Source organism: Streptomyces sp. NPDC059564 (assembly GCF_042735575.1).
Lineage (GTDB): Bacteria > Actinomycetota > Actinomycetes > Streptomycetales > Streptomycetaceae > Streptomyces.
On sequence record NZ_JBHWBP010000015.1, the window covers coordinates 1 to 52,773 of the forward strand.

At 72.7% G+C, this 52,773-nt stretch carries 37 protein-coding genes; 17 read left to right on the forward strand and 20 right to left on the reverse strand.

Annotated elements, in window-relative coordinates; all coding sequences use genetic code 11:
• The coding region (locus tag ACFV0Q_RS05515; protein ID WP_385000816.1) for an adenosylhomocysteinase at positions 1–366 on the forward strand (366 nt) is incomplete at its 5' end.
• The gene (locus ACFV0Q_RS05520) at positions 363–1,040 is read left to right on the forward strand and encodes a maleylpyruvate isomerase family mycothiol-dependent enzyme (RefSeq protein ID WP_385000914.1); all 678 of its coding nucleotides are present in this window, start codon (positions 363–365) and stop codon (positions 1,038–1,040) included. The genes ACFV0Q_RS05515 and ACFV0Q_RS05520, both read left to right, overlap by 4 nt.
• A gap of 47 nt (positions 1,041–1,087) precedes the next feature.
• On the opposite strand, the gene ACFV0Q_RS05525 is transcribed toward ACFV0Q_RS05520, so the two are convergent.
• Entirely contained in the window at positions 1,088–1,831 is a 744-nt protein-coding gene (locus ACFV0Q_RS05525) for a PIG-L deacetylase family protein (RefSeq protein ID WP_385000819.1), read from the reverse strand.
• Positions 1,832–2,103: 272 nt separating this feature from the next.
• On the opposite strand from ACFV0Q_RS05525, the gene ACFV0Q_RS05530 reads away from it, so the two are divergent.
• The 3 genes from ACFV0Q_RS05530 to ACFV0Q_RS05540 all read left to right on the forward strand — a co-directional run bounded on the left by ACFV0Q_RS05530 (position 2,104) and on the right by ACFV0Q_RS05540 (position 5,532).
• Positions 2,104–3,678: a class I tRNA ligase family protein gene (locus ACFV0Q_RS05530; RefSeq protein WP_385000822.1), complete on the forward strand. Its 1,575-nt coding sequence runs from the start codon at positions 2,104–2,106 to the stop codon at positions 3,676–3,678.
• 170 nt (positions 3,679–3,848) lie between these two features.
• A complete protein-coding gene (gene mshA, locus ACFV0Q_RS05535) occupies positions 3,849–5,165 on the forward strand; it encodes a D-inositol-3-phosphate glycosyltransferase (RefSeq protein ID WP_385000917.1) in 1,317 nt (438 codons plus the stop codon).
• Positions 5,166–5,406: 241 nt separating this feature from the next.
• Positions 5,407–5,532: a hypothetical protein gene (locus ACFV0Q_RS05540; protein ID WP_385000825.1), complete on the forward strand. Its 126-nt coding sequence runs from the start codon at positions 5,407–5,409 to the stop codon at positions 5,530–5,532.
• A gap of 171 nt (positions 5,533–5,703) precedes the next feature.
• On the opposite strand, the gene ACFV0Q_RS05545 is transcribed toward ACFV0Q_RS05540, so the two are convergent.
• The 9 genes from ACFV0Q_RS05545 to ACFV0Q_RS05585 all read right to left on the reverse strand — a co-directional run bounded on the left by ACFV0Q_RS05545 (position 5,704) and on the right by ACFV0Q_RS05585 (position 13,531).
• Entirely contained in the window at positions 5,704–6,756 is a 1,053-nt protein-coding gene (locus tag ACFV0Q_RS05545) for a LuxR C-terminal-related transcriptional regulator (protein ID WP_385000828.1), read from the reverse strand.
• A gap of 154 nt (positions 6,757–6,910) precedes the next feature.
• Positions 6,911–7,342 carry a Fur family transcriptional regulator gene (locus tag ACFV0Q_RS05550; RefSeq protein ID WP_385000831.1) on the reverse strand — a complete coding sequence of 144 codons (432 nt, stop codon included), beginning with the start codon at positions 7,340–7,342 and terminating at the stop codon, positions 6,911–6,913.
• Positions 7,343–7,436: 94 nt separating this feature from the next.
• Positions 7,437–8,288: a class I SAM-dependent methyltransferase gene (locus ACFV0Q_RS05555; RefSeq protein ID WP_385000834.1), complete on the reverse strand. Its 852-nt coding sequence runs from the start codon at positions 8,286–8,288 to the stop codon at positions 7,437–7,439.
• A 221-nt stretch (positions 8,289–8,509) separates the two neighbouring features.
• The gene (locus ACFV0Q_RS05560) at positions 8,510–8,989 is read right to left on the reverse strand and encodes a GNAT family N-acetyltransferase (protein ID WP_385000837.1); all 480 of its coding nucleotides are present in this window, start codon (positions 8,987–8,989) and stop codon (positions 8,510–8,512) included.
• Between the two features lie 141 nt (positions 8,990–9,130).
• Positions 9,131–10,039 carry a M56 family metallopeptidase gene (locus tag ACFV0Q_RS05565; RefSeq protein WP_385000840.1) on the reverse strand — a complete coding sequence of 303 codons (909 nt, stop codon included), beginning with the start codon at positions 10,037–10,039 and terminating at the stop codon, positions 9,131–9,133.
• Complete coding sequence (locus ACFV0Q_RS05570) at positions 10,036–10,428, reverse strand: BlaI/MecI/CopY family transcriptional regulator (protein WP_385000843.1); 393 nt, start codon at positions 10,426–10,428, stop codon at positions 10,036–10,038. The genes ACFV0Q_RS05565 and ACFV0Q_RS05570 overlap by 4 nt, the downstream gene beginning before the upstream one ends.
• A gap of 161 nt (positions 10,429–10,589) precedes the next feature.
• Positions 10,590–10,871, reverse strand: coding sequence for a metal-sensitive transcriptional regulator (locus ACFV0Q_RS05575; RefSeq protein WP_385000846.1), 282 nt, complete (start codon positions 10,869–10,871; stop codon positions 10,590–10,592).
• Positions 10,872–10,880: 9 nt separating this feature from the next.
• Positions 10,881–13,139 carry a heavy metal translocating P-type ATPase gene (locus ACFV0Q_RS05580; RefSeq protein ID WP_385000849.1) on the reverse strand — a complete coding sequence of 753 codons (2,259 nt, stop codon included), beginning with the start codon at positions 13,137–13,139 and terminating at the stop codon, positions 10,881–10,883.
• Positions 13,140–13,240: 101 nt separating this feature from the next.
• Complete coding sequence (locus ACFV0Q_RS05585) at positions 13,241–13,531, reverse strand: heavy-metal-associated domain-containing protein (RefSeq protein ID WP_385000851.1); 291 nt, start codon at positions 13,529–13,531, stop codon at positions 13,241–13,243.
• Between the two features lie 186 nt (positions 13,532–13,717).
• On the opposite strand from ACFV0Q_RS05585, the gene ACFV0Q_RS05590 reads away from it, so the two are divergent.
• From ACFV0Q_RS05590 to ACFV0Q_RS05610, 5 genes are all read left to right on the forward strand, one after another.
• A complete protein-coding gene (locus ACFV0Q_RS05590; RefSeq protein ID WP_385000854.1) occupies positions 13,718–14,695 on the forward strand; it encodes a hypothetical protein in 978 nt (325 codons plus the stop codon).
• A 132-nt stretch (positions 14,696–14,827) separates the two neighbouring features.
• Positions 14,828–15,115, forward strand: a complete 288-nt coding sequence (locus ACFV0Q_RS05595; RefSeq protein ID WP_385000920.1) for a metal-sensitive transcriptional regulator — start codon at positions 14,828–14,830, stop codon at positions 15,113–15,115.
• Positions 15,116–15,338: 223 nt separating this feature from the next.
• Entirely contained in the window at positions 15,339–19,244 is a 3,906-nt protein-coding gene (locus tag ACFV0Q_RS05600; RefSeq protein ID WP_385000856.1) for a Pls/PosA family non-ribosomal peptide synthetase, read from the forward strand.
• Positions 19,245–19,278: 34 nt separating this feature from the next.
• Positions 19,279–20,667, forward strand: a complete 1,389-nt coding sequence (locus ACFV0Q_RS05605) for a M1 family metallopeptidase (protein WP_385000859.1) — start codon at positions 19,279–19,281, stop codon at positions 20,665–20,667.
• 151 nt (positions 20,668–20,818) lie between these two features.
• Entirely contained in the window at positions 20,819–21,271 is a 453-nt protein-coding gene (locus tag ACFV0Q_RS05610) for a hypothetical protein (RefSeq protein ID WP_385000862.1), read from the forward strand.
• A 22-nt stretch (positions 21,272–21,293) separates the two neighbouring features.
• Here ACFV0Q_RS05610 and ACFV0Q_RS05615 read toward each other — a convergent pair whose 3' ends face one another.
• Positions 21,294–22,043, reverse strand: a complete 750-nt coding sequence (locus tag ACFV0Q_RS05615) for an ABC transporter ATP-binding protein (RefSeq protein WP_385000865.1) — start codon at positions 22,041–22,043, stop codon at positions 21,294–21,296.
• A gap of 199 nt (positions 22,044–22,242) precedes the next feature.
• Between ACFV0Q_RS05615 and ACFV0Q_RS05620 the strand changes: the two genes are divergently transcribed.
• Genes ACFV0Q_RS05620 through ACFV0Q_RS05630 form a run of 3 tightly spaced genes read left to right on the forward strand, consistent with a single transcriptional unit; the run spans position 22,243 to position 29,413 of the window.
• Positions 22,243–25,587 carry an FtsX-like permease family protein gene (locus ACFV0Q_RS05620; protein ID WP_385000868.1) on the forward strand — a complete coding sequence of 1,115 codons (3,345 nt, stop codon included), beginning with the start codon at positions 22,243–22,245 and terminating at the stop codon, positions 25,585–25,587.
• Positions 25,584–28,460 carry a hypothetical protein gene (locus ACFV0Q_RS05625; protein ID WP_385000871.1) on the forward strand — a complete coding sequence of 959 codons (2,877 nt, stop codon included), beginning with the start codon at positions 25,584–25,586 and terminating at the stop codon, positions 28,458–28,460. The genes ACFV0Q_RS05620 and ACFV0Q_RS05625 overlap by 4 nt, the downstream gene beginning before the upstream one ends.
• A complete protein-coding gene (locus tag ACFV0Q_RS05630; protein ID WP_385000874.1) occupies positions 28,457–29,413 on the forward strand; it encodes an ABC transporter ATP-binding protein in 957 nt (318 codons plus the stop codon). The genes ACFV0Q_RS05625 and ACFV0Q_RS05630 overlap by 4 nt, the downstream gene beginning before the upstream one ends.
• On the opposite strand, the gene ACFV0Q_RS05635 is transcribed toward ACFV0Q_RS05630, so the two are convergent.
• The gene (locus ACFV0Q_RS05635; RefSeq protein WP_385000877.1) at positions 29,410–37,644 is read right to left on the reverse strand and encodes a hypothetical protein; all 8,235 of its coding nucleotides are present in this window, start codon (positions 37,642–37,644) and stop codon (positions 29,410–29,412) included. The genes ACFV0Q_RS05630 and ACFV0Q_RS05635 overlap by 4 nt on opposite strands.
• A gap of 314 nt (positions 37,645–37,958) precedes the next feature.
• Here ACFV0Q_RS05635 and ACFV0Q_RS05640 point away from each other — a divergent pair, with 314 nt between their 5' ends.
• Together ACFV0Q_RS05640 and ACFV0Q_RS05645 are read left to right on the forward strand one after the other, a co-directional pair.
• Positions 37,959–38,852: a toll/interleukin-1 receptor domain-containing protein gene (locus ACFV0Q_RS05640; RefSeq protein ID WP_385000880.1), complete on the forward strand. Its 894-nt coding sequence runs from the start codon at positions 37,959–37,961 to the stop codon at positions 38,850–38,852.
• Between the two features lie 96 nt (positions 38,853–38,948).
• A complete protein-coding gene (locus ACFV0Q_RS05645) occupies positions 38,949–39,470 on the forward strand; it encodes a hypothetical protein (RefSeq protein WP_385000883.1) in 522 nt (173 codons plus the stop codon).
• A gap of 214 nt (positions 39,471–39,684) precedes the next feature.
• Here the strand turns inward: ACFV0Q_RS05645 and ACFV0Q_RS05650 are convergent, their stop codons facing one another.
• The 8 genes from ACFV0Q_RS05650 to ACFV0Q_RS05685 form a co-directional block, all read right to left on the reverse strand.
• Positions 39,685–40,482 (reverse strand): enoyl-CoA hydratase/isomerase family protein, encoded by a 798-nt coding sequence (locus ACFV0Q_RS05650; protein WP_385000886.1) that lies wholly within the window; start codon positions 40,480–40,482, stop codon positions 39,685–39,687.
• The gene (locus ACFV0Q_RS05655) at positions 40,479–41,726 is read right to left on the reverse strand and encodes a cytochrome P450 (protein WP_385000889.1); all 1,248 of its coding nucleotides are present in this window, start codon (positions 41,724–41,726) and stop codon (positions 40,479–40,481) included. Before ACFV0Q_RS05655 ends, ACFV0Q_RS05650 begins: the two co-directional genes overlap by 4 nt.
• Before the next feature lie 104 nt (positions 41,727–41,830).
• Positions 41,831–43,210, reverse strand: coding sequence for a cytochrome P450 (locus ACFV0Q_RS05660; protein ID WP_385000892.1), 1,380 nt, complete (start codon positions 43,208–43,210; stop codon positions 41,831–41,833).
• Positions 43,211–43,220: 10 nt separating this feature from the next.
• On the reverse strand, positions 43,221–43,781 hold the full coding sequence (locus ACFV0Q_RS05665; protein WP_366136930.1) for an ATP/GTP-binding protein: 561 nt from the start codon (positions 43,779–43,781) through the stop codon (positions 43,221–43,223).
• A 3-nt stretch (positions 43,782–43,784) separates the two neighbouring features.
• A complete protein-coding gene (locus ACFV0Q_RS05670; protein WP_385000896.1) occupies positions 43,785–44,177 on the reverse strand; it encodes a DUF742 domain-containing protein in 393 nt (130 codons plus the stop codon).
• Positions 44,170–45,012 (reverse strand): roadblock/LC7 domain-containing protein, encoded by an 843-nt coding sequence (locus tag ACFV0Q_RS05675; RefSeq protein WP_385000899.1) that lies wholly within the window; start codon positions 45,010–45,012, stop codon positions 44,170–44,172. The genes ACFV0Q_RS05670 and ACFV0Q_RS05675 overlap by 8 nt, the downstream gene beginning before the upstream one ends.
• Entirely contained in the window at positions 45,009–46,196 is a 1,188-nt protein-coding gene (locus ACFV0Q_RS05680) for an ATP-binding protein (RefSeq protein WP_385000902.1), read from the reverse strand. The genes ACFV0Q_RS05675 and ACFV0Q_RS05680 overlap by 4 nt, the downstream gene beginning before the upstream one ends.
• 488 nt (positions 46,197–46,684) lie before the next feature.
• The gene (locus ACFV0Q_RS05685; RefSeq protein ID WP_385000905.1) at positions 46,685–49,576 is read right to left on the reverse strand and encodes a BTAD domain-containing putative transcriptional regulator; all 2,892 of its coding nucleotides are present in this window, start codon (positions 49,574–49,576) and stop codon (positions 46,685–46,687) included.
• Positions 49,577–49,694: 118 nt separating this feature from the next.
• Here ACFV0Q_RS05685 and ACFV0Q_RS05690 point away from each other — a divergent pair, with 118 nt between their 5' ends.
• The gene (locus ACFV0Q_RS05690; RefSeq protein ID WP_385000908.1) at positions 49,695–49,994 is read left to right on the forward strand and encodes a trypco2 family protein; all 300 of its coding nucleotides are present in this window, start codon (positions 49,695–49,697) and stop codon (positions 49,992–49,994) included.
• Positions 49,991–52,773, forward strand: a 2,783-nt coding sequence (locus ACFV0Q_RS05695; protein WP_385000911.1) for a trypsin-like peptidase domain-containing protein, incomplete at its 3' end; no start/stop codon positions are given. The genes ACFV0Q_RS05690 and ACFV0Q_RS05695, both read left to right, overlap by 4 nt.

Below are 52,773 nucleotides of genomic sequence, written 5' to 3' on the forward strand. Positions count from 1 at the left end.
AAGACCGAGGGCATCGTCAAGGACGAGGTCAAGCCCCAGGTCCACACCTGGAAGTACCCCGACGGCAAGGTCCTCATCGTCCTGTCCGAGGGCCGCCTCCTCAACCTCGGCAACGCGACCGGCCACCCGTCCTTCGTCATGTCGAACTCCTTCGCCGACCAGACCCTGGCCCAGATCGAACTCTTCACCAAGCAGTCGGAGTACCCGACCGACGTCTACGTGCTCCCCAAGCACCTCGACGAGAAGGTCGCCCGCCTCCACCTCGACGCGCTCGGCGTCAAACTCACCACCCTGCGCCCCGAACAGGCCACCTACATCGGCGTCGACGTCGACGGCCCGTACAAGCCCGACCACTACCGCTACTGACCGCCGTGGACAGCGTCGACGGAGCGGTACGCGACCCCTGGCTCCCGGACCTCCTGCTGCGCACCGAACGGGACGCGCTGCTCCCGCTGTTGCACCGCACGCCCGAGGTCTCGTACGGGCTACGCACCGCGTGCCCGGGCTGGACCGTGCGGGACGTCCTGGCGCACTGCGCGGCCGCCCTCGTACGGATCGTGGAGGGGCGGCTGGAGGAGGGGGTCTTCCTGCCCGCCGCCAACGCCGCCGACGTGGCCGAGCGCGCGGACTGGCCGGTCGGCCGGATCGTGGACGAGCTGGAACGCGGGCTCAGCGAGGCGGGCGCGGCCATCGCCGCGGGCGACGGCACGCTGGACGCGGTGGCGCTGGGGGAGTGGATCCACGCGGGCGACGTCCGTGACGCGTGGGGAGAGCCGGGGGCGTACGGCGGCGACGGGCTGGCGCTCGCCCTGCCCCTGCTCCGCACCACCAGCCGCAAGCGGGACACGCCCCGGCTGGTCGCCGGCCTCGACGGCCACGCGGGAGCACTGGTCCTGGGCAACGAGGAGGCCGGGCGTCCCGCCGCCCGGTTCGACGGCGACGCCACGACGCTGATCCGCCTCTACTCGGGCCGTCCGCTGGTCGCGACCCGCTACGAACTGGCGGGCGCGACCGAGCAGGAACTGCTCATCTACCGGTGAGGACCGGGGCGGGCGGACGGGCGGACGGACGGGCGGGCGGGCGGTCCTCAGTCGATCTTCACGACCTGGAAGGCCTCCGCCATCCGCCCCGCGGGCAGCCCGGCCGACCGCGCGTGCTCGCCCAGCCAGTCGCGCAGCAGCCCCGCCAGGTCGTCGAAGTGGGCGGTCTGCGAGGTGTGGATGCGCAGGGCCTCCACCTTGCGGTCGAAGACCGGGGTGACGTCGACGTACTGGTTCGGGGTGGGGCCCGTCATCAGCCACAGCTCCGGCACGATCCACGGTTCCAGCCCCTCCTCCTTGAGGAGCGACGGGTGGGCGAACGGGTTGCGCGCCTCCGGGTAGATCGCCCGGAGCGCGGCGTCGCCCACCGCGCGGTGGTCGGGGTGCAGGTCGGCGATCCGTGCCCAGTTGATCTCGGGGCTCGGGATGACGGCCCGCTGCGGGCGGACCTGACGGATGACCCGGCACAGGTCGCGGCGCAGCTCGACGTTCGATTCGACGTAGCTGTCGGGGTAGCCGAGGAAGCGGACGTCGTCGACGCCGCTGCGCTTGGCGGAATGGACCTGCTCGGCGCGCCGCAGGTCCCCCATGGCCTGGCGCGGGAGTTCCTCGTCGTATCCGCCGGCCCCGCCGTCCGTGACGATGCAGTACGTCACCCGGGTGGTGCCCTGCGCGATCCACCGCATGACCGTCCCGCTCACGCAGAACTCGATGTCGTCCGGGTGCGCGGCCACGACCAGCAGGGATTCGGGGGCGCTGCGGTCTATGCGATCGGTCGCGAAGTGTTCCATGGGAGCAGCCTGTTGGGCGCGGCCGTGGCCCGCAAGGCGGCCCCTTTGGCGTACTCGCGACATGTCACCTCTACGCCACGCACGCCGCCGGCCGGGGCCCTCCTGGCGTGTCCACGCAACGGCGCGAACGCGCAAGCCGATACCAGACCAACCGGTTCGTTTCTCTGTCAGGCTTGTCTGGGCACCCGCTCTCCCCTTTCTTCCCGAGAGCCCGGTCCCCTTCCGTTTCGAGCCTCGCTGCGTACTTCGCACCACAGCGTCAAGGAGGTCCCATGAGCACCCCCGTATGGATCACCGCGACCCCGCCGGCCACCCACGGCGAACTTCACGTCGGCCATCTCGCCGGACCCTACGTCGCGGCGGACGTGCTGTCCCGGTACCTGCGGGCCGAGGGCGAACCCGTCCTGTTCACCACCGGTACCGCCGACCACACCAGCTCCGTCCACGTCCGCGCGCTCCGCGCGGGCCGCAAGCCGGAGGAGGTCGCCGAGGGCTACCGGGCCGCGATCACGGCGGACTGGCTGCGCTCGGGCGTCGAGTTCGACCACATCGTCCGCCCCCGTCAGGACCGGGGCTACGCGCGCTGGCTCGCGGACCTCTTCCGGCAGCTCCACGCGGACGGCGTCATCGCCGCCCGCACCCGCCTGACGCCCTACTGCGAACCCTGCGGGCGGTTTCTCCACGGCGCGCACGTCACCGGCTCCTGCCCGCACTGCGGCGCCGTCAGCGACGGCGGCATGTGCCACGAGTGCGCCCGCCCCAACGACGGTGGCGACCTGTTGGGGGCCCGGTGCGTCCAGTGCGGCTCCCAGGCCGTGCCCCGGCGCTGCCGCCGCCTGTACGTCCCGCTGGAGCCGCACCGGGAGGCGCTCGCCGAGTACTGGGCCGCCATCGGCCTGCCGCCGCGGCTGGCCGCGCTGTGCGAATCGCTCGTCGAGGACGGCCTGCCGGACATCGCCGTGGCCCACCCCGCCGAGTGGGGGCTGCCCGTGCCCGTCGACGGTTTCCCCGACCACCGGATCGACGGCTGCTTCGAGGCCGCCGCGATGCACCTCTTCGGCCACGGCGACAGCCCGCTGCCCGAACGGGCCATCCACTTCTGCGGCTTCGGCCACGCCTTCTGCCACGCCGTCCTGCTGCCGGTCCTGCTGTTCGCCCGGGGCCTGAAGATGCCGCAGCACTTCTGCGTCAACGAGGCGTACGTCATCGAGGACGGGGCCCTGGTCTGGGGCTCCGGACAGAAGGCCTGGGCGCTGGACCTGATCACCGAGTACGGGTCGGACACGCTGCGCCGGCACGTCCTGCAGGCCCGTCCGCTGGGCCGGCGTACCGCCTTCCGCCCTGACCGGCTCGCCACCGCCCGCCGGGAGCTGGACGAGAGCTGGAACAACTGGCTGTCCCGGCTGTTCGCCGCCGTCCGCGAGGAGTGCGCCGGGCTGGTCCCGGCCGCCCTGCCCGGCGGCACCGGCTGGGAGGTGCTGGAGCGGCGGCTGCTGCGCGGGGTGGAGGACCTGCGGGAGGCGTACTCGCCCGAGGCCTTCGACCCGCGCAGGGCGATGGCCCTGCTCGACGAGATGGTGCGTTCGGTGTCCGACTTCGGCCACGTCAACGCGCACGAGGCCCACCGCCCCACCGCCGACGGCCGCCACCTGCCCGTCCTGGCCGCACAGTTGGCGGTCGCCCGCGCGCTCGGCGCCTGGGCGCGGCCGGTGATGCCGGAGGGCGCGGACCGGCTGGCCGCGGCGCTCAAGACCGCACCCGGCGGGCCCGTTCGCGCCGAGGCCCTCGCCCCGCCCGCGCCCGGCACCCGGCTGGCCCCGCCCTCGGGACCGGTGTTCGGCTTCTGACCCGGGGCCCGCCCGCCCGCAGGCCTCCCCCCGCACCCCCCATGTACGACCGCACGACTGCACGACGACAGACAACCTCCTTCGCCGCGTGACCGCGCGTCGGTCACCCGGCGCCGCGGGGCGCACGTGGCCCCTTTCCCCAGGAGCTCCCCGTGTCCCTGCGCGTCGCCATGCTCAGCGTCCACACCTCGCCGCTGCACCAGCCCGGTACCGGGGACGCGGGCGGCATGAACGTCTACATGGTCCAGCTCTCCCGGGCACTGGCCGAACAGGGCGTGGAGGTCGACCTGTTCACCCGCTGCCGGGGCGAGGCCCGCCCGCTCCACGAGGTGCCGGCCCCCGGTGTCAGAGTGCGCCACCTGGAGGCCGGTCCGCGCCGGGCCCTGGCCAAGGAGGACATGCCCGCCCTGGTGGTGCCGTTCTCGCTGGCGCTGCTCAAGGAGGACCGGCGCTACGACCTGGTCCACTCGCACTACTGGCTCTCCGGGCAGGCCGGGCGCATCGCCGCCGCCGGCTGGCGGATCCCGCTCGTGCACACCGCCCACACCCTGGCCCGGGTCAAGAACGCGGCCCTCGCGGACGGCGACGCCCCCGAGCCGGAGCTGCGGATCCGCGGCGAGCACCAGGTGGTCGGCTCCGCCGACCGGCTGATCGCCAACACCGGTGACGAGGCACGGGCGTTGCGGGAGCTGTACGGGGCCGAGGGCCGGCGTACGGAGATCGTCCGGCCGGGCGTCGACCTGGGCACCTTCGGACCCGGCGGGGGGCGGGCGGCGGCGCGGGCCCGGCTCGGGCTGCCGGCGGACGCGTTCGTCCCCCTGTACGCGGGACGCATCCAGCCGCTCAAGGGCCCGGACGTGATGGTCCGCGCGATGGCCGAACTGCTGCGGGAGGTCCCGGCGTTGCGGCGGCGGACGATCGTCCCGGTGGTGGGCGGGAACTCGGGGGCGGGGCCGCGCGGCGAGGCCTGGGAACTGGCGTGCGAGCTGGGGGTGTCGGACGTGCTGCGGCACTTCCCGCCGGTGCCGCAGGCGGAGCTGGCCGAGTGGTACCGGGCGGCGGACGTGCTGATGGTGCCCTCGCGCAGCGAGTCGTTCGGGCTGGTCGCGCTGGAGGCGCAGGCGTGCGGGACCCCGGTGCTGGCCTCGGCCGTCGGCGGGCTGCCGACCGCCGTGCGGGACCGGGTGACGGGCATGCTCGTACGCGGCAACGACCCGGTGGAGTACGCCCGCCGGCTGCGCTGGTTCGCCGAACACCCGCGGGAGGCGGCCCTGATGGGGCTGGCCGCGGTGCGGCACGCCCGGACCATGAGCTGGCGGGCCGCGGCCGCCCGGACCCTGGAGGTGTACCGGGACGTGCTGCGGGAGGAGCGGCCGGGCGCGCAGGCGAGTGAGGCAGGAGCGGCGGCACGCTCCTGCCTCGCCGGCGCCTCTCTCCTGGAGGGCCGAGAAGGCCGGAAGCCCAGCCTAACAGCTCTTTTGGGCTGACCAAAGGTACGCAAGCGTAACGTCTGTATGAACTCGCCTCGGAATGTGCTGCATTGGGGCACGTCCGTCTCTCCGGCATGTCCTCGACCGCCCGGCCGTACGGACTTCAGATCCGCCTCAGATGCGCTACAGGAAAGTGGCCCGGCCGGGGACTCCGTAGGAGAATGGAGATGTCTTCGACGGAATACCGGCGGCACGGATCCGTGGAGACGGAATCCGCAATCCAATTCCTGGAGGAATCATGTCCGTCGCGCTCGCCACCGGAATGCACGGGAACGCCTGTCAGACCGTCCCCGGCTGTCCGCTCCGCACCGTGGGCGTCGCCGCCCCCTCGTCGTTCCGGTCGAACGGGAACGGCTGGGACTGACCGTCCGGCCCGCCCAGCGGCAAAGCCTCGTGAATGCCCCCGGGCAGCCGCGGGGCTTTCCGCGTTACGGGGGCGCTCCGGGATATCGGGTCCGGAGTATTGCGGCGGTATTTCGAGGCGGGCCCGGCGCGTTCCGGGCCCATTCCCTGCGTATTCCCGGCGTATTCCGGGTCAGTCCAGCCAGCCGAGCCGCTGGGCGCGCACCCCGGCTTCGAAACGGCTCGACGCCCCCATTTCCTGCATCAGTTCCGACAGCATGCGGCTCACCGTCCGCAGGGACACTCCGAGGTTCCGGGCCACTTTCTCGTCCTTCATGCCCGAGGCGAGCATTTTCAGGGCGGCCCGCTGCTGTTCGGACAGTCCGTCACCGCCGAGTTCCGGCGCGACGTCGTCGCCGTACGGGGTGGCCGCGTGCCAGCAGTGCTCGTACAGCGCCAGGTAGGAGCGGACCAGGGCGGGCCCGCGGGCGAGGATCGCCCCGGCCGCCCGGTCGTCCGGGTGGACGGGCAGCACCGCGAACTGCTGGTCCGCGATGATCATGTTCATCGGGACGGCCGGCGACAGCCGGATCTCCACGCCGGCCTCGACCCGGCGGCGCAGCATCTCCACCGCCTCCGGCGAGGTGGTGATCCGCTGGTGGTAGATGGCGCGGATGCGCACCCCGTTGTCGATCTGGCGGCGGTCGCGGCTGAGCACCCGGTCCGCGACCTCCCGTACCAGGGCCGTCACGTGCATCGACGTCAGATCGTGGCGGATGACGTCCGTGATGTCCTCCAGCACCTGCTGGATCCGCCCGTAGTCGTCGAGGATCTCCACCTCGACCTCGGAACCGCTCAGCGAACCGGGCCGCAGGAACCTTCCCGCCAGGGTCTCCAGCGCGCTGTACGTCCGGTCGGACTCGTCCAGGTGCTCGCGCAGCCGCTCGCGTTCGCGCTGCAGCATCCGCAGCAGGGCGATCTCCGGGTCCACGGCGGCGACCGCGTCGGGGCCCGGCTCCCAGGCGCCCGACTGGAGGTCGGCGCGGGTGGCGTGGGTGGTTCCCGTCGGCACGATCAGTCCGAGGGCGGCCAGTTCGGCCCGCCACTGCTCGGATTCCTCGGGGTCCAGCCCCAGATCCCGGAAGACGTCGTTGAGGTTCGACACCCCGCGCAGGCGCAGCTCCTGATAGAGGGCCAGCACCCTGTCGGCCGACTGGATGCCGTCCCTGCCATCGCCCGTTGCCATCGCGAAGCGACCCCCTCATCTTACGAATCGACAGTCACACTTTGGCACATGCCTACGCGAGAGCCCTCGCCCCCTCGTTTCGGATGTGACCGGCGTCACGTACCGCCCGGGGGCGTGCTCTTCCGCTTCCGGCGGGCCGGAGGGGCGTCGTGGTCTACTCCTGTGACGCGCTCAGGCAGTCGGGGCACAGGCCCTTGAAGATGATCTCGGCGCCCTCGCCCATCCGCCACGCGCGCAGCGCCGCGCCGACCGGCTCCGGCACCTCGGCCACGACGTTCTCCACGCGGCCGCAGCGCACGCAGAGCGCGTGCTGGTGCGGCGGGCCGGCGATCTCGAAGACGGCGGGCAGTCCGGGGCGGTCGAACTTCGTCGCCAGGCCGGTCTCCAGGAAGTGGCGCAGCATCTCGTACACGGCCTGGCTGGTCAGGGTCCCGAGCCGCTCGCGGGCGGCGGCCGTGATGGACTCGACGTCCATGTGGCCGCCCGCCGCCAGGACTTGCAGCACTTCGAGGCGCGGCCCCGTGACGCGCAGCCCCACGTCGCGGAGGCGCTGGATCACCGCCTCGCGGCCGGTCGACTCCGCCACGACAGCCCCCACTCCGCCACCACCCGCTATTGGTCCGCTCAAACCTTTGTGGGCATCGTACCTCTTGCCCGTCCGGCGGGAGCGGGTGCCGCGGTCAGCCGTCGGCGCGGCAGACGAGCAGGACGCTCTCGGTCCGCTCGTCGACGCGGTGGCGCCGCCGGCGCTCCACCCGCAGCCCGGCCGCGCGGAGCTCGGTGTCGAGGCGCTCCGGGTCGACGATCCACTTGTGCGTGGTCCGGACCACCCGCTCGGTGCTCAGTTTGCCGGTGCGGACGCAGTGGTAGGCGATCCGCTCGCTCATGTCGTCCGGATCGAATACCTGCCGGGCCACGGCCCACTCCTCCACCCCGTCGAACCGGGGCACCTGGAACGCCCGGGTGCGCACGGGCTCCTCGGCCAGGCCCCCGAGCCGGTGCGCGGTGAAGTCGAGGGCGAGCACGCCGCCCGGCTCCAGGTGGGCGGCGATCTCGCGCAGCAGCCCGGGACGGGCGTGGGGAGGCACGGCGGTGATCATCGTCCCGGCCAGCAGGGCCAGCCGGTACGTGTCCCGCAGCCGCAGGTCCGCCAGATCGGCGCGGGTGGTCACCAGGAGCCGCGACACCTGCGGCCCGATCCGCCGGCCCCAGGCCCGGAGCCGCTCCAGGGACGCGGCGTCCCGGTCCACGGCCTCCACGGGGAAGCCCTGGCGGGCGAACGGCACGGCCAGGCGCCCGGCGCCGCAGCCCAGGTCCAGGACCGGGCCGCCGCAGCGCCGCGCGAGGCGCAGGTAGTCCACGATGTCCGCGCTGTGCGGGCCCAGCAGCGCGTCGTGCAGCCAGCCCGCGTCCTCGTCGGCCGGGGCGGTGGACTCCATTCCGGGCAGGAAGTCCACGGGAGCCGGGACCGGCGCGAGCGCGGTGGGCACGACCGGCATGAGGGACAGGGATGTGCCGCTCGGTGTGTGCATCGCTCCTCCAGGGGCTCGCTCGGTCCGGCCGTCGGGGCGGGGGCTCCCGTGCCGCCGGGGACCGCGCGCCGCTGGTCAAATCCTGTCCCGTGACGGGGTACTTGGGCCAGCGCGAGGGGCTGCGTGAACACGCGATGGCGTGGATCTGCCAGGGTCCGGTCCGCGCGGGAGGGGCGGCGCGGAGCGGCGGTGGGGGAGTGGCGGGGCCGGGCGGGCGGCCGTCAGAGCGTGCGGCCGAGCCGGACCGGGGTGAGCTGGGTGAAGCCGTGGTGGGTGAAGAACGGCAGGTCCGGGGCCCCTTCGGCGGGCAGGCCGATCCCCTGGGACGTCGCCCCGTGCGCCCGCATCCGGTCGGTGGCCGCCTCCAGCAGCGCCGTGCCGATGCCCTCGCGGCGGCGGGCCGGAGCCGTGCACAGGGCGTAGACCTCGCCCTGGGAGGCGACGGGCACGCCGCCCGAGACCGCCCCCAGGAGGGAGCCCTTCGCGTCGGCCGCCACCAGCCAGCCCAGCCAGCCGGGAGCCCCGCCGGGAATTTCTATTTCCGCCCTAATGCGGGGCAGCGAGCAATGGTCCGACACCAGCCGGCCGGCGCGGATTTCACCGAGGATGCCGCCGTAGGCGCCGCGAATCGCTTCGGCCAGGAGCCGGGAAATCGCCGTCGCGTCACCGGGCGCTGCCGTCCGCACGTCAGCCAGCAGCATTCGTTCCGCACCTCTCGCCGTACCGGTCCTGAGCCCGCACGCGCCCAGAATAGCGGGCAATTCGAGTGGTCGGGGGCGAGGCTAAATCTACGAATTAGCTTAGTAAATAGCCGGGTTGGTGATCCTGGCTATCACCGGGCCTCAGGAGGTCCAACAACAGGCGGCGATCGCCGGGATGATCGCGGACATCGCCCCGGCCACCGCGAACAGCCCGCGCAGCACCGGATGCCCCGCACGCTGCGGGCTCAGGATGCGCCGCATGCGCACCGCCGCCGACGGGCCGCCCGCCGCGAAGGCCTTGCGCGGCGCGTGCCCCGCCGCCAGCGCGTACAGCGCCGTCGCCAGCGCGTCGCGCGAACAGCCGCGCAGCGCCCGGTCGTCGGCCGCCATCTCCAGCAGCAGCGGTACCGTCTGCCCGCCGATCCGGGCCAGCGGCACCCTGCGGAACACCGCCGAGTACGCCCCGGCCGCGGCGACCAGGAGGTGGTGTCGGCCGCCGATGTGGGCCCGCTCGTGGGCGAGCGCGGCGGCCAGCTCCGCTTCCGTCAGTACGTCCACGGCCCCCGACGAGACCACGACCCGGCGCGAACGCCCCGGCAGGCAGTACACCGCAGGGCGCGCGTCCTCCAGTACGGTCGCGCCCAGCCCCGCGTCGTACCGGCCGACCAGCCGCAGCAGTTCGGCGTGCCGGGAACGCGCCCGCCGCGCCCGCACGAGCTCCCGTACGAACACGGTGCCCGGCACCGCCAGGACCGCGAACGCCGCCGCCGCGGCGAGGGCCTCGCGCGCCGTCGCGTCCGCGAGCCGCGCCGGGGAGGGCGGATCCAGGGTCAGGGCCGCGTCGATCAGCCGGTGGCTGGTCTCCGCCGGGAGCAGCATCTGCGCCGGAACGATCGCGGAGGCCAGCGCGAACACCGCGCCGCACATGATCCACACGGCCAGGCCCAGACGCGGCACCTGCTGCGCCCAGCGGGCGCGGACCAGCATCCAGGGAATGAACAGCCCGGTGATCAGGGCCAGTCCGAGGGGCGGCAGGACGTGGTGGTTCACCGGTCGCGCTCCGGGGCGTCCGGGCGGCCGGGACGGGCGGCCCGCAGGGCCTCGTCCAGGGCCTCCACGTCCTCGTGGGACATGCGCTCCACGAACCGCAGCAGGGCGGCCCTGCGGTCCTGGCTGTCGCCCAGCGCGTCCTGCATCAGCGCCGCGGTGTACTCCTCGCGGCTGCGCACCGCCTCGTACATCCAGGCCCGGCCGGACTTCTCACGGCTCAGCCAGCCCTTGCGGTACAGGATGTCGGCCACGGTCATCACGGTGGTGTAGGCGACCGTGCGGCGCCGGTTTATGTCGTCGACGATCTCGCGGACGGAGACGGGCCGTTCCCACAGCCACACCCGGTCCATGATCTCGGCCTCCAGCTCTCCCAGCCGGCGTACGCGCATCCCTGCGGCCCTCCCCCTCGCGAGCGGCTCATCGTACGGGCCGCCCCCTCCGCGAGGGCATACCCCCGCCCCGTACGGAGCCCCGGGCGGGCGCCGGAACGCCGACCGCCCCTCCACGAAGTCCCGCGTGTGGAGGGGCGGTCGAACCGGCGGCGGCCGGGCTACGTGCGGATCAGCCGGGCGATGGCCAGCGTGGCCTCGCCGACCTTGGCCTTCGCCGCGTCCCCGCCCTCGGCGATGGCCTCGGTGACACAGCAGGTGAGGTGGTCGTCGAGCAGGGTTACGGCACACGACTGGAGGTCGGCGCCGAGCGCGGACACCCGGGTGAGCACGTCGAGGCAGTGGACGTCCTCGGCGACCATCCGCTGCACGTCGCGGACCTGGGCCTCGATCCGCCGCAGGCTCCTGAGGACGTCTTCCTTGTGTTCTGCGTAACCGGCCACGGGGGCTCCTCAGTTGGCGGCGGCCCGGAAGCCGCGCAGGCGCAGGCTGTTGCCGACGACGAAGACCGAGGAGAAGGCCATGGCCGCTCCGGCGATCATCGGGTTGAGCAGTCCGGCCGCGGCGAGCGGCAGGGCGGCCACGTTGTAGGCGAAGGCCCAGAACAGGTTCGAGCGGATGGTGCCGAGCGTCTTGCGGGCGAGCCGGATGGCGTCCGCCGCGGCCCGCAGGTCCCCGCGGACCAGGGTCAGGTCGCCGGCCTCGATCGCGGCGTCGGTGCCGGTGCCCATCGCCAGGCCCAGGTCGGCCTGGGCGAGCGCGGCCGCGTCGTTGACCCCGTCGCCGACCATCGCGACGCTGCGGCCCTCGGCCTGCAGCCGCTTGACGACGTCGACCTTGTCCTGCGGCATGACCTCGGCGATGACCTCGTCGATGCCCACCTCGGCCGCGACGGACTCGGCGACGGCCTTGTTGTCACCGGTCAGCAGGATCGGGGTGAGACCGAGGGCGCGCAGCCGCCGGATCGCCTCGGCGCTGGTGTCCTTGACCGCGTCCGCGACCTCCAGGACGGCCCGCGCCTCCCCGTCCCAGGCCACCGCGATGGCGGTGCGCCCGGCGGCCTCGGCCCCGGCCTTGGCGCGCTCCAGGTGCGGGGGCAGTTCCATCGCCCACTCGGCCAGGAGCTTCTCGCGGCCCACGAGGACCGCGTGTCCGTCGACGACGCCCTGGACGCCGAGGCCCGGGATGTTGGCGAAGTCCTCGGGGGTGGGCAGGGTGCCGACCCGGGCGGCCGCGCCGGTCGCGACGGCCTGGGCGATGGGGTGCTCGGAGGCGTGCTCCAGGGCGCCCGCGAGGCGCAGTACGTCGGCCTCGTCCACGCCCTCGGCGGTGTGCGTGCGCAGCAGCGTCATCCGGCCGGTGGTGACGGTCCCGGTCTTGTCCAGGACGATGGTGTCGACCTTGCGCGTGGTCTCCAGGATCTCCGGCCCCTTGATCAGGATGCCGAGCTGGGCGCCGCGGCCGGTGCCGACCATGAGGGCGGTCGGCGTGGCCAGACCCAGCGCGCAGGGGCAGGCGATGATCAGTACGGCGACGGCGGCGGTGAAGGAGGCCGCGAGACCGGAGCCGGTGCCGAGCCAGAAGCCCAGGGTGGCCAGCGCGAGGCCGATGACGACCGGGACGAACACGGCGGAGATCTTGTCGGCGAGGCGCTGCGCCGCGGCCTTGCCGTTCTGCGCGTCCTCCACCATCTTGGCCATCCGGGCCAGCTGGGTGTCGGCGCCGACCCGGGTGGCCTCGACGACGAGGCGCCCGCCCGCGTTGAGGGTGGCTCCGGTGACGGAGTCCCCGACGGAGACCTCGACCGGCACGGACTCGCCGGTGAGCATCGAGGCGTCCACGGCGGAGGAGCCCTCGACGACGGTGCCGTCGGTGGCGATCTTCTCGCCGGGGCGCACCAGGAAGCGGTCGCCGGTCTGCAGGTCGGCCGTGGGCACGGTCACCTCGCGGCCGCCGCGCAGCACGGTGACCTCCTTGGCGCCCAGTTCCAGCAGCGCCTTGAGGGCGGCTCCGGCCTTGCGCTTGGAGCGGGCCTCGAAGTAGCGGCCGGCCAGGATGAAGGCGGTGACCCCGGCCGCGGCCTCCAGGTAGATGTTCCCGGCGCCGTCGGTGCGGGCGATGGTGAACTCGAAGGCGTGGGTCATGCCGGGCGTGCCGGCCGTGCCGAAGAACAGCGCCCACAGCGACCACAGGAACGCGGCGGTCGTGCCCACCGAGATCAGCGTGTCCATGGTGGCCGCGCCGTGCCGGGCGTTGGTCCAGGCGGCGCGGTGGAAGGGCCAGGCCGCGTACGTGACGACGGGCGCGGCCAGGGTCAGCGAGAGCCACTGCCAGTAGTCGATCTGGAGGGCCGGGACCATCGCCATCGCGATGACCGGCACGGCCAGCGCCACGGCGGCGACGAGCCGCTGGCGCAGCGGGCGCAGTTCGTCCTGCTCTTCGGCTTCGGCGCCGTCGCCCGGGGCGCCCTCGGCGCGCGGCGGGGCCGGCTCCTTGGCGGTGTAGCCGGTGGCCTCGACGGTGGCGATCAGTTCGGCGACCGAGACGTCGGGGTCGAAGGTGACCCGGGCCTTCTCGGTGGCGTAGTTGACGGTGGCCTCGACACCGTCCATGCGGTTGAGCTTCTTCTCGATGCGGGCGGCGCAGGAGGCACAGGTCATGCCGCCGATGGCGAGCTCGACCTGGGCGGCGCCGGGAGTGATGGTGGTCATGAGGGCTGCTCCTCGTTCGAGCGCGGGGTGGGTGCCGGGTGCCGGGGCCCGGTGGACGGTCGGGGCCCCGGCGGCCGGATCGGCCGGAGCCGGGCGGTGTGTCAGGCCCGGCCGGTCAGCTCGTAGCCGGCGTCGTCGATGGCGGCGCCGATCGCGATGTCGTCGGGGGCGCCGGCGGTGGTGACGGTGACCAGGCCGCCGTCGACGTCCACGTCGACGGAGAGGACCCCGTCGAGCGCGCCGACGGAGGTGGTGATGGCGGTCCTGCAGTGGCCGCAGCTCATGCCGGACACGCGGTAGGCGGTGGCGGTGCTGTCGACGACGGCCGTGGCGGTCGTGGCCTCACCGGCGTTCGTGCCGCAGCTGCCGTCGGGGGTGCAGCAGGAAGACATGCGTTTCTCCTTGATCGGGGCCGTGATCCGTGCAGATACCCACCGGGGGTATCCGGGCTGATCTCAGGTATACCCCCCAGTGGTATCCGACGCAAGCTCCGTTCCGGCTTGACTTGGTACCCCCCGGGGGTATGGTGAGCTCATGGAACCGCTGGATGCGGCAGTACGTCGTACGGGAGGGCAGGCATGAACACCGGAGTGAGGATCGCCGTTTTCGCCGCTGCGCTGGCAGCGACGTTCGGGACCGCGTACGGGGTGGGCGTGGGCGTGGGCCCCGTGGGCGCGCCGGCCGGACCGGAGCACGGGGAGCACGCGGCGAAGACGCCGGGCGCCGCGGCCGCCGACGGGCACGCGCAGCACGGCGAGGCCGCCCAGGCCCCGGCGGCCGGGGGCCTGCAGGTCTCCGAGGGCGGCTACACGCTGAGCCTGCAGTCCCCGCGGCTCGCGTCGGGCCAGGGCGAGCTGAAGTTCTCGGTCAAGGACTCCGCGGGCCGGGCCGTCACCGCCTTCAAGGCCGAGCACGGCAAGGAACTGCACTTCATCGTCGCCTCGCGCGACCTCACCGTCTACCGCCACCTCCACCCGGTGCGCGCCGCGGACGGCACGTGGTCGACGCCGGTCGACCTGCCCGCGGCGGGCGGGTACAAGGCCTTCGCCGACTTCACCCCCGCCGCCGAAGGCGCCAAGGGCGTCACCCTCGGCGCGGACCTGTCGGTGCCCGGCGCGTACCAGCCCGCCCCGCTGCCCCCGGCCGCGGGGACCGCCGACGTGGACGGCTACCGGGTCGCCCTGAACGGCGCCCTCGAACCGGGCAGGGCGGGCGAGCTCAAGCTCACCGTCAGCAAGGACGGCAAGCCGGTCACGAACCTGGAGCCCTACCTCGGCGCGTACGGCCACCTGGTCGCCCTGCGCGACGGGGACCTGGCCTACCTGCACGTCCACCCCAACGAGGGCGGCCCCGGCCCGGACGTCTCCTTCACCGCCACCGCGCCGAGCGCCGGCACCTACCGGCTCTTCCTGGACTTCCAGCACGAGGGCACGGTCCGTACGGCGGCCTTCACCGTCACCGCGGGCGGCGCGGCCGCTCCCGCCGAAACTCCCGGCCGGGCCCCCGCGTCCCCCGCCGCCCCGCCCGCGTCCGAGGCGGACGGGCACTCCCACTGACCGGCCCGGGCCCCGCCCGCCCGCCCCGGGGCGGGGGGCGCCCGCGCCGGATCCGCCACCGGCGGAACAGAACGCCGCCGGTCGTCGTTGAATGCATACCCCCCAGGGGTAAAGGACCGACGGAGGGAAGGGATCGCCGTGCAGGGGTACAACGGACACAAGGACGACGTCCTCAAGCGGCTGCGCCGCATCGAAGGCCAGGTCCGCGGCCTCCAGCGGATGGTCGAGGAGGACACGTACTGCATCGACGTGCTCACCCAGGTCAGCGCCACCACCAAGGCCCTGCAGTCCTTCGGGCTGGCCCTGCTCGAAGACCATTTGCACTCCTGTGTCGCGGACGCCATCGCCGAGGGCGGCGACACCGCCCGCGACAAGGTCGAGGAAGCCTCCCGGGCCGTGTCCCGCATGGTCCGCGCCTGATTCCGGACCCCGCCCCGGGGGGCCCGCCCCGGCCCCCCGGACCCCTCGTTCCGCCCCCTCGCGGGCACCTCGTTTCCCGGCCACGCGGCAGTCTTCAACGAGAAAATCCTTGATGCCGCACTAGACTGGCGGGTTGTTTGGCGCTGGCACCGGAACAACCTGGGCAGACCCGGGCTCCGCCGGCGCGACCCGGGAGGTATCCGGGGACGAGACGCGAGGGTCCATGGCAGTCACACCTGAGCACGGTGAAGTCACGCTGCTCGACGACGGGGACACGTACGAGGAGACCGGCAAGTCCGCCCTGTTCTCCGCCGGGCCCGCGGCCCCGACGCGCACCCTCGTCGACGTCTTCGAGGCGTCCGTACGGGCCCACCCCGACGAGCTCGCCCTCGACGACGGCACCGAGCAGCTGACCTACCGGGCGCTCGCCACCGAGGTCGAGCGACGGCGCCGGGCCCTCGCGGCCGCCGGCGTCGGACTCGGCGACCGGGTCGGCGTACGCGTCCCCTCCGGCACCAACGAGCTGTACACGGGCATCCTCGCCGTCCTCGCCGCGGGCGCCGCCTACGTCCCCGTCGACGCCGAGGACCCCGACGAGCGCGCCGAGCTCGTCTTCGGCGAAGCCGGCGTACGGGCGGTCCTCGGCGCCGCGGGGGCCATCGAGGTCACCGGCCCCGCGGACCCCGCCGTCCGCGCCGCCCGCCCCGGCCCCGGACACGACGCCTGGATCATCTTCACCTCCGGCTCCACCGGCAAGCCCAAGGGCGTCGCCGTCAGCCACCGCAGCGCCGCCGCCTTCGTCGACGCCGAGGCCGCCCTGTTCCTCGCCGAGGAGCCCATCGCCCCCGGCGACCGCGTCATGGCCGGCCTCTCCGTCGCCTTCGACGCCTCCTGCGAGGAGATGTGGCTCGCCTGGCGCTACGGCGCCTGCCTGGTGCCCGTGCCCCGCTCCCAGGTCCGCAGCGGCGCCGACCTCGGCCCCTGGCTGGTGGAGCAGGAGATCACCGTCGTCTCCACGGTGCCGACGCTGGCCGCGCTCTGGGAGCCCGAGGCCCTCAACGAGGTCCGGCTGCTGATCTTCGGCGGCGAGGCCTGCCCGCCCGAGCTGACCCAGCGCCTGGTCACCGAGGGACGCGAGGTCTGGAACACGTACGGACCCACCGAGGCCACCGTCGTCGCCTGCGCCTCCCTCCTGACCGGCGAGGAACCGATCCGCATCGGCCTCCCGCTGGCCGGCTGGGAACTGGCCGTCGTCGACGAGTCCGGCGCCCCCGTCCCGATGGGCGGCAGCGGCCAGCTCGTCATCGGCGGCGTCGGCCTCGCCCGCTACCTCGACCCCGAGAAGGACGCCGAGAAGTACGCGCCGCTTGCCTCCCTCGGCTGGGAGCGCGCCTACCGCAGCGGCGACCTCGTCCGCGCCGAACCCGAGGGGCTGGTCTTCCTCGGCCGCGGCGACGAACAGATCAAGCTCGGCGGCCGCCGCATCGAGCTCGGCGAAGTCGACTCGGCCCTCCAGGCCCTGCCCGGCGTCGCCGGCGCGGCCGCCGCCGTACGCACCGCGCGCAGCGGCAACCAGCTCCTCGTCGGCTACCTCGTCACCCAGGACGGCTGGGACCACGCCGCGGCCGTCGAACGGCTGCGCGCCGAACTGCCCGCGGCCCTCGTACCGCTGCTCGCACCCGTCGACGAGCTCCCCACCCGCACCTCCGGCAAGGTCGACCGCGACGCCCTGCCCTGGCCGCTGCCCGGACTGGTCACCACCGGCCCCACCGAACAGCTCTACGGCACCGAGGCCTGGCTCGCCGAGCAGTGGAGCGAGATCCTCGGCGTGGCCGTCACCGGCGCCGCCGACGACTTCTTCGCGATCGGCGGCAGCAGCCTCGCCGCCGCCCAGCTCACCACCCGCCTGCGCACCCGCTACCCCAGCGCCGCCGTACTCGACATCTACCAGCAGCCGACCCTGCGCAAGCTGGCCCGCCGCCTGGAGAAGTCCGTACAGGACGACGGCGCCGCCCGCACCGTCGCACCCGTCCCGCTCCGCTCCCAGCTGACGCAGTCCCTGCTGCTGCTCCCGCTGTTCACCCTCGTCGGCCTGCGCTGGACGGTCGCCCTGCTGGCCCTCGGCAACGTCCTGCACCTGTTCGGCGCCTACCCGTGGGCGCCCACCGCCTCCTGGTGGCTCGTCGCCGCCGGCGCGGCCCTGCTCTACAGCCCGCCCGGCCGCCTCGCCCTCTCCGCCGGCGGCGCCCGCCTGCTGCTGCGCGGGGTGAAGCCCGGCCGCTACCCGCGCGGCGGCAGCGTGCACCTGCGGCTGTGGACCGCGGAACGCCTCGCCGAGTACGCCGGCGCCACCTCCCTGACCGGCTCCTGGCTGGAGCGCTACGCCCGGGCCCTCGGCGCCAAGATCGGCCCCGAGGTCGACCTGCACTCCCTGCCCCCCGTCACCGGCATGCTCAAGCTGGGGCGCGGCTGCGCCGTCGAATCCGAAGTGGACCTCTCCGGGCACTGGCTGGACGGGGACCGCCTCGTGATCGGCCCCGTCAAGGTCGGCGCGGGCGCCGTGGTCGGCACCCGCAGCCTGCTCTTCCCCGGCGCCCGCGTCGGCAAGCGCGCCGAGGTCGCCCCCGGCTCCGCCGTCGCCGGTCACGTCCCGACCGGCCAGCGCTGGGCCGGAGCCCCCGCCGTGAAACTCGGCAAGGCCAAGCGGAACTGGCCCAGGGAACGCCCGCCGCGCCCCCTGCGCTGGCGCGCCGTGTACGGGGCCGCCGGCTTCGGCCTTACCTCCCTGCCCGTCGTCGCCGCCCTGCCCGCCCTGCTCGTGGTGAGCCGGTTCGTACCCGCCGACGCCCCTCTCGCCGAGGCCCTGCGCGGGGCGCTGCTCGCCGTGGTGCCCGCCGCGCTCGCCTTCGGGTTCGCGTACGCGCTGCTCCTGCTGGTCTCCGTACGGCTGCTCAGCCTCGGCCTGCGCACCGGTCTGCACCCCACGCACAGCCGCGTCGGCTGGCAGGCCTGGACCGTCACCCAGCTGATGGACCTGGCCCGCGAAACGCTCTTCCCGCTGTACGCCGGGCTGATCACCCCGGTGTGGCTGCGGCTGCTCGGCATGAAGATCGGCCGGGGCGCCGAGGTGTCCACCGTGCTCGCCCTGCCGAGCCTCACCACCGTCGGCGAAGGCGCCTTCCTCGCCGACGACACCCTGACGGCCCCGTACGAGCTGGGCGGCGGCTGGATGCGCATCGGCCACTCCGAGATCGGCCGGCGCGCCTTCCTCGGCAACTCCGGCATGACCGCGCCCGGCCGCACCGTGCCCGACGACGGGCTGGTCGGCGTCCTGTCCGCCACCCCCAAGAAGGCCAAGAAGGGCAGCTCGTACCTGGGCCTGCCGCCGGTCCGCCTGCCGCGGTCCGCCGCCGACTCCGACCAGAGCCGTACGTATGACCCGCCCGCGCACCTGCTGTGGGCGCGGGGCCTGGTCGAGCTGTGCCGCCTCGTGCCGGTGTTCTGCTCGGCCGCGCTGGCCGTGCTGACCGCCGCGGCGTTCTGTGCGCTGATCACCTCCAGCGGCCTGGACCGGTGGGGGACCGCCCTGCTCTCCGGCGTGGTCCTGATCGCCGCCGGGACGGCCGCCTGCGTCGTCTCCGTCGCCGCGAAGTGGCTGCTGGTGGGGCGGCACCGGACCGGCGAGCACCCGCTGTGGAGCGGCTTCGTGTGGCGCAACGAACTGGCCGACACCTTCGTCGAGGTCCTGGCCGTGCCGTGGCTGGCCGGATCCGTACCCGGCACGCCGCTGATGGCGCTGTGGCTGCGCGCACTCGGCGCCCGGATCGGGCGGGGTGTGTGGTGCGAGAGCTACTGGCTGCCCGAGACCGATCTGGTCACCCTGGGCAGCGGGGTCAGCGTGAACCGCGGCTGCGTCCTGCAGACCCACCTCTTCCACGACCGGATCTTGAGGACGGATACTGTGGTCCTCCACGAGGGCGCCACCCTGGGCCCGGGCGGCATCGTCCTGCCCGGGAGCACGGTCGGAGCCCGCAGCACACTGGGTCCCGCCTCTCTCGTGATGGCCGGGGAATCCGTCCCCGCCGACACCCGATGGCTGGGCAATCCGATCGAGGCGTGGCGGTCCTGAACGGCCGGGCACAGCGCAGGGAGCAGAAACGGCCATGAACGGCAGCGGCCAGAAGACAGCGGCGGCATCGGACCCGTACTTTCCGGCCAACGGCGACCCCCGTTACCGTGTGCACCGGTACGAACTCGCTCTGGATTACCGTCCCGGCCCCAACCGGCTGGCCGGGACGGCCCGGCTCAACGCCATCGCCGGCCGGGCACCGCTCGCGGAGTTCGCCCTGAACCTCGCCGAGTTCAGGGTCGGCCGCGTCCTGGTCGACGGCCGGGCCCCGCACTACGCCCACCGGGGCGGCAAGCTCCGCATACGGCCCGCCAAGCCGCTGCCCGCCGGCGCCGCCTTCACCGTCGAGGTGCACTGGGCGGGCAATCCCAAGCCGGTGCGCAGCCCCTGGGGCGGCCTCGGCTGGGAGGAACTCACCGACGGCGCGCTCGTCGCCAGCCAGCCCGTCGGCGCGCCCTCCTGGTACCCGTGCAACGACCGGCCCGCCGACAAGGCCTCGTACCACATCTCGGTCAACACGCCCTCCGCGTACACCGTGGTGGCCGGCGGCCGCCTGCTCACCCGTACCACCAAGGCCAGCACCACCACCTGGGTCTACGAGCAGCCCGCACCCACCTCCAGCTACCTCGTCGGCCTGTCCATCGGCATGTACCAGACGGTGCTGCTCGGCGACCCCGGCCTCGGCGGCGTCCCGCAGAGCGCCCACGTACCGGCGCACCTGCTGCCCCGGTTCTCCCGCGACTTCGCCCGGCAGCCCGCCATGATGCGGCTCTTCGAGGACCTCTTCGGGCCCTACCCGTTCGGCGAGTACGCGGTGGTCGTGGCCGACGAGGAACTCGACGTCCCGGTGGAGGCCCAGGGCCTCTCGCTCTTCGGCGCCAACCACGTCGACGGCGTACGGGGTTCCGAACGCCTCATCGCGCACGAACTCGCCCACCAGTGGTTCGGCAACAGCGTGACCATCGCCGACTGGCGGCACATCTGGCTCAACGAGGGCTTCGCGAAGTACGCCGAGTGGCTCTGGTCGGAGCGCTCGGGCGGCCGCACCGCCCACGACCTGGCCGCCACCGCCCACCGGCTGCTGGCCTCCCAGCCCCAGGACCTGCGGCTGGGCGACCCGGGCCGCAAGCTGATGTTCGACGACCGCCTCTACCAGCGCGGCGGCCTCACCGTGCACGCCCTGCGCTGCGCGCTGGGCGACGGCGCCTTCTTCCGCATGCTGCGCGACTGGGCCACCGCCCACCGCCACGGCGTCGTCACCACGGCCGCCTTCACCGCCCACGCGGCCCGCTACGCCGCCGACCCCCTGGACGGCCTCTTCACGGCCTGGCTCCACACCCCGTCCCTCCCCCCGCTCCCGGCGCCCCCCGCCACCCCGGCCCGCCCCGAGTACCCCCCGCACAACGGCCGCGCCTCGGCCTGAGGCCGCCCGTCAGGAGCCGCCGCCCGCCCCGGCCCGCGCGAGGACGCGCGGGCCCGGAGTGCCGATGGGAGCACGCCGTGCCAGGCTGAAAACGGGGGTACTCCGCCGGTCTCGGCGTGCCGGACCGGCTTCGCACGGTATGGAGGCCCACATGGCCAGCGACGCCAGCAGACCCCGCACCAGCCACGAGCACGTGCAGCCCCACCACGCGCCCACGTCCGGCAGAACCGACGTGGCGGCAGCCCTGATGATCTTCGGTGGCGTGATGGCGCTCTTCGAGGGGATCTCGGCCCTCGCCACGGACAACCTGTTCCTCGCGACGCGCCACTACGTGTTCGAGTTCAGCCTGACGGGCTGGGGCTGGGTGCACCTCATCCTGGGCATCGCCCTCATCCTGGCCGGCGTCGCCGTGATCCGCGGAGCCCTGTGGGCGCGCTTCTTCGGCGTCACCGTCGCCGGGCTGGGAGCCATCGCCAACTTCCTGTGGCTGCCGTACTACCCCTTCTGGGCCCTGGTGCTGATCGCCATCAACATCCTCGTCGTCTGGGCCCTGTGCACGGGCATGCACCGGGAGGCCGACGCGGGCCGGACGGCCGCCGCCTAGGCACGCGCCCCCGGGAAGATTCCTACACGCCCCCGGCGGCCGCGTCGGGTCCGATGACGCGGCCGTCGCGCAGTTCCACCACGCGGTCGGCGAGTTCGATCAGGTTGGGGTCGTGGGTGGCGACGAGGATGGTGACCGACTCGCTGCGCACCACCGCGCGCAACAGCTCCATGACCGACCGGCCCGTCTCCGAGTCGAGCTGGCCCGTGGGCTCGTCCGCGATGATCAGGTCGGGTTCGTTGGCCAGGGCGCGGGCCACCGCGACGCGCTGCTGCTGGCCGCCGGAGAGTTCGCCGGGGCGCTGCTCCGCGTGGTCCGCGAGGCCGACCAGGGCGAGCAGGGTCCGGGCGCGTTCCTCGCGCTCCTTGGCGGGGACGCGGCGCAGGCGCATCGGTACGCCGACGTTCTCGGCGGCGGTGAGGGCCGGGATCAGCCCGAAGGACTGGAAGACGAAGCCGATGCGGTCGCGGCGCAGCGCGAGCAGGCCCGGCTCGTCGAGGGCCGCCAGGTCGGTGCCGTCGAGGGTGATCCGGCCGCTCGTCGGGGTGTCGAGGCCGCCGACGAGGTTCAGCAGGGTGGTCTTGCCGGAGCCCGACCGGCCCCTGAGGGCGGTGAGTTCGCCGCGCCGGACCTCGAACGACACGCCGCGCAGGGCGTGGACGGCCCGCGGTCCGCTGCCGAAGCTGTGGCGTACGTCGTCCACCACCACGATCGGCGCGCCGCCGCCCTCCCGTGCCGCCACGGCCGTGGCCGGTTCCCGATGGTCACTCATCACGCGTGTTCCCCCGTCGAGTTGTCCGCGCGGGGCGTCCGGCCCCGCGTTCCGCGGCGCGCCCTGCCGCTTCCGCTTTCTGATCGCATTTGCGCATCTGTCACACCATTCACGCAAGCACCTTCCCTCTATCGCCCGAATCTGACAGCATCGTCCGCTATCCGGTACCAAGAGTCCGGACGGGGGAGGAACTGAACACGTGCTCGGCTTCGTCGTGCGCCGACTGCGCGGGCGATGGCCGCTCGCTGTCGCCGTACTGCTCACCGTACTGATCACCGCCACGGCCCTGACCGCGCTGACGGCCTTCACCCGCGGGGTGGGGGAGGAGGGCCTTCGCCGGGCCCTGACCGGCCCGGAGCGGCCCCGAACCGCCGTCGTGATCACCAGTGGCCATCCCGCCGCCTCGCGCGCCAAGGACGACGAGTCCGTCCGGGCCTACGCGGACGAGGTGTTCGGGCGGCTGCCGGTGGCCTCGGAGCACATGGCGCGAAGTCGCTCGTACGGGCTGCCCGGGCCGGCCGCCTCCGGGAGCGACGCCGACCTGACGCTGCTCGCCGCCCTCGGACGGGACCACGTACAGCTGCTCGCCGGGCAGTGGCCGAGGCCCGCCGAGGCCGCCGCCGGGGCGACGGGCGGCGCCGCCGGAGCGGCACTCCAGGCCGCCGTGCCCCGCGCGGCGCTGGCGCGGCTCGGCCTGACCGACTCCGCGCTGCCCGCACCGGTCCGGCTGGAGGACCGCTTCGGCGGCCCGCCGCTGACCGTGCTGGTCACCGGCGTCTACCGGGCCTCCGATCCGGACGCGCCGTACTGGCGGCTCGACCCGCTCGGCGGCCGCGAGATCCAGGTCACCGCCTTCACCACCTACGGCCCGCTCCTGGTGGACGACACCGCCTTCACCACGGGCGGCCTCCTGCAGAACTACCGCGGCACGCTCCTGACCCCCGACCTGCGCACGATCCGCGCCGCGGAGGCAGCGGCCGTCCGTACGGCCGCGAAGCCCGCGGCCACCTCCCTCGAACGCACCTCCTCGCTCCAGGCCGCCACCGAACTTCCCGAGCTGCTCGCCCAGTTGGACTCGGGGCTGCTCGTCGCCCGGTCCACCCTGCTGCTCGGCGCACTGCAGCTGGCCGTCCTCTCGGCGGCCGCACTGCTGCTCGTCTCCCATATCCTGATGGTCCGTCAGGAACCGGAGCGCGTCCTGCTCACCGCCCGCGGCGCCTCCCGCCGACGGCTCGGCGCGCTCAGCGCCGCCGAATCGCTGCTCCTCGCCCTGCCCGCGGCCGTCCTGGCACCGCTGCTCACGCCACCCCTGCTGCGGCTGTTCGGCGGGTTCGGGCCGCTCGGCCGGCTCCGGCTGGACATCCCCGGCACCTGGCTGGTCTGGCCGGTGGCGGCCGGCTGCGCCCTGGCCTGCGTCCTGCTGACGACGCTGCCCTCCGCCCTGCGCGGCGCCTCGGCCGCCGTACTGCGCAAGGTCGGCAGCAGGCAGGCGCTGGCCACCGGCGCCGCGCGCTCCGGCCTGGACCTCGCCCTCGTGGCGCTCGCCGTCCTCGGCTACCAGCAACTGTCGCACTACGGCGGTGCGGAGCGCCCCGTAGCGGACGGGCCCGCGGACGGCGGGCTCGGCGTGGACCCCGTACTGGTCGCCGCCCCGGCCCTCGCCCTGTGCGCGGGCACGCTGCTGGTGCTGCGGCTGCTGCCCTTCGCGGCGCGGGCCGGGGGACGGCTGGCGGCCCGCGGCCGGAGCCTGGCCCCGGCCCTCTTCGGCTGGCAGCTCGCCCGCCGCCCCGGACGGGCCACCGGCCCCGTCCTGCTGCTCGTCCTCGCCGTCTCCAGCGGGATCCTGGCCCTCGGCCAGCACACCGCCTGGTCCGATTCCCAGCGCGACCAGGCCGAGTTCGCGACCGCGGGCGGGCTGCGGATCTCCGGCAGCAGCATGTCCGCGATGGGCCAGGCAGGACGCTACGGGGCCCTGCCGGGCGCGGAGCGGCTGATCCCGGTGGCCCGCAAGCAGCAGCAGCTCCCCGGCGGGAGCGTCGGCGAGCTGCTCGCGCTGGACGCGGCGGAGACCGGCGAACGGGTGCCGCTGCGCGCCGACTTGCGCGGCGGCCGCGGGATGCGGGAGCTGTTCGCCCCGCTCACCGCGGGCGATCAGAACATCGGGCCGGGGGCCGCCGCTCCCGCCGCCAATGGTCCTGACGCCGCCGCCCCCGGGATCGCGCTGCCCGGATCGCCCCGCCGGATCGACCTCGACGTGACCGCGCGCTCCTCCGGCACGAGCTGGGCCGCCGTGAGCCTGCTGCTGCGCGACCGGTTCGGGGCGGTCCACGCCACCCCGCCGGCCACCCTGCCCGAGAACGGCGAAGCCACCCTGCCGTTCGCCCTGGACGCGCTGACCGGCGCCCCGATCGGTTCGGCCGCCACCCCGCTGACCCTCGCCGGGGTACGCCTCTCCTACGCCGGGGACGGCGGACCCGCCGGTCCGGGCAGCGAACTGACCGTGCGCCGGATCGCGGTCTCCGACACCGCGGGCGGCGGCGCCGTACCGCTCACCACGAGGAGCACCGACGCACCGGCCGGTCCGGTCGGCTGGCAGTCGTCGCCCCCGCAGGGCGGACCCCGCGGCCTCAAGGCCCCCGCCCTGACCCCGGTCCCGGCCGGATCCACGGACGTGCTGAGCCTGCGCTTCTCGGGCGGCTTCGGCACCGAGAAGGGTGTCCAGGCCGTGCTGTACCCGGCCCCCGCCACGCCGCCCCCCGCCGCGGTCCCCGCGGTCGCCACCACCGGCTACCTGCGCTCCATCGGAGCGTCCGTGGGCCAGACGGTCAACGTCACCGTGGACGGCGCGGCCGTCCCGATGCGGATCACCGCCGCCGTGGACAGCCTGCCCGTGGCCGGCCGGACGGCGCTCGCCGTCGACCTGCGCACCCTCGGCCGCTTCCTGCTGGAAACCGTCGGTCAGCCACCGGTCACGCCCACCGAGTGGTGGCTGCCCGCCTCCTCGGCCACCGACCCGGCACCGGGCCGCGCGGCGGCCGCACTGCGCACGGGTGCCAGGACCGAGCGCGTCCAGGTGCGCGAGGAGATCACCGAGGGTCTGCTGGACGACCCGCTGAGCGCCGGCCCGCAGAGCGCGCTGGCCGCCCTCGCGGCCGCCTGCGGGGTCCTGGCGGCCATCGGCTTCGCGACCTCCACCGCCGCCGAACGGCGCGTACGCGCACGGGAGTTCTCGATCCTGCTCGCGCTCGGCGCGCCCCGCCGTTCGCTGGCCCGGGCGGCCTTCGCCGAGGGCGGCGTACTCATCGCCCTCGGCACCGGGGCCGGGACCGCGCTGGGTGTCGCCCTCGTCCACCTGATGGCGCCCCTGGTCGTCCTGACACCCGCCGCACACCGGCCCTTCCCGCCGGTACGCGTGGACATGCCGTTCTGGCAGACCCTGCTGACGGCCGCCGCCATCGCGGCCGTTCCCCTGCTGTCGGCCGCCCTCAGCGGCCCCCGGGGCCGCGACATCGCCGCCCGGCTGCGCCCCGTGGAGGAGATGTGACCACCCCCCGGCCGTCCACCGCTGCCCCGCGGTCCGCGCCACGGCCCGCGCCGTGGGTCAGGACCCGGCTGCGCGCGGCCCCGCTGGGCACCCTGCTCGGCGCCGCACTGGCGTTCGTCGCCGTCCTGCTGGCCGCGGCACTGCCCCGGGCCCAGGACCGGGGCGCCGACCAGGCCCTGCGGGCGTTCCTGCAGCGCAGCGGGACGAGCGCCACCAGCCTGCTGGCGACCGCACCGCCCCCCGGCGCGGGCCAGAGCGCCGAGGTCCTGGACGCGACGCTGAAGGGCCTGCTCGCCCGCACCGGCGGGGACTTCGGCGTCGTACCGGACGGGGCGGTGTACGGCAGCCGGACCATCAAGCGCCAGCCGCTGCTCAACCCGGAACTGTCCCAGCCGTCCGGCATCCCGCCCGGCATGTCCCTGCTGTACGTCCGGCAGGCAGAGGCCCACGTGAAGCTGGTGGCGGGACACTGGCCGGACGACACGCCCGCGGGAGCCTCCGGCGGCACGTCCTCGGACCCGCCCCGGGACCCCGCCGCCGCGCCGCCACCGCTTCAGGCCGTCCTCTCCAAGAACGCCGCCGAGACCCTCGGCGCCCGCCTCGGATCGGTCCTGAAGACCCCGGCCGTGGCCGACATCGCCCCCTCGGTCGAGGTCGTCGGTCTCTACACGGCCACCGACGAGACCGAGGACTTCTGGGCGGACCTGGGGTGCTTCAACCGCGCCTGCGAGCACTACACCGGGGACAAGCTCTCCTGGAACGTCGACGCCTTCGTCGGGGCCGGCAGCCTCGACCGGCTCGACACCTGGGGCCGCACCGCCGAGGACTTCTGGCGCCTCCCCGTGGACGTCGGCCGCCTGCGGGCCGACCGGCTCGACGCCACGGCCGCGCAGATCGCCTCGTACATCGCCGGACCGACCGCCGCCGCCCTGCCCCAGGAGACCAGCCGCGAACTGCTGCGGACCACCTCCCGGCTGCCCGAGCTGTTCGACGAGGCCCGCGCCCGCAGGCAGGCCGCCGCGCCGCTCGCCGCGATCGGACCGGTCGGGGTCGCCGGGGTCGCGTTCGTCGTCCTGTGCCTGGCCGGCGCGCTCGCCGGGGACCGGCGCGAAGCCGAACTGCGGCTGCTCCTGGCGCGCGGCGGCTCGCGCTTCGCCATCGTCGGCCGGCTCCTCGGCGAGGGCGCCGTCACGGTGCTCCCGGCGGCCGCCGCTGCGGCCTCGCTCGCCGTCCTGCTGCTGCCCACGCCCCGGCTGGCGCCGTCGCTGCTGGCCGCCGCCGCCGTCGCGCTGCTCGCGCTGCTGGCCTTCCCCCTGCGGGCGGCCGTGCTGCTGACCCCGCCGCGCCCGCCCGCGCGGTGGCGCAGGCCGGTGGCCGAGCTGCTCGTCCTCGCCGCCACCGGTGCGGCCGTACTGGAGGTCCGCCGCCGCGGGGTCACCCCGGCCGGCGCCGACCTGGACCCGCTGCTGGTCGCGGCTCCGCTGCTGCTCGCACTGTGCGGGGCGCTGCTGCTGGCCCGCCTCCAGCCGGTGGTGACCGGGTGGCTCGCCCGGGCGGCCGCCCGCCGCTCCGGACTGGTCGGCTTCCTCGGGCTGGCACGGGCCGCACGGGGCGCGGGGGCCCGGCAACCGGGGGCACCCGCCCGCGGCCGGACCGGTCCCTCCGCCCTGCCGCTGGTCGCGCTGCTCCTCGCCATCACCACCGGAGGCTTCGGGGCCGCCGTCCTGGAGTCGGCGGACTCGGCCCGGCTGGGAGTCGCCCGGCTGGCGGTCGGCGGCGACGCGTCCATCGCCGCGTACGGGAGATCGCCGCTCCCGGACGGACTCCTGAAGGCCGCCGGCGAGCTGCCGGGCGTACGGACGTCCGTGCCGCTGTGGATCGACCACGACTCCTCCGTCCTCGGCACCGCCCAGGGCTCCACCCAGGTCACCGTGATCGTCGCCGAGCCGGCGGCGTACGCGGAACTGTCCCGGGCCCTCGGCTGCGGCTCCTTCGACCCCGCCCTGCTGGCCGCGGGCGGCGCCCGGTCCGCCGGCACCCCGGTGCCCGCCCTGTTCAGCTCCGGCCTGGCACGGCAGGCCGCCGAGGGCACGTACGTGCTGCGGCCCGGCAGCGGCGGCGAGCTGCGCGCACGGGTCGCCGGCGTGATCGACTGCACCCCGGCCCGGCCGGCCCGGGACGCCGCGACCGTCGTCCTGCCCGCGGGCCCCGCGACGGCCCTCATCGCGGGCGCCGACCACCCGAACCGGTGGTTCGGCGTCGGCAGCGCCGACGGGGAGCGGCTGCGCGCACTGCTCCGGGCCACGCTCCCGGCGGCTTCGGCTTCGGCTCCGACCCCCGCCGCCGGCCAGGGCCCGGCTTCCCCGGCGAAGCCCGCCGACGAGGCGTATCCCGTCCGCACCAGCGCCGAGGCCGTCGCCGAACTGGGCGCCGATCCACTGCAGCGGTCGGCGCAGCGCCTCTTCTGGGGCTCCGTGGCCGGAGCGGCCGGCTTCGCCCTGCTGGCCGTACTGCTGACGCTGATGCGGACCGTCCCCGAACGGGCGGCGCTGCTGGCCCGGTTGCGCACCATGGGGCTGCGCCGCCGGCAGGGCGTGGCGCTGATCCTCGCCGAGGCCCTGCCGCAGACCCTGGCCGCGGCGGCGGGCGGCGCCCTGGCGGCGGCCGCCGCGGTGGCGTTGCTGGGCCCGGCGATGGACCTGTCCACGCTGGTCGGCGCGAGCGTGCCGACCGGCGTACGGCTCACAGCGGGGCCCGTACTGACCCAGGCCCTGGGCCTGGCCGCCCTGGTCGCCGCGGCGGTGCTCGTGGAGGCGGCGACATCCGGGCGACGGCAGATCACCACCGAGTTGAGAGCGGGAGACCAGAGTTGAACAGCGACCAGCCGACGTACGAGGAGCTCCGCCGCCGGGCGACGGCCGCCGCCGAGCCCCGCACCCCGACGGCGGACGCCGCGATCACCTGCGACCGCCTGGTCCGGATCTTCAGCACGGACGGCATCGAGGTACAGGCCCTGCAGGGGCTGGAGCTGACGGTCGCCCAGGGCGACCTGGTCGCCCTCGTGGGCGCCTCCGGCAGCGGCAAGTCCACCCTCCTGAACATCCTGGCGGGCCTGGACGTCCCGACGGCGGGCAGTGCGGCGGTCGCCGGCTACGACCTGCTGGAACTGTCGGCGCGGGACCGGCTGCGCTACCGGCGCGAAGCGGTCGGGTTCGTCTTCCAGCAGACGGCCCGCAACCTGCTGCCGTTCCTGACGGCAGCTCAAAACGTCGCCCTGCCCATGCAGTTGAGGGGCGGTGGCGCCCGGCGCGGCGCGGCCGCACGCCACTCCGCCCGGGTCGCGGAGATCCTGGACGCCCTCGGGATCGGTGACCTGGCGCACCGGCGCCCGGCGGAACTCTCCGGCGGCCAGCAGCAGCGCGTCGCGATCGCCGTGGCGATGGCGAACGACCCCCGGGTGCTGCTCGCCGACGAACCCACGGGCGAACTGGACTCGGAGACGGCCGCGGCGGTCTTCGAGACCTTCCGCACGGTGAACAAGGAGCTCGGCGTGACGGTGGTCATCGTGACGCACGACCCCATGGTGGCGGGCGAGGTCCGCCGCACCGTGGCCATCCGCGACGGCCGGACCAGCAGCGAGGTCCTGCGCCGCACGGTCACCGACGAGCACGGCGAGGAATCCATCAGCGAACGCGAGTACGTCGTCCTGGACCGCTTCGGCCGCGTCCAGCTCCCCCCGAAGTTCCTGGAGGCCCTGTCCATGGAACACCGCGTAGCGGTGGACCTGGCCCCGGACCACATAGAACTCCGCCCGGACCGCCCCTAGCCGGCCGCATCGAGGATCTCGTCCACGATCTCGATGGCGGTCGATGCCGTTTCCAGGCCATGGAGCGTGTCCCTCAGCCGCGTTGCGAACCGTACGACGCGTGCGGGGTCCGGGGCCGTGGCCTCAAGCGTCTGGGCCAGGGCCTCGTGGTCGCTTCGTACGTCGTCGTCCTGTTCCGGGGTGAGGTGCGTACCACCGAGGTGTTCGATCTCGTCGGTGAGACGCTCCAGCAGGTTCCGGAGTTCATCACCGTCGCCCGTCGCGCGTCCGCCGTGGTTCCCCTCCGGACGCACGGCGGCGCCCGACGCCTGCGCACCGCTCCCCGCCCGCAGTTCGGGGACGGCCGCGCTCAACGCGTCGCGGAGCTCCGACGCGTTGCGGAAGCGGGTGCCGGGACGCGGGCTCACCCCCTCCGCGACGGTGATCCCCAGGGCCCCGTGGCGCAGCGGCTCCGGGCCGTGCCGGAGCGACTCCTCGTCCCCGTAGGGCAGCGCTCCCGACGGGTGCAGGAGGCGGTACAGGATCGCCGCCAGCGCGAAGGCGTCATCGGCTTCCGAGTGCCCGGCCGGCATGCCCTTGAGAGCCTCGGGCAGTAGATAGTCCGAGGGACCGGGCGGCAGCAGGAGCTTGCCGCGCGCCACGTCCAGACCTGACCCCCAGCCCCGTACGTAGAGTTCGCCCTCGTCCGCCCCGTGCAGTACGAGGTTCTCGGGCCGGACGTCCCCGTGCGTGAGCTTCCTCACGTCCAGCATCCGGCAGAGCGTGTCGCAGGCGTCGACGATCCACCGCGTGGCATCCACCGGGCTGATGTCGAGGCGGCCGGCCAGCTTGGCCTCCAGCTTCTCCTGCAGGCTGACGCCGTCCACTGTCCGGAACACCAGCCACTGCCCACAGAGCGGAAGAAGTTCGGGAACGCCTTCGACGTGCCGGCCGGAACCGGAGAACATCTCGTGGAGGCGCTCCAGCTGGGGACCGTACCCCGGGTGGAACTGGGCGACCAGCTGCTGTCGCAGGCCCTCGTGTTCGAGTTCGAGATGGCGCGTCTTCGGGCGGTCCCGTTCGTCGTGGCGCCGCTGGACGACGTAGCCCGCGTCCCTGAGCGGCTGTTCTTCCGCCTCCCAGTCGAGGCTGGGGCGTTCCGCGTACGGAGGCCTCCGCGTGCCCAGCCACTTGCGCACGATCGGGTTGACCCACCCCCAATTGTCCTCCCGCCGGACGAGAATCCCGAAGTCCTCGAGTCCGACCAGGTCCCTGAGCTTCGCGGTGGCGAGTGAGGCCCGGACCGCCGTCACGAACGGATCCTCCTCGATGAGCCGCGCGATCTCGTGCAGGAGGGACAGGACGTGCTCCCGGCCGCCCTCGCCGTAAGGGTCGAGGAGCCCGATGACGGCGTCTTCCTGGTCCACCACCCAGTCGAACGCGTCGTTCACCAGTTTCGCGCTCACGTGCGTCTGCTGCTTGGTCTCCAGCAGCTCCAGGACCCGCGCGCCAAGCATGTGGATGTGCTGGGGATGACCCTGGGTGAGCTCCCACACCCGCTCTGCGGCCTCGTCCATGACCTGGACGGGCTCCAGGAATCCGAGGTGGAACGCCTGCCGTGTGGCGTCGTTGTCCAGCGGGCCGATGACGTACGGGGTCGTGAAGTCCTGCTGGAACCGGGTGTCTTCGAGCAGATCGCGAATCCCGTGGGTCGTCGCGGCGCCGCAGAACAGAAGGCCCACCCCCTCGTTCTTGAGCCCGCGCAGCTGGCTCAACGCGGATTCCAGGTCTTCCGACTTCTTCAGACGCCTCAGCAGATGCTGGAACTCGTCGATGACGAGCAGTAGTCCGACCGTCTCCCTGGGCCACAGCTGTCGTCCGACGCGCCGCCACCAGTTCAGGAAGTCCAGCGGGCCACTGCCGTCGGGCATCCCGATCGCCGGCGCACGGTTCTCGAAGGCCTGGTCCACCGCGAGGCCGACCGACTTGGCGATGTCGGTCAGCAAGGGGCAACCGGAGCCCTCGGTCATCTCGGCGTTGAGGTAGACCGGGAAGACCCGCGGAATCCGCCACTTGCCGGGGGGCGGCAGCTCGTGGGACCCGGGGTTGCGGACTTCGCTGAGCTGGTACGCGATGGAGGTCTTCCCCGCCTGTCGCGAGCCCGTCATGAAAAGGGCGCCCGTGTGGCTGCGCGACGCCTTCGTGTAGTGGCGTGCCAGATCCTCGAGTTCCTTGGTGCGCCCCACGAACATCGCGGGATCCACCCGGTCACTCGGCTTGAAATGCGCGGACAGCCGCTGCCCCAGGGGATAGTTGCTCACTGAAGCGGTCACGGTCGCGGGCGGCTGCGGGCCTTGGGGAAGCACCTCCGAGGCAGTGACCTTCACCTCCTGGTGTTCGCCGTCGAGGAGGAGGAGCCGTGTCGCCTTGGCACCTGCCTCCATTCTGACGAGCCGGACCCGGCCATCGGGACCTGCGCCCTCGACCGCCAGCGTGATCTGCGAGATGGACTGGAGCGCGGTGATCTCCGCCTTGACTTCCACGGGGCCGGAACCCAGCCGGGTGACCCGCAGCAGTTTCAATTCGAGCTGGTGTCCCTGTCCGTCGCTCTTCTTGCTCAGGTGATCCCGCGCCAGGTCCTCCCAGGCGCCGTTCAGTGCGTCGGAGAGCGAGGACGACACCTCCCTCAGCCTGCGCGAGATGAGGTTCCGCGACAACAGCGCCTGCAGTCGGAGGTCGGCCTCGACGCGCCTCGTCTTCTCGGCCGAGTCACGCATCGCGCTGCCGGTCAGAACGGACAGGGCGTCCTCGTGTTCCAGCTGGGTGGCGACCCCCGCCCACAAGGTGCGCAGCAGCTCCAAGGACTCCGTGTCCCGCGGGCCGGCCTCCTCCTTCAGCTTCAGCGCGGCCGAGGCCAGCCCCTCCGAAAGCACCGGTACCTGCCGGGTGGCCGCTCGGGATACGAGTTCCTCGGTCTCGGGCGGCAACGACTGGGGCTCCTCCTCCGAGGACAGGGTGTCGGCGTGGTCCTTCGCCTCGCCCACCTCGCCGCCGAGCTGGAGCAGGGTGACCGCGGCGTACCGGTAGCCCTCGGCGAACCTGACCTCGTCGCAGAAGGACCTCAGCTCGCCGAGGACTCTCATCCGCTCTTCCAGGCCGGTCGCCTGCTCCGCGAGCCCGCGCCATTCCGTGAACGCGTCCTGCACCAGCCCATGGCGTCCGAGCAACTCCGCGCAGTACTGGTGGGCTTCACGCGTCACGGCGTCGTCGCGGCCGCCCTTGATCCTGTTCTTCAGATGGTCCCCGACGAAACGCAGCAGCCGCTCCGGATCCCTCGCCAGGCTCTCCGCCACGCGCTCCAGGTGGGCCCGGCCGAGAGGCGGGAGGGTCGCATCGTTGAGGGCCTCGGGGACGTCCTGCTCGATGGCCCAGGTGACCAGGTCGTCCAGGCCGACCCGGGGACGGCGCAGCTCTTGGAGCGCCTGCAGGTAGAGCCCCCGATCCCGCTTCCGATCGCGGTGGGCCAGCACGACGGCGAGGGACAGGGGCAGGTCCGAGGTGCCGGGAGGCCGGAGCCGTGCGAACTCCAGCAGCAGCTTCGCCGCGACGAGCGGACGGTGGCCCAGATGCGCGATCAGGCCGGCATGGGCGAGGGCCTCGTCCATGGAACCGTCACGAACGGTCCGGAAGAGCGCCAGCAGTTCGCGGGCCTGCGCGTACTTGTTGCGGGCCGCGGCGATCTGGACCTGCAGGCGGACACCGTCCGGGAGATGGCCCAGCACCCCGGCCACCACATCGGCCTCGTCGTACTTCTCGCGCTTGAGCAGGCACACCACCGTGGCCCTCGCCAGCACAACGTTCCTGGGCTCCTTCCCGAGGAGCAACTCGCCGAACAGCGTTGCCGCCTGCTCCCAGTCCTCCGCCGCGGCGGCCTCCAGCGCGGGCCGCGCCTCGCCCCGAAGTCGGCCGGACAGCCCTTGGGCCAGATGTCCCCAATCGACCTCCGGCTGGAACCAGGTCAATGCCTTGCTCTGGAGGGCGTTCACCTCGGCCCCGTACTCGTGCACCAGAAGCTGGACCGCTTCGGCCTCCGACACCTGCGGATCCTTGACCTTGCCCAGGATCTTCCGGTTGTCGGGGGGTGGTGTCTGCCGCCGGTCGACGGCACTCTCGCGCAGGACGGCCGCCTCGACGGAGGTGGCGTTGCGGCGGAGGGCGAGGTCGGCGTACCTGATCAGGGCCGCCGCGTCGTTCTGCCGTTGTGCCAGCTTGGCCAGACTGAGGTGCAGTTCGTACTTGGAGTGCGGCTGGTGATGGCGCTCGAGGAGCTCGCGCAGTTGCCGGTCCCGGTCCAGCTCGCGGGAGATCCGGACCGCCGGGGCGAGCAGCGCGGTCGCGTTGTCCGGGCGGGTGTGGCCGATCCACGCCACGAGAAGGTCCCAGGCCTCCTGCTGGTGCCCGGCGGTCTCCAGGACCGTCGCCATCTCGGCGGCCGCGGTCGGACTCGGGTTGGCCAGGACCGAGAACAGGTTTCGCATCGTGGCCACATAGCGGGTGACGTTGCCCTGAGGCCCGGCCTGCATCGCCCTGCGAACCGCGGTGCCGGCGATGTAGAACTTGTGGTTGTCCGGCGCACTGCGGAATTCGGCGATCCTGCGGGCTGCCAGCCCCTCGGGGGTGTCGCCGGCCGTGCGGGATTCCGTGAGGGGAAGGGCGTCGGGGCCTGGCGGGACGCTCCAGCCCCGGACCAGCGCGGGCTTGGCCCCGGAGGGGGTGGGCACGTGCCTGCCCAGGGACGAGAACAGTGCGGTGAGCACCCGCAGCTGTGTCTCCGTGTACTGCCGGGGTGACACGTGCGCGTAGTACGTGAAGGCGGTGGCCGCCTCCTCCAGGTGTCCGGACGCCGCGTACACGCAGCCGAGGTTCCAGGCCGAGGCGGCGCCCAGCCAGTACACGGTGGACACGCTGGCGTAGAGCGTGATGGCCTCTTCGGCACGGCCGGCGCGCACCAGGGTTCCCAGGGCGTTGCCGAGCGCCAGGGACTGGCCCTTGCGAACGGCTCGCACCCAGGCGTCCGCCACGACCGAGGGATCGGTGTCCGGCGGCAGACGCTGGGCCTCCAGGATGAAGGCGTTGCCCGCCTGCGGTCCGGCGATCTCCTGCAGGTGGACATCCGGCACGAACGCCGGATCCGGGTTCCGCTTCGTGCTGGTGACGCCCGAAGGCGGCGAGGGCGGATCGAACGCCTCGGCCGGCAGGCCACCCCTGCGGACCGCCTCGTCCCGCAGGAACACCACACGCGGGAGACGTTCGGGCGGCGTCCACTCCACGGCGTCCTGGAGCACCCGCACCGCCGACCGGTGGTCGCCGATGTTGATCAGCCACAGAGCGAGGTCGCGGTTGAGGAACGAGTCGCGGTGCCGGTTGACCAGGTCGATCAGCTTTTCGAGGGTTTCCCGGTCCGGCACGGGAACGCGCTTGAGCCGGAGCTGCGAGGTCAGCACGCCCAGCGCGGCGGGCTCACGCAGTGAGGCCAACTCGGCCGACGCCAGAACGGCCTGGAGTCCCGCTGTGTCCAGCTGGGCGGAGAGGTAGCTCCGCCAGGTCCCGGGATCGTCGCTGCCGGACAGCGGCCGAGCCTGTCCCACGGGGACGAACGCGGTGGTCTGCGCTTGTCCCGGTTCGGGCGACGCCCTGCGCAGTCTCGCGACGAGCGGTGCCGTCCAGCCGGCCGTGGCGCCCATCTCCTGGGCCCGGTCCAACCGCTGCCCCGCGAGGACGAGATCGCCCGCGTCCAGTGCGTTGCGGGCGAGTTCGAGGTGATGGCGCCAGGTCACGGCCCCGACCGCCTCGATGCGATCGACGGTCCTGCGGGCCGCGTCGAGGTCGTTCTGCTCCCGGTGGATGCGGAGCAGCAGGAATGCCCCGGGCGATCGCGGATTCGCCGACAGCAGCCGGTCCAGACTGGCCGCCGCCTCCGCCACCCGGCCGGACGCGTGGAGGCGCTTGGCCTCTTCCTCCGGATGGGGGGTCGCCGACGCCTGAGCCGGTACGAGGACAACGGCCGGCGGGGGTGCCTGACGGGCCCCGTGGAGGTACTCGAACTCCTCCATTCCCCGGCGTTGGAGCGGCTCCATACGGCCGGACAGGACCGCCTTGAAGACGACCAGGGACTCGAGGGCCGGCCCCGCACGGCCGACCTGGGCGTAGGCGACCGCGACGTTCCAGGCCGTGGTGGCGTTGACGTACTGGTGCGGCCCGAACCGGCGGTAGAGGCGCAACGCGTCCGCCGGCCTGCCCGCGCTTACGGCCCACCCGACGGCGAAGCCGAGAGCGGAGGTGTTGCCCGCTTCGAGCGCCCGGGCGTACAGCCGCGCCTCTTCCACGGGCGGGCGCGGCCCGGTCTCCGGGAGCGCGGTCTCGGCGGGATCGCCGACCCGCTGGAACGGCTGTATCCGCGGCTTCAACAGGTTTGCGCCCCCGACCGGTTCGGTGGCGACCAGGCCTTCGGGTGGCACGGGGGGATGGCCGAGCCGGAACACGTGCTCGGCGCGCTCGGCCTCACCGAGGACGGTCAGGGCGTCGAGCTGCAGTTGCCACAGGACCGGGCGCAGCACAGGACGGGCCCGCTCCAGTGCCAGTTCCGTCAGCGCGACGGCCAGGTCGGGTGCGATGTGCAGCAGGCTGCGGGCCGTGCTGACCACGTCGTCCAGCAGCCCGGTCCGTCCGAGCCGCCGGACGTCCTCCTCCAGCCGTCGCCGGTCGGGAGCGTCGTGGTCCGGCGCCCGGAGGGCGGCCATGATCCTGTCCGGCAGGCCCTCGTCGTGGGCGTCCTCCAGGCCCGGGGGCGGGGCGGCGGCCGTACCGAGCGGCACGACCGCAACGTCCGCTCCCTGATGCGATGCCGGCATCAGTACGGCCGCGTCCTCGCGCGGCCCGTGCTCCACGGTCCGCGGAGCGGAGGGGAGGGCCCGCTCGGCCTCGCCGACGTAGGACGCGGCGGCCTTCAGGTCGCCACGGTCCAGGTGGAGCTCGACGGTGCTCAGGTGGAGCCGCACCGTCTCCTTGGCCTCCGCGTCCTCGACGCGGGCCACGGCCTCCTGGACGGCCGCGGCCCGCACTTCCACCGCCGTACGGTTCGTGTACTCCTCCAGCATGTCGAGCCCCTCGCGGGCCTCGGGCAGGTCCCCGCGCTCCAGGGCCTGGAGGATCAGGCTGCGCAGGTCTTCTCCCTGACCGTCCGGGTCCTGTACCAGCGCCTTGAACAGCGTCTCCGCCCGCGCGCGGATCTTGTCGATCGGCTCCAGGGCCGGCCGGGTCGTGTCGGCGGGCACGCCCGCGCCCTGCGCGCAGAGGGCGATCACATGCCGGTGCTCCGGAGCCGCGAGCGACAGCGCCTCGGTGGCGGTGTCGGTCACCCAGCCGCTGTCACCGTCGGTGCGGGGGGCCTCCATGTCCGGCGAGGCGAGGAGGAGCGCCTCGACGACCGGTACGAGGTCCGGGGCGAGACCGTCGAGCGGCACCGTGGGCCCGTTCGGCCCGTCCCAGGAGTACTCGTTCGCGACCTCCAGCAGCTCCCGCACCAGCGCGCAGACCTCTGTCATGGCCTTCACCAGGAGCGGCCAGCGCTTGCCGTTGGGCGGGACGGGCGTGAGGTTCCCCTGACGATCGGTGTTCGCGCGCGCCATGAGCACCTCCACCGGGTGCTCGAGTAGACCGTGGTCGTCGATCACGCCCCGGCTCACGTCGTGCAGGACCGCCTCCAGGGGCTTCACGAAAAGGGGGCGCGTGAAGGTGTGGTCGACGGCTGCGAGCCGGTTCGCCTCGACGCGCAGATGCTCGGCCCTGTTGCGCAGGACGAGTGATCCGGTGATGCGGCGCATGACCGCGTTGTCGCGCTCCAGCGCCTCCTGCAGGGGCCGGCGCAGCGGCTCGGGCAGCGCGCGCCCCGCGTAGAAGTAGCGCAGGCTCGTGCGTCCGGTCCACGCGATCGCCGCCCAGTCGAGCAGCTCGGCGAGGGCGTGCTCTCCCACCGCTGCCGCACTCTGGCCCAGCCGGGGCAGCAACAGTGCGTGCGGAGGGGGGCTCGCCAGCCGGCCGGCGGCCGGGACGAGCACCGACGACAGCATGGTGACCCGACGGTGCAGGAGCACCGCGAACGGCGCCACGCCCTTGAGGACCGCGGGCGAGTAGACGCCCTCCGCGTTGCGGCCCCGGCCGGACAGGAACAGTTCGAGGTCCCTGGCGGCCACGGACGTCTCGTTGGGAACCATCACTGACCAGCGACCCCCGTGGTGCGCGTGCCTATCGAGCGATGAAGGGGTTGCAATCTACCCGGCCCGGAGCGCAGCAGGACTATTCTTCCGGCAACTCCACCTGAATGTGAGTGAGTTGTGTGGATCGAGCCATGTGATGGCTGATCTCTTGCGGCAGCCGCCGGATACGTGTGACGCCAGTGGACGTGTGCGGCATCGACGTCGACAATGAGCCAGGTCGTGGCCGTCAGCGGCCATCGAGGCCGCGCCGGCGCAACGCACCTCCGAACCTCGCCACAAGGACGCACAGCATGAAGATCTTCATCAGCTGGTCTGGAGAAACGGCGCTGAAGTGCGCCGAAGTGCTCGAGAGGGGACTTCGTCAACTCCACCCCGAGATGAAGCCCTTCGTCTCGTCTCTGGGCATCGTCAAGGGTCAAAGGTCGATGGACAGCATCGCGGCCGAACTTCGGGACGCCGATGTCGGAATCATGTGTCTCACGCGCGAGAACCAGCGGAAGCAGTGGATCAACTACGAGGCGGGCGCCCTGTCCAGGCGGACGGACGACGACAAGGCCTACGTCCACCCCTTCCTCATCGACATGCCACCGGAGGAGATCTCCGGCCCTCTCAAGCAGTTCCAGGCGACCGACTCCTCCATCCGGAGGGAGGTCTTCTCCATGATCCAGTCCCTCCATGACGAATGCGTCAACCCGTACGGCCCCGAGCAGTTGAGAAGGCAATTCGGGTACTTCTGGGACCGGGTGGAGAAGGATCTGCGGGACATCAAGCAGGGGATACCGGCGCCGGAGACACCCGTACGAGCGACGCCCGAGGACCTCCTCGGTGAACTGGCCGATCTCGTGCGCGACCAGAGCCGGAGGATCGGTGCGCTGGAGGAGAAGCTGAGCGCCCTCGGTGCCCCACCCGTCCCCAGGCCGACCGCTGGAGACGCTCCTGCGCAGGCATCCGCCGAGGAGGGCCGGACGACGGACCATACGGCCGACGGAATCCGCGAGATCGTCGGCCGCACCCATGTGGTGCAGGAGGACGCCCACGAGGGTGGAATCGCCGTGATCTGCGACGGCGAGGGATACCGGCGGGCCAACGAGAAGGCCGAGAAACTGCGGCGGCTCGCGAGCTGGAGCAAGATCCCCATCACGATTTCCCACGACGAGGAATCCGTGACGTTCGCTCCGCAGTAGCCGCTTCGGCACCGACCGGTCCCCGCTCCCGCTCCCCCTTCCGCCCGAGTCCGAGGAGTTCACCTGTCCACGCTGATCGCCACGATGATCACGGCCTTGACCGGCATTCTGATCGCCGTGCTCGCCTACGTCCTGAACCAGCGCGGAGAGATACGACGCTCCAAGCGCCAGGCTCACCTCGACCGCATCAACTCCCAGCTCAGGGATCTGTATGGACCCCTCTTGGTCCTCGTCGAGGCAAATGAACGGACATGGGACGCCTTCCGCGAACGGCACCTGGCATCGCGCGAGGAACGTGAACAGGCTGCCGGTCTCACCGAGGAACAGAGCCGGCTCTGGCGCCGGTGGGTCCTCACGGTGCTGGTTCCGACGGCGCGACAGATGCGCGACGTCGTCCTGGCCCACGGCGACCTGTTCATCGAGGACGAGATTCCCCAGCTGGTTCTCGACTTCTGCGCCCACGTCTCGTCCTACGAGGTCGCGATCGTCGAGTGGGAGGCCGGGGAGCCCGGCGACGTTCTGGTCCGGCATCCGGGGAAGGGGCTCGCCCGGTACATCCGCGACGCGTACCGCAGCCTCAAGACGGCCCAGGCCGAGGTCCTCAGAGCCCAGGCATAGGCGGTCCACCAGGCCGTTGACCGGTACGTACACCGAAGCCCGGCCGGAGCACCAGCCGCCGGGGCCGCGAGCCCAGCGCGAGGTGCCCGCCCCGGTCACGAGTGGCCGGGTACCTCACCGCGCGGACTGCGCCCGCCGCACGCGCCAGGCACCCGGCCGTCCCGTGCCTCGGCGGCCCGTGGCGGGCCGGACGCCCGCATCGGCCCGGGAGGGGTCAGCCCCTCGCGTGCGCGTGCTGCTGGAGCGTGGCCGCCAGGAGATGGGAGTCGAGCAGGGAGACGTCTGCCGTCCTGTCCGCCCGTGCGTAGCCGGCCAGCATGCGCTTGGTCAGGACGAGCGCTTCGGGCGAGCGTCGGACGAGGGGCCTGGTCCAGGAGTCGACCACCTTGTCCAGCTGGTCGAGTGGGGCGGTCCGGTGGAGCAGACCGATGCGGTGGGCGGTGTCGGCGTCGAAGAGGTCGCAGGTGAGCATGAGCTCGCGAATCCTGGAGGCGCCGACCTCGGAGACCAGGCGCCCCATCGCCCCGCCCCACGCCGGCGGCAGCCCTATGCCGACCTCAGGCATGCGGAAGCGGCTGGTGTCGGCACCGGCACGCAGATCGCAGAAGGAGGCGAGGGCGAGACCCGCGCCGACGACCCGCCCGTGCAGCCGGGCGATGGTGACCGCGTGGGTGTTCTCCAGGGCCTGGCACAGGCGGTGCGCCTTGTCGGCGATGCGCCGCAGGGCCACGCCGGACGGATCGGCCGCCAACGCCTCCTGGTACTCGCCCCGGTCGGCGCCCAGGCAGAAGTCCGTACCCAGTGACGACAGCGTCAGGATCCGGACGTCGGGTCTCTCGTGGAGGTCGTCGAGCAGGCTGATGAGGTCGTCGAGGACTGCCGCGTCCAACGTGTCCTCCTGCCCCCAGGGGTTGAGGCCGACGTGCAGTACGGGGCCGTCCTGCTCGGTACGTATCGCCTTGGGGGCGGTCCGGGCGTGTGCGGGGGTGGGGGCGGTGGTCGATTCGGTCATGCGATGGCCACGTCCAGGTTCAGCAGGCGCCGGAACGCCACACGGGGCGCCATCGACGGGGGGCGTACGAGGGTGAGGCGGGGAAGGCGCCGGATCAGCTGGCGGAGGAGGGTCTGGGCTTCGAGGCGGGCGAGGGGCGCGCCGAGGCAGTAGTGGATGCCGCCGCTGAACGCGAGGTGGTCGGCGCTGCGTTCGGGGTCGAACCGGTCCGGGTCCTTGTGTCTGGCCGGGTCCCGGTGCGCCGCTCCGATCACGAGGTGGACCATCTCGTCGCGGCGGATCTCGAAGCCTCCCAGTACGGAATCCTGCGAGGCGACCCTGCTGATCACGTGGGTGGGCGGGTCGTAGCGGAGCGTTTCCTCCACGAACCCGGCTACGAGGCCCGGGTTGTCGGCGATCATGTCCCAGCGTTCCGGGCTCTCGACGAGCCGGAGCGTCATCGTCGACAGGAGGGTCGCGGTGGTTTCCAGGGCGGCCAGCAGGACGAACAGCACGAGGAAGTAGACGGCCTCGTCGGCCTTGTCCTGGTCGGGCTCGATCGCGTCCCACGTCCGGATCCACCGGGTGACGGGGTCATCGCCGGGGTGGGAGCGCCGATCACGCACCAGCTCCATGAAATAGGTGCGCAGTTCGGCGGTGGCCGCGTCGGACAAGGCCAGTTGGCTGGCCGACGGCAGCAGCTCCTGGGTGAAGACCTGATCGTGCGTCAACTTCCGGAGCCTCGGCCAGTCGGCCTGCGGCAACCCGAGCCAGTCACCTATGGTGGCCACCGGCAGCTCCTCGCAGACGAGCTCCGAGAAGTCCGCCTCGCCGGTGCGTATTCGCTCCGTGAAGGCGTCGAGGAGCCGATCCGCCGACCGGTTCACCTTGCGGCCGATGCGCTCCACGGTGGATCGGTCGAACGTGCCCGCCGCCCGTCGCACCTTGGTGTGGTCCGGGGGGTTGAGCGCGGCGAGCGTGTTGCTCATCTCGCGTGAGGAGGGGGCGTTCCAGCGCGTCCCGGGCCCCTGGCGCTCCCGCCATTCCCTGTCGGGCTCCAGCCATTGACGGCTGCGCAGAACCTGGTCGCAGGCGGCGAAGCCCGTCACGGCGAAGCCGCCCCAGGGGGCGGGTACGACCTCGCCCCGCGAGAGGAGTTCGGCGTAGATCGGAAAGGGGTCGGCCTGCCCTCTGCCCGTCCGCAGACGGGAGAAGAGGGAGGCGGACGCCCGGCGGTCGTACGACGGAGTTGTGGCAACCCCCATGATGGCGGCTCCTTTCTGAGAACCAGCCGCCATGCCTACCCACATGATCGTTAGAGCATCCACTACCACTGAGTACTCAGGGGGTTACTAGAATCACACTTGACTCACTCGCCCCTGGTCCATGCCAGGAAGCGGCTGAACAGGCCGCCCTTGGGCTGCGGCGCGCCACCGGCGTTCGTACGCGAGGGTCCGGCGCCGGAGGACGAGGAGGCGGTTGTCTGCTGCTGGGGCGTCTGGCCCGCCTTCGCTCCGGCCGACCCGGCCGCCTGGGGAACGGCCCGCGGGGTGAAGCGGATCGGGAGGGTGACCAGCGACCGGCTCCACGGGCTCGGCGCCCAGGTGAGCGCCTTGAACGGGACACGGAGCTCGACGTCGAGGAGCTGGTTGAGCAGTGCCTCGACGGCCGTCACGGCGATCATGAAAGCCGGGTCCTTGGCGGGGCAGGCGTGCGGGCCCGCCCCGAACGCCAAGTGCGCCTTGGCGCTGAGCTGTTCGCGGTGTTCGGTCAGCTTCGGGTCGGTGTTGGCGGCGGCGAAGGAGATGAGCACCGGGTCGTTGGACCGGATCAGCCTGCCGCCGAGCTCGACGTCGTGAGTCGGGTAGTGGGCCGCGTAGTTGGCGATCGGCGCGTAGTTCCAGAGCGTCTGGGAGACCGCGTCCTCGACCGGGAGGCCCTCCTGCCAGTCCTCTCCGAGGTACAGGGCGCTACTGGTGCCGATGGCCGCGGCCAGCGGCGCGGTGCCACCGGAGAGCAGGGTGACCAGCTGGTGCAGCACCTCCTCGTCGCTCAGCTGGGCCGGGTGCTCCATCAGACGCGTCGTCAGGTCGGCCGTCGGGCGCCGCCGCTTGAGGGCGATCAGCTCGGTGAGCGCCCCGCCGAGCACCTCGTCGGCCCCGGGCGTTCCCTCGAAGATGCCGCTGATCCCGGCGATCACGCGGTCGCCGATGTCGGGCGGGCAGCCGAACAGGTCGCTGAAGACCAGCAGGGGCAGCGGCTGGGCGTACTCGGCCATCAGTTCCGCCTGGCCGCGGATGTCGGTACTGAACTGGCTGATCAAGTAGTTGGCGGACTGCTGGGTCTGCCTGATGAGCTGGTGCTCGTTGACCGTGGCGAGACTGTCGGTAACGGCCCGGCGCAGTCGGGCATGTGCCGCACCGTCACTGAACAGCGCGTTGGGGCGGTAACCCATCATGGGCAGTGCCGGGCTGTCGGCCGGGACGCGCCCTTCGTTGAGGGCGTTCCAGCGGCGGGAGTCGCGCACGAAGGAGGCGGGGTTCTGCAGGACGTACAGAGCGGCGTCGTAGCTCGTGACGAGCTCGGCCTGGACGTCGGGGGCGATGTCCACGGGCGCGCTGAGGCCGTACGAACGCAGCTGCGCGTAGTGGCTGTCGGGGTCGGCTCCGAACGAGGGGCCGTACATCTGGACGTTCCCGTGCGCGGGGCAGCCGGGGGGTATCTCCTGCGGGTCAAGTGGCTGTTGCATTCCTGCGCTCCTAGCCGAGTTGGGACATGAGGTGTTTCACGAGGGTGATGAGGGCCTGCGCCGAGGAGTTCTCGTCCCGTACGTCGCACTCCACGACAGGGGTCTCGGCGGTGAGGTTCAGGGCCTCGCGCACCTCGTCGAGCGGGTAGTGCGTGGTGCCCTCGAAGTGGTTCACGGCGATGGCGTACGTCAGGCCGAAGCGTTCGACGAGGTCCAGGACGGGGAAGGACTCGTGCAGCCGCTCCGGGTCGACGAGCACCAGCGCGCCCAGAGCGCCACGGGAGAGCTCCTCCCACATCTCCTTGAAGCGCTCCTGGCCGGGCGTTCCGAAGAGGTAGAGCACCAGGGTGTCGCTGAGGGTGAGCCGGCCGAAGTCCATGGCGACGGTGGTGGTCTTCTTGTCGGGTGTGCCCGACAGGTCATCGAAGCCCACGCTGGCTTCGGTGATCTCTTCCTCGGTCCGTAGGGGCTCGATCTCGGAGAGACTGCCGATGCAGGTGGTCTTGCCGACCCCGAAGTGCCCCACTATGAGGATCTTCACCGCGTGGGAGACATCTGGATCCAGGTACACGAGTTACGCTCCGAATCGATTCTTCAGGCCCTCGAGCACGGCGCTGACCAGTTCTCTGTCGACACGTTCGGCGCGCGGTATCGGTGTCCTCGCGAGGATGAGACTGTCCTCCTCCAACTGCGCCAGCAGGATGCGGACGATGCCCAGCGGCAGGTGCGTGTGCCCTGCCACCTCGGCCACGGACAGGAAGCCGTTCGCGACCAGGTCCATGACCTGCCCCGCCTCCGGGGACAGCGTGCGCGCCGCGGCCTGTCCGTTCTCCGCCGTCGCCGTCACGAGCGTCGTGTGCTCGTACTCGTGGTCCGGGGGCAGCGCTCGTCCGTTCGTGATCACGAAGAGGGGGACTAACGGAGACGTCAGTTCCAGCTCTTCATCCTGTTCGAGCCCATCAGACATGGCCTGTTCCCTTCCCCGGTGTCGCCGCCGCGGTCAGTCTGGGAACCACCTCGTGCAGACGCGTGGTGAACTGTTCTATGTCGCAGTCGTGCTCGGCGGCGGCGGCCAGGAAGGCGTCGGGGCCGGCCGCCATCAGGAAGATCCAGCCGTGCTGGAACTCGATGACCGTCTGACGCCATTCCGCTTCCTCGACGACCCCCGCGAACTGGGAGGTGACCCGGCTGTAGGCGTGGATGCCCGTCATGGCCGCGGAGATCGTATCCGCGAGGTCGCGGCTCATCCCGTTGGTCGCCCCGCGGGGAAGGCCGTCCGATCCCAGCAGCATGGCGTGGCGGGCCCCCTTGACCTCGGACATCACCCGGTCGAGCTCGCCGAGGACGAATCCCGTGTCACCGGAGCTCTGCTGCCGGGGCGCGCTCCCCCGCGGACCTCCGGCGTCCTCGGTGCCGACCCGCGGCGGCGAGGTGAGGTTGTTGCCCAGCCGGGCGACGAGGCGGTGCATGCGGAAGGAGATCTGCTGCATGTCCACGTCGGGCGCGGCCGCGGCGGCGAGGTAGGAGCCCTGCCCCGCCCCGATCAGGAAGCTCCAGCCGTGCGAGAACTCGACGATGGTCTGGTTCCACTGCCGGTCCTCCTCCGGTCCGGCGAAGTGGGCCGTCGCCCGGCTGAGCGACTGCATCCCGGCCATGGCCGCGGAGATGGTGCGCACGTCCTTCTCGGCCAGGCCTTCCGTCGCGCCGCGAGGAAGGCCGTCCGCGGACAGCAGGACGGCGTGCCGTGCACGGGGCACGTTGTGCACGATGTCCTCGAGCATCCACGACAGGTCTGCGGTCATGCCTCTTCGGGCCCTTCGAACGAGGTGGCGTCAAGGTTGCGGCCGGAGAGCGTGCCGCGCTGGAATGCCCCCAGACTGCGCCCGGAAGCGCGGCCCGTCCCGCCCGGGGCCTGTGGCGCCGACGGGGCGGTGTCGGGATCGGGGACGCTCGCGATGGGCGCCTGGCGTTCGCCGCGCTTGGGCAGACCGTGCATCGTGCGCGACGTCGTGCTCTGGGGCCGGCTCTCGGCGGCGCGCCGGATATCGCTGACCGGGGCCTCCTGGGCGGGCGGTATCTCCTCCATGGTCCACAGCTCCTCGGGCAAGAGGACGACGGCCCTGACACCGCCGTACCGGGAGACTCCGGTGACGTCGACCTTGAAGCCGTGCTGACGCGCGATCAGGCCGATGACCGGGAAGCCGAACTTCGGCTGGGTCCCGAGCTGGGACAGGCGGGGGGCGATGTCTCCGGAGAGCAGGGCGGTCGCCCGCTGCCGCTCTTCGTCGTTCATGCTGACACCGGCGTCGTCGATGACGATGCAGAGGTTGTTCTGGACGCGCTGGAACGTCACTTCGATCGGCGCGTCGTGCTGCGAGAAGCTGGCGGCGTTGTCGAGCAGCTCCGCCACGGCGAGGGCGACGGGCGCGACCGCGGACGCCTTCAGGGCGAGACTGGTCTGCTGCATGATGGCGACCCGGTGGAAGTTGCGGATCTGGCCCTGGGCACTGCGCACCACGTCGTAGACGCTGGCGGGCCTGTTGCGACGGCCGAGCGGCGCACCGCACATGACGGCGATGCCCTGAGCCTTGCGCGCCATCTGGGCGTTGGCGTGGTTGACGTCCAACAGGTCGCTGAGGACGGCGTGTCCGCCGTACTTGCGCTGGATGCCGTCCAGAAGCGTCGTCTGCTCGGCGGCGAGGCTCTGCAGCAGGCTGGCGGCACCCTTGAGGACGGCCTTGGTGTTCTCCTCCGCCGCTTCCTTGGCTTCGCGGAGCGTGGCGTCCTGCTCGTTCCAGAACCTCTGCAGCTCGGCGCGCGACGCGTGCACGTGGCTGTCCGCCGTGAGCAGCTGGTGCCTCAGTTCGGCCTCGGTGTGCTCCTTCTTCGCCCCCAGCGCTCTGTTGCGGGCGACGAGTGCCACGACCGCGGCAACGGCTATCGCCGCGACCGCAACCAAGCACCACACAAGTGCGTCTCGATTCATGGAAACCTTTCCGGGCGCATGGCATGCGGACGGCTGCAGATACACCTCGCGAGGCCCCGCAACACAGCTGATCGGCACGGTTCACCTGCGGTTACGCGGAGAGCATGCGCATATCACAAATCAGCATCCGCGTCAAAATGGATCAAGATCACAGATGCCGGGATGCTATCACCGGATCTTCGCCCCCTCGGACGCCCTCCGTTGCGCCACATCCGCCCAACCCGGCGGTCACGGCGGCGGGTTGACATGGCCTTTCAAGCCGTCATCTGCCATGGCCCACCCCTCTCGCCACCCATTCGTTAAGCAGTTCTTCACGAGAGGAGCGGAAATCCCTCACAACATCGATCTGAGGCACCGTCAACCGAACTCTGGACGAACCGCGTCGGCAGTCCGCGGCGCCCGGTTCATTGGTGCCGGGGCCGGTACCGGAGGAGGTGTATCCGTACCGGATTTCGCGGTCTTCGAGCTCCTTGGCCGCCGGTGTACGGTCAGCGCGGTCCACGGGAGTCCGGCACCTCGAGCACGGCCTGGAACTGCCCGAGCGCCTCGTGGATGCGGCCCATCGCCAGGTAGGCGCGGCCCAGCCGCGAGCGAATGTCCATCTCCAGCCAGTTGTAGGCGGGTTCGGTGATCGGGGACAGCCGCTGGTGCTGGATCAAGGCCTGGTGATGGAGGGCCACGGCCGCGCCCGGATTCCCCACGCCCACCTCCGCCGTGCCCAGCCGGGTCAGGCTGCACGCGCAGAGGAAGACGTCCCCGGCCTCCTCGACCAGGTGGATTGCCCGGCGCAGCAGGCTCTTGGCCTCGGCGTACCGGCCGAGGCGGAGGTGGATCTCGGCGGCGAAGCTGAGGACCCTGCCGAGCATGCGCGATCTGCGGCTCCCGTCGGCGCGGGCCAGGGCCTCGGCGAAGGAGGCCAGCGCCTCCTCGTTCCGTCCCTTCAGCTGGTGGGCGAGGCCTTGGATGACGAATCCGATCGCGGCGATCCAGTCGTTGTGCGGCGCCCCGGGCACGGCCAGCGCCTCGGTGACCCGGGAGATCGCCTGGTCGGCCTCGCCCACGCTCACGTCGACGGACGCCAGCCCGATCAGGGCCCGGGTCTCTTCGACCGGGTCGAGGCCGCGCCGGCTGAGGTGGAGCGCTTCGGCGAACACGGTCCGCGACTGCGCGTACCGGCGTTGGTACACGCCGGTGTAGGCGAGGCAGTTCCGCAGGGCGAGGGCCATCCGCGGGTCGGTGGCCTGGTCCACGTGCGCGAGTGCGATGTCGAGAGCGGTCTGGGACTCGTGGTACCGGCCCTGCCGCGTGAAGTAGTCGACCAGCGCTTCGGCGATCCAGCACGCGTGGTCGACCTCGCCGAGGGCCACGGCGTGTCCGACGACGTCGACGAGCTCTCCACCGGCCGCGTCCAGCCAGATCTCCGCGTCCCTCCAGTTCGCGAACGGTGCTCCGGAGGGTTGGGGGCCGGTGGGGAAACCGGTGGGGAGGCCCCAGTCACTGGCGATCCTGGCGGCGTCCAGGTAGAGGCGCAGGGCGGCCGTGCGCGTGCCGGCGGCCTCGTCGGGCAGGGCTTCCGCGAGGCGCCGCGCGTGCACGCGGACCAGGTCGTGCAACCGGTAGCGGCCCGGACGCGGCTGTTGCAGGAGGTTCGCGTCGACCAGGCTCTCCAGGATCCGCTCGGTGTCGTGGGGCGGCCGACCGAGCATGGCCGCCGGCGCCAGCACATCGAACTCGACCGTCGGTGCCTGGCCCAGGGCGCGGAATCCGAGCTGCTGGCCGGGCGCGAGCTGGTCGTACGACAGCCGGAAGGCCGCCTCGACGCTGCGGTCCCCGATGCTCAGTTCGCCGAGTCGGCGTTCGTCGCCGGCCATGCGGCCCACCAGGTACTCCACCGTCCAGGTGTGGCGGTTCTGCAGCCGGGACCCGGCGATGCGCAGCGCCAGCGGCAGCCCGTCGCACAGCCCGACCAGCCGGCGCGTCGCCTCCGGCTCGCGGCTCGCGCGCTCCTCCCCGATGATGTGCGTGATCAGCCGCACCGCACCCACGCTCCTCAGCGGCTCCAGCGTGACCCGTCGGTCGGCGTCCAGTTCGGGCAGCCGTCGGCGGCCGGCCACCAGCACCCTGCTTCCCGCTCCCGCGGGCAGCAGCGGCCGCACCTGGTCGGCGTCCAGGACGTCGTCCAGCACGAGGAGCAGGCGTAGCGGGCTGGTCGCGGCGCGCCAAGCGGCGGTGAGCTCTTCGAGGTCGCTCGGCAACTCGCCTTTGGCTGCGCCCAGGGAGCGCAGCAGGCGCTGCAGTGCCTGCTCGGGGGTCTGCCGTCGCTGGGTGCTGTGCGCGCGCAGGTCCACGAACAGGCTGCCGTCCGGGTACCGGTCGCTGAGCTCACGGGCGGCGCGCACGACGAGCGCGGTCTTGCCGACACCGGGCGCACCGTCCACCGTCACCATCGACACGGATTCGGGCGCGTAGGCCTCGGTCAGCTGCGCGAGCTCGGCCTCCCGCCCGACGAGGTGGCCGGCGTCGCCCGGCAGTTCATTGACGGTGCGTCGGGTCCCGCGCCGGGCGCGATGGGCGGCGGAGCGCGCGGCGGCCGGACCGAGCAGGTGTTCGTCATCGCGGCGCAGCACCGCTTCGTGCAGCCGGCGGAGCTCTTCCCCCGGATCGACACCGAGCTCGTCACGCAGCCGTACGCGGATGCCCTGATAGGCGTTGAGCGCTTCCGCCTGGCGGTCGCAGCCGTACAGGGCCCGCATCCGCAGCGCCAGCAGCGACTCGTCGTACCGGTCGGACGGGGACAGGACCGTGAGGTCGTCCAGGGCGTCACCGAACCGGCCGAGCAGGACCAGGCACTCGAGTCTGTCCAGCCGGAGCCCTCGCCGGCGCTCCGACAGCCGCTCCCGCTCGGCCTGCGCGAACACCCCGGGCAGGCCGGCCAGGGGCTCGCCCCGGAACAGTGCGAGCGCCGAGGACAGCTGGTCGACGGCCCTGGCCAGCTCGCCGGACGCCTTCGTGCGCCGCGCCTCGACGCCCCGCTCGGTCAGGTCCGCCACATCGAGCCGGACCCCGTCCACGGCGAAGCGGTACCAGCCCTTTCCGCTGCGGATCACCGACTCCGTATGCCGGGTGCCCTCCGCGTCGAGCGCCCGGCGCAGCGGGTTGACGTGACTGGCCAGCACTTTGTGGCCGGATGCGGGTGGCTCCGCCCCCCACACTCCGTGCATCAGCTGCTCATGGCTCACCACGGCCCCCCGGTTGAGCAGCAACGCGGCCAGCACGGCCTGCCGTTTGACGGGCCCCAGATCCAGCGGTGCTCCGCCCCGGCACGCCCGTAACGGCCCGAGCACCGAGATCCGGAGCTGCCCGGGAGGTTCGCTGTCCATCGAGAAGCCCCGCTTTCGCACATCATCGGAATTTCATCTGCTCTGCAGCGTGTCCGGTCATGGTGGCAGAGATGCGACTGAGAACGGCTGAGAAGCCAGGGAGCGCAAGGGGCACGGTGTGATCGAGTTGACGAGCGTGATCAGGGACCTACGGGAGGAGCTGGGCCGGGCGCTCGCCGCGGCGGAGGGCGAGGCGCTGCGCTTCGAGCTGGGACCGATCGAGTTGGAGCTGTCGGTCGCGCTGGAGCGGTCCGGGCAGGCGGGGGCGAAAGTGCGGTTCTGGGTGGTGGAGTCCGGTGCGGAGGCTGCGGTGAGCGCCGTCTCGACCCAGCGCATCTCACTGGCGCTGCAGCCGGCCCTGGCGGGGACGGCCGCAGCGCCGTTCATCTCCGGCCGCGCCGAAGCACACGAGCGGTGAGCACCGTTGTGGGCGGGGCGAAGGAGCCGGACGGGCTCGACCGGTGGCGGGCGGTGCAGGTCATCACCACCTGCGGCGCGGGCGCCGGAGGGCGCGGGTCGGGTTACCAGGTGGCCGGGAACGTGGTGCTCACGGCCGCGCACGTGGTGTGCGGCGCGGCGACGGTGCAGGTGCGTTTTCTCACCGAGGACGGCGGCACGCGGGAGTTGCGGGGCGAGCCGTTCTGGGTGAACTCCGCCTCGGACGTCGCGCTGATCGCCCTCGCGGACGCAGCCGTCCGCGGCCCCGGCGCGGGCAGCCCGGCCGGTGCTGCGGTTCCGCCGGTTCGGTTCGCCCGTGTCGCGAAGCCGGTGGAGTGCGAAGCGCTGGGATTCCCGAGGTTCAGACTGCGTGCCGGGACCGCGTCGCCGGACGGCGGTGCGGCCGTGTCGTACCGGGATTCCCACCATGCGCGAGGTGAGACCACCCCGTTGTCGAACCAGCGTGAGGGCAGTTTGGAGATAACCCTGAAGTCGTCCCCGGAGCACGACTCCGAGCGGGGCCGTTCGCCCTGGGAGGGCATGTCGGGTGCCCCGGTGTGGAGCGGCGGGCACGTGATCGGCGTCATCACCAAGCACTACCGCTCCGACGGGCTCGGCACGCTCGCGGCGAGCCCGGTGGACCGCTGGTACCGACAGCTGAGTCCACAGGAGATCGGCGAACTCGGCTCGTTGATCGGGTTGCCGGCGCATCCCGGCAGGCTGGAGGAGCTTCCCCGTGCAACGCCACCCCCTGGTGCGCCGGAGCTGCGGGAGGCGGCCGGGCTGCTCGCCTCCAGGGTGGCCCGGCAATGGCGGAAGGAGGAGCGGCGTCGGCATGTGCACGACCCGTTCCCGCTCCCCGTGGGCTTCCGGAACGCCGACCCGCGCCTGCTCGATCACTGGGCCAAGATCTGCGACGCACCACCCGGGGCGGATCCGGCGCCGCTCGCACTGGCCGGCCGCATCGACCGGATCGTGGAGGTGTACCGGTCCGTCCCGTCCCGCCGGCTGGTGGTGCTCGGTGCGGCCGGGGCGGGCAAGACGATCCTGACCCTGCGCTTCGTCCTCGACTGGCTGGGCACCCGTACGCCGGACGAGCCCGTGCCGGTGATCTTCAGCCTGGGGTCGTGGGACCCGACCACCGTCTCCCTGCGCGACTGGATGTGCCACCAGCTGGTACGCGACCACGGCCTCGCCGTTCCCGCCGCACACGGGGGGAGTCTGGCCGGCGCGCTGGTCGACACCGGGTGGATCCTGCCCGTCATGGACGGGTTCGACGAGATCGCCTGCGGCCTGCGCCGTGCAGCGCTCAAGGAGATCGACCGCACCACCACCCCGCTGCTCCTCACCAGCCGGCCCGGGGAGTACGCCGAGGCCGTGGAGTCCCGCCCGTTCCCGAAGGCCGCCGTCATCGAGCTGGACGACCTGTCCTTGGACGACGTCGCCCTCTACCTGCCCCTCACCAGCCGCCCGGGTACGGACGGCGGTGTGCGCAGCACCGTGTGGGAACCCGTCCTGGACGAGCTGCGCAGGCAACAGCGCAGCCCGGGTGCGGAGAACGTGGCCAGGGTGCTCGTCACCCCGCTGATGGTCGCCATGGCCCGTGCCGTCTACAGCGATTCCCCCGGGTCCGACCCCGTACGGCTCCTGGACACCGCCACGTTCGCCTCCCCGGAGGCCCTGCAGAGGCATCTCCTGGCCGCGTTCACCCCGTCCGCCTACGAGCCCTCGCCAACCGACGGGGGCAGCGGCCGTCGCCGGCGGCAGGACTGGAACCCCGACCGGGCGCAGCAGTGGCTCGGCTACCTTGCCGCGCACCTGGACCGGCTCGGCAGGGCGGGTACGGGCATCCCGGCACGTGACCTCGCCTGGTGGCAGCTGGGCACCACGATGCGTCTTTCCTCGCGCATGCTCGTGATCGGTTTTCTGGCCGCACTGGCCCTCGGGGTGACGACCGCCGTCGGAAACGTTCCCGCCGACCTGGTCGCGACATCGTTCGGACTCAGGTTCGCGCTCGTGCGGGGGCTCGTGGTCGGGCTCCTGCACGCGCTCGTGAACGGACTGTTCTTCGGGCTCGTGTACGGATTCGTGTCGCAGGGCGTGGCAGAGCCGTCGCACGTGCGCATCCAGGTCTTCGGCAGGACCGGGCGCAGGCGTACGGGGGTCCTCCCCAGGTTCCGGCTGGGGCTCGCGTGCGGGGTCCTGGCCGCGCTCGTGCTCTTGTTCCTGGACAGGGTCGTGGTCGAGTCCCTGGGGCTCGGGGACGGCCTGGACGGCGGGCTCGTGGGCGGTCTCGTGTTCGTGCCCGGGCTCGGGCTCGGGGTCGGGTCGGTGTTCGGGCTCATGGCCTGGCTGGAAGTCCCCGTCGACATCACATCCGGTGTCAGCCCCTCGGAGCTGCTCAGCCAAGACCGCAGGAACGTGGTTTTCCATTTGCTGGTGTGGGCGCTCGTGTTCGGGACGGGAGCCGGATGCGCCAACGCATTCATGGCCGGGCCCGCGTGGGGACTCCTGGTGGGACTCGCATTCGGGACCGAAGCCGCCTTCGCGGGCGGACTCGCGTACGGACTCGCCTTCACCGCCTGGGGCCAGTGGGTGGCCTTCGCGCGCATCTGGCTGCCGCTCACGGGGCAGTTGCCCTGGCGGCTGATCGCCTTCCTCGACGACGCGTGCGAGCGGGACGTACTGCGCCAGGCCGGCGCGGTCTACCAGTTCCGGCACGCTCAACTCCAAGATCACCTGACCCGGGTCTTTCTGGC

Bases quoted from the DNA above. Each gene is read 5' to 3' on its own strand.
- ACFV0Q_RS05525 (WP_385000819.1), bottom strand. From the start codon at position 1,831: ATGGAACACTTCGCGACCGATCGCATAGACCGCAGCGCCCCCGAATCC.
- ACFV0Q_RS05530 (WP_385000822.1), top strand. From the start codon at position 2,104: ATGAGCACCCCCGTATGGATCACCGCGACCCCGCCGGCCACCCACGGC.
- mshA (WP_385000917.1), top strand. From the start codon at position 3,849: ATGCTCAGCGTCCACACCTCGCCGCTGCACCAGCCCGGTACCGGGGAC.
- ACFV0Q_RS05540 (WP_385000825.1), top strand. From the start codon at position 5,407: ATGTCCGTCGCGCTCGCCACCGGAATGCACGGGAACGCCTGTCAGACC.
- ACFV0Q_RS05545 (WP_385000828.1), bottom strand. From the start codon at position 6,756: ATGGCAACGGGCGATGGCAGGGACGGCATCCAGTCGGCCGACAGGGTG.
- ACFV0Q_RS05555 (WP_385000834.1), bottom strand. From the start codon at position 8,288: ATGCACACACCGAGCGGCACATCCCTGTCCCTCATGCCGGTCGTGCCC.
- ACFV0Q_RS05560 (WP_385000837.1), bottom strand. From the start codon at position 8,989: ATGCTGCTGGCTGACGTGCGGACGGCAGCGCCCGGTGACGCGACGGCG.
- ACFV0Q_RS05570 (WP_385000843.1), bottom strand. From the start codon at position 10,428: ATGCGCGTACGCCGGCTGGGAGAGCTGGAGGCCGAGATCATGGACCGG.
- ACFV0Q_RS05580 (WP_385000849.1), bottom strand. From the start codon at position 13,139: ATGACCACCATCACTCCCGGCGCCGCCCAGGTCGAGCTCGCCATCGGC.
- ACFV0Q_RS05585 (WP_385000851.1), bottom strand. From the start codon at position 13,531: ATGTCTTCCTGCTGCACCCCCGACGGCAGCTGCGGCACGAACGCCGGT.
- ACFV0Q_RS05590 (WP_385000854.1), top strand. From the start codon at position 13,718: ATGAACACCGGAGTGAGGATCGCCGTTTTCGCCGCTGCGCTGGCAGCG.
- ACFV0Q_RS05600 (WP_385000856.1), top strand. From the start codon at position 15,339: ATGGCAGTCACACCTGAGCACGGTGAAGTCACGCTGCTCGACGACGGG.
- ACFV0Q_RS05605 (WP_385000859.1), top strand. From the start codon at position 19,279: ATGAACGGCAGCGGCCAGAAGACAGCGGCGGCATCGGACCCGTACTTT.
- ACFV0Q_RS05610 (WP_385000862.1), top strand. From the start codon at position 20,819: ATGGCCAGCGACGCCAGCAGACCCCGCACCAGCCACGAGCACGTGCAG.
- ACFV0Q_RS05615 (WP_385000865.1), bottom strand. From the start codon at position 22,043: ATGAGTGACCATCGGGAACCGGCCACGGCCGTGGCGGCACGGGAGGGC.
- ACFV0Q_RS05640 (WP_385000880.1), top strand. From the start codon at position 37,959: ATGAAGATCTTCATCAGCTGGTCTGGAGAAACGGCGCTGAAGTGCGCC.
- ACFV0Q_RS05650 (WP_385000886.1), bottom strand. From the start codon at position 40,482: ATGACCGAATCGACCACCGCCCCCACCCCCGCACACGCCCGGACCGCC.
- ACFV0Q_RS05655 (WP_385000889.1), bottom strand. From the start codon at position 41,726: ATGGGGGTTGCCACAACTCCGTCGTACGACCGCCGGGCGTCCGCCTCC.
- ACFV0Q_RS05660 (WP_385000892.1), bottom strand. From the start codon at position 43,210: ATGCAACAGCCACTTGACCCGCAGGAGATACCCCCCGGCTGCCCCGCG.
- ACFV0Q_RS05670 (WP_385000896.1), bottom strand. From the start codon at position 44,177: ATGTCTGATGGGCTCGAACAGGATGAAGAGCTGGAACTGACGTCTCCG.
- ACFV0Q_RS05675 (WP_385000899.1), bottom strand. From the start codon at position 45,012: ATGACCGCAGACCTGTCGTGGATGCTCGAGGACATCGTGCACAACGTG.
- ACFV0Q_RS05680 (WP_385000902.1), bottom strand. From the start codon at position 46,196: ATGAATCGAGACGCACTTGTGTGGTGCTTGGTTGCGGTCGCGGCGATA.
- ACFV0Q_RS05685 (WP_385000905.1), bottom strand. From the start codon at position 49,576: ATGGACAGCGAACCTCCCGGGCAGCTCCGGATCTCGGTGCTCGGGCCG.